Source organism: Pseudomonas sp. PL-6, assembly GCF_054110165.1.
Window position 1 is genome coordinate 4,074,933 of record NZ_CM134189.1, and the last position, 55,242, is coordinate 4,130,174.

The 55,242-nt window shown below is 65.4% G+C and carries 58 protein-coding genes and 1 tRNA gene (2 of these 59 running past the window's edge); 22 read left to right on the forward strand and 37 right to left on the reverse strand.

Annotated elements, in window-relative coordinates; all coding sequences use genetic code 11:
- Window positions 1-568: the 3' portion of a GntR family transcriptional regulator gene (locus ACW9UL_RS17585; RefSeq protein ID WP_457787804.1), read on the forward strand. 185 nt of this gene lie to the left of the window's left edge; the window shows 568 of its 753 coding nt (coding positions 186-753); its start codon lies off the left edge, out of view; the stop codon is at window positions 566-568.
- Between the two features lie 4 nt (window positions 569-572).
- Entirely contained in the window at window positions 573-1,136 is a 564-nt protein-coding gene (locus ACW9UL_RS17590) for an NUDIX hydrolase (RefSeq protein WP_457787805.1), read from the forward strand.
- 89 nt (window positions 1,137-1,225) lie between these two features.
- Here ACW9UL_RS17590 and ACW9UL_RS17595 read toward each other — a convergent pair whose 3' ends face one another.
- A complete protein-coding gene (locus ACW9UL_RS17595) occupies window positions 1,226-1,513 on the reverse strand; it encodes a DUF1330 domain-containing protein (protein ID WP_457787806.1) in 288 nt (95 codons plus the stop codon).
- A gap of 79 nt (window positions 1,514-1,592) precedes the next feature.
- On the opposite strand from ACW9UL_RS17595, the gene ribBA reads away from it, so the two are divergent.
- The 11 genes from ribBA to ACW9UL_RS17650 all read left to right on the forward strand — a co-directional run bounded on the left by ribBA (window position 1,593) and on the right by ACW9UL_RS17650 (window position 12,404).
- Window positions 1,593-2,702 carry a bifunctional 3,4-dihydroxy-2-butanone-4-phosphate synthase/GTP cyclohydrolase II gene (ribBA, locus tag ACW9UL_RS17600; protein ID WP_122107635.1) on the forward strand — a complete coding sequence of 370 codons (1,110 nt, stop codon included), beginning with the start codon at window positions 1,593-1,595 and terminating at the stop codon, window positions 2,700-2,702.
- 353 nt (window positions 2,703-3,055) lie between these two features.
- On the forward strand, window positions 3,056-4,081 hold the full coding sequence (locus tag ACW9UL_RS17605) for an ABC transporter substrate-binding protein (protein ID WP_457787807.1): 1,026 nt from the start codon (window positions 3,056-3,058) through the stop codon (window positions 4,079-4,081).
- Window positions 4,066-5,007 (forward strand): ABC transporter permease, encoded by a 942-nt coding sequence (locus ACW9UL_RS17610; protein ID WP_122107637.1) that lies wholly within the window; start codon window positions 4,066-4,068, stop codon window positions 5,005-5,007. Before ACW9UL_RS17605 ends, ACW9UL_RS17610 begins: the two co-directional genes overlap by 16 nt.
- 3 nt (window positions 5,008-5,010) lie before the next feature.
- The gene (locus ACW9UL_RS17615) at window positions 5,011-5,820 is read left to right on the forward strand and encodes an ABC transporter permease (protein WP_122107638.1); all 810 of its coding nucleotides are present in this window, start codon (window positions 5,011-5,013) and stop codon (window positions 5,818-5,820) included.
- 17 nt (window positions 5,821-5,837) lie between these two features.
- The gene (locus ACW9UL_RS17620) at window positions 5,838-6,986 is read left to right on the forward strand and encodes an ABC transporter ATP-binding protein (protein ID WP_457787808.1); all 1,149 of its coding nucleotides are present in this window, start codon (window positions 5,838-5,840) and stop codon (window positions 6,984-6,986) included.
- Window positions 6,987-7,274: 288 nt separating this feature from the next.
- Entirely contained in the window at window positions 7,275-7,760 is a 486-nt protein-coding gene (locus ACW9UL_RS17625; protein WP_457787809.1) for a flavin reductase family protein, read from the forward strand.
- Between the two features lie 375 nt (window positions 7,761-8,135).
- Window positions 8,136-9,179 carry an LLM class flavin-dependent oxidoreductase gene (locus ACW9UL_RS17630; RefSeq protein WP_457787810.1) on the forward strand — a complete coding sequence of 348 codons (1,044 nt, stop codon included), beginning with the start codon at window positions 8,136-8,138 and terminating at the stop codon, window positions 9,177-9,179.
- 68 nt (window positions 9,180-9,247) lie between these two features.
- Window positions 9,248-9,406, forward strand: a complete 159-nt coding sequence (locus ACW9UL_RS17635) for a hypothetical protein (RefSeq protein ID WP_023106003.1) — start codon at window positions 9,248-9,250, stop codon at window positions 9,404-9,406.
- A gap of 124 nt (window positions 9,407-9,530) precedes the next feature.
- Window positions 9,531-10,217: a cysteine hydrolase family protein gene (locus ACW9UL_RS17640; protein ID WP_350424394.1), complete on the forward strand. Its 687-nt coding sequence runs from the start codon at window positions 9,531-9,533 to the stop codon at window positions 10,215-10,217.
- 5 nt (window positions 10,218-10,222) lie between these two features.
- A complete protein-coding gene (locus tag ACW9UL_RS17645; RefSeq protein ID WP_350424390.1) occupies window positions 10,223-11,578 on the forward strand; it encodes a purine-cytosine permease family protein in 1,356 nt (451 codons plus the stop codon).
- Between the two features lie 442 nt (window positions 11,579-12,020).
- Window positions 12,021-12,404, forward strand: coding sequence for a helix-turn-helix transcriptional regulator (locus tag ACW9UL_RS17650; RefSeq protein WP_457787811.1), 384 nt, complete (start codon window positions 12,021-12,023; stop codon window positions 12,402-12,404).
- A 14-nt stretch (window positions 12,405-12,418) separates the two neighbouring features.
- Here the strand turns inward: ACW9UL_RS17650 and ACW9UL_RS17655 are convergent, their stop codons facing one another.
- From ACW9UL_RS17655 to ACW9UL_RS17680, 6 genes are all read right to left on the reverse strand, one after another.
- Window positions 12,419-12,943 carry a helix-turn-helix transcriptional regulator gene (locus ACW9UL_RS17655; RefSeq protein WP_457787812.1) on the reverse strand — a complete coding sequence of 175 codons (525 nt, stop codon included), beginning with the start codon at window positions 12,941-12,943 and terminating at the stop codon, window positions 12,419-12,421.
- Between the two features lie 4 nt (window positions 12,944-12,947).
- Entirely contained in the window at window positions 12,948-13,223 is a 276-nt protein-coding gene (locus ACW9UL_RS17660; protein WP_012019489.1) for a hypothetical protein, read from the reverse strand.
- Window positions 13,224-13,283: 60 nt separating this feature from the next.
- The gene (locus ACW9UL_RS17665; protein WP_457787813.1) at window positions 13,284-14,540 is read right to left on the reverse strand and encodes a tyrosine-type recombinase/integrase; all 1,257 of its coding nucleotides are present in this window, start codon (window positions 14,538-14,540) and stop codon (window positions 13,284-13,286) included.
- A gap of 301 nt (window positions 14,541-14,841) precedes the next feature.
- Entirely contained in the window at window positions 14,842-16,419 is a 1,578-nt protein-coding gene (gene guaA / locus ACW9UL_RS17670) for a glutamine-hydrolyzing GMP synthase (RefSeq protein ID WP_021444549.1), read from the reverse strand.
- A gap of 75 nt (window positions 16,420-16,494) precedes the next feature.
- Window positions 16,495-17,964: an IMP dehydrogenase gene (gene guaB / locus ACW9UL_RS17675; protein WP_021444550.1), complete on the reverse strand. Its 1,470-nt coding sequence runs from the start codon at window positions 17,962-17,964 to the stop codon at window positions 16,495-16,497.
- A gap of 150 nt (window positions 17,965-18,114) precedes the next feature.
- Window positions 18,115-18,666, reverse strand: a complete 552-nt coding sequence (locus ACW9UL_RS17680; protein ID WP_457787814.1) for a sugar ABC transporter ATPase — start codon at window positions 18,664-18,666, stop codon at window positions 18,115-18,117.
- 95 nt (window positions 18,667-18,761) lie between these two features.
- Here ACW9UL_RS17680 and xseA point away from each other — a divergent pair, with 95 nt between their 5' ends.
- Window positions 18,762-20,141: an exodeoxyribonuclease VII large subunit gene (xseA, locus tag ACW9UL_RS17685; RefSeq protein ID WP_397487981.1), complete on the forward strand. Its 1,380-nt coding sequence runs from the start codon at window positions 18,762-18,764 to the stop codon at window positions 20,139-20,141.
- Window positions 20,142-20,194: 53 nt separating this feature from the next.
- Window positions 20,195-21,016 (forward strand): M23 family metallopeptidase, encoded by an 822-nt coding sequence (locus ACW9UL_RS17690; RefSeq protein WP_457787815.1) that lies wholly within the window; start codon window positions 20,195-20,197, stop codon window positions 21,014-21,016.
- 226 nt (window positions 21,017-21,242) lie between these two features.
- On the opposite strand, the gene ACW9UL_RS17695 is transcribed toward ACW9UL_RS17690, so the two are convergent.
- Window positions 21,243-21,641, reverse strand: a complete 399-nt coding sequence (locus tag ACW9UL_RS17695) for a DUF6491 family protein (protein WP_457787816.1) — start codon at window positions 21,639-21,641, stop codon at window positions 21,243-21,245.
- A 386-nt stretch (window positions 21,642-22,027) separates the two neighbouring features.
- On the opposite strand from ACW9UL_RS17695, the gene leuA reads away from it, so the two are divergent.
- The gene (gene leuA, locus ACW9UL_RS17700) at window positions 22,028-23,698 is read left to right on the forward strand and encodes a 2-isopropylmalate synthase (protein ID WP_457787817.1); all 1,671 of its coding nucleotides are present in this window, start codon (window positions 22,028-22,030) and stop codon (window positions 23,696-23,698) included.
- A 120-nt stretch (window positions 23,699-23,818) separates the two neighbouring features.
- On the opposite strand, the gene ACW9UL_RS17705 is transcribed toward leuA, so the two are convergent.
- The 21 genes from ACW9UL_RS17705 to trmJ form a co-directional block, all read right to left on the reverse strand.
- Window positions 23,819-24,601, reverse strand: a complete 783-nt coding sequence (locus ACW9UL_RS17705) for an amidohydrolase (protein WP_457787818.1) — start codon at window positions 24,599-24,601, stop codon at window positions 23,819-23,821.
- Window positions 24,602-24,701: 100 nt separating this feature from the next.
- A complete protein-coding gene (locus tag ACW9UL_RS17710; RefSeq protein WP_457787819.1) occupies window positions 24,702-25,850 on the reverse strand; it encodes a pyridoxal phosphate-dependent aminotransferase in 1,149 nt (382 codons plus the stop codon).
- Between the two features lie 140 nt (window positions 25,851-25,990).
- On the reverse strand, window positions 25,991-27,466 hold the full coding sequence (gene der, locus ACW9UL_RS17715) for a ribosome biogenesis GTPase Der (protein WP_457787820.1): 1,476 nt from the start codon (window positions 27,464-27,466) through the stop codon (window positions 25,991-25,993).
- A 103-nt stretch (window positions 27,467-27,569) separates the two neighbouring features.
- The gene (gene bamB / locus ACW9UL_RS17720) at window positions 27,570-28,721 is read right to left on the reverse strand and encodes an outer membrane protein assembly factor BamB (protein WP_122108825.1); all 1,152 of its coding nucleotides are present in this window, start codon (window positions 28,719-28,721) and stop codon (window positions 27,570-27,572) included.
- Window positions 28,714-29,358, reverse strand: a complete 645-nt coding sequence (locus ACW9UL_RS17725) for a tetratricopeptide repeat protein (RefSeq protein ID WP_178082559.1) — start codon at window positions 29,356-29,358, stop codon at window positions 28,714-28,716. Before ACW9UL_RS17725 ends, bamB begins: the two co-directional genes overlap by 8 nt.
- 52 nt (window positions 29,359-29,410) lie before the next feature.
- Window positions 29,411-30,691, reverse strand: a complete 1,281-nt coding sequence (gene hisS / locus ACW9UL_RS17730; protein WP_457787821.1) for a histidine--tRNA ligase — start codon at window positions 30,689-30,691, stop codon at window positions 29,411-29,413.
- Window positions 30,692-30,711: 20 nt separating this feature from the next.
- Window positions 30,712-31,824, reverse strand: a complete 1,113-nt coding sequence (gene ispG, locus ACW9UL_RS17735) for a flavodoxin-dependent (E)-4-hydroxy-3-methylbut-2-enyl-diphosphate synthase (RefSeq protein ID WP_021441919.1) — start codon at window positions 31,822-31,824, stop codon at window positions 30,712-30,714.
- A 2-nt stretch (window positions 31,825-31,826) separates the two neighbouring features.
- Complete coding sequence (locus tag ACW9UL_RS17740) at window positions 31,827-32,882, reverse strand: RodZ domain-containing protein (protein WP_457787822.1); 1,056 nt, start codon at window positions 32,880-32,882, stop codon at window positions 31,827-31,829.
- Window positions 32,879-33,640: a type IV pilus biogenesis/stability protein PilW gene (pilW, locus tag ACW9UL_RS17745; protein WP_457787823.1), complete on the reverse strand. Its 762-nt coding sequence runs from the start codon at window positions 33,638-33,640 to the stop codon at window positions 32,879-32,881. Before pilW ends, ACW9UL_RS17740 begins: the two co-directional genes overlap by 4 nt.
- A 13-nt stretch (window positions 33,641-33,653) precedes the next feature.
- The gene (gene rlmN, locus ACW9UL_RS17750) at window positions 33,654-34,802 is read right to left on the reverse strand and encodes a dual-specificity RNA methyltransferase RlmN (RefSeq protein WP_457787824.1); all 1,149 of its coding nucleotides are present in this window, start codon (window positions 34,800-34,802) and stop codon (window positions 33,654-33,656) included.
- A gap of 28 nt (window positions 34,803-34,830) precedes the next feature.
- Window positions 34,831-35,262 (reverse strand): nucleoside-diphosphate kinase, encoded by a 432-nt coding sequence (ndk, locus tag ACW9UL_RS17755; protein WP_017675177.1) that lies wholly within the window; start codon window positions 35,260-35,262, stop codon window positions 34,831-34,833.
- Window positions 35,263-35,362: 100 nt separating this feature from the next.
- Window positions 35,363-35,563 carry a Fe-S cluster assembly protein IscX gene (gene iscX / locus ACW9UL_RS17760; protein WP_021442757.1) on the reverse strand — a complete coding sequence of 67 codons (201 nt, stop codon included), beginning with the start codon at window positions 35,561-35,563 and terminating at the stop codon, window positions 35,363-35,365.
- Window positions 35,564-35,576: 13 nt separating this feature from the next.
- Window positions 35,577-35,918, reverse strand: a complete 342-nt coding sequence (fdx, locus tag ACW9UL_RS17765) for an ISC system 2Fe-2S type ferredoxin (RefSeq protein ID WP_122108831.1) — start codon at window positions 35,916-35,918, stop codon at window positions 35,577-35,579.
- 4 nt (window positions 35,919-35,922) lie between these two features.
- Window positions 35,923-37,788 (reverse strand): Fe-S protein assembly chaperone HscA, encoded by a 1,866-nt coding sequence (gene hscA, locus ACW9UL_RS17770; protein ID WP_457787825.1) that lies wholly within the window; start codon window positions 37,786-37,788, stop codon window positions 35,923-35,925.
- A gap of 45 nt (window positions 37,789-37,833) precedes the next feature.
- Window positions 37,834-38,355, reverse strand: a complete 522-nt coding sequence (hscB, locus tag ACW9UL_RS17775) for a co-chaperone HscB (protein ID WP_457787826.1) — start codon at window positions 38,353-38,355, stop codon at window positions 37,834-37,836.
- A gap of 9 nt (window positions 38,356-38,364) precedes the next feature.
- The gene (gene iscA / locus ACW9UL_RS17780) at window positions 38,365-38,688 is read right to left on the reverse strand and encodes an iron-sulfur cluster assembly protein IscA (RefSeq protein ID WP_021442761.1); all 324 of its coding nucleotides are present in this window, start codon (window positions 38,686-38,688) and stop codon (window positions 38,365-38,367) included.
- A 14-nt stretch (window positions 38,689-38,702) separates the two neighbouring features.
- Window positions 38,703-39,089 (reverse strand): Fe-S cluster assembly scaffold IscU, encoded by a 387-nt coding sequence (gene iscU / locus ACW9UL_RS17785; protein ID WP_003246233.1) that lies wholly within the window; start codon window positions 39,087-39,089, stop codon window positions 38,703-38,705.
- Window positions 39,090-39,132: 43 nt separating this feature from the next.
- Entirely contained in the window at window positions 39,133-40,347 is a 1,215-nt protein-coding gene (locus ACW9UL_RS17790; protein WP_021442762.1) for an IscS subfamily cysteine desulfurase, read from the reverse strand.
- A 30-nt stretch (window positions 40,348-40,377) separates the two neighbouring features.
- On the reverse strand, window positions 40,378-40,872 hold the full coding sequence (iscR, locus tag ACW9UL_RS17795; protein WP_021442763.1) for a Fe-S cluster assembly transcriptional regulator IscR: 495 nt from the start codon (window positions 40,870-40,872) through the stop codon (window positions 40,378-40,380).
- A 136-nt stretch (window positions 40,873-41,008) separates the two neighbouring features.
- Window positions 41,009-41,794, reverse strand: a complete 786-nt coding sequence (gene cysE, locus ACW9UL_RS17800) for a serine O-acetyltransferase (RefSeq protein ID WP_021442764.1) — start codon at window positions 41,792-41,794, stop codon at window positions 41,009-41,011.
- Window positions 41,787-42,566, reverse strand: coding sequence for a tRNA (cytosine(32)/uridine(32)-2'-O)-methyltransferase TrmJ (gene trmJ, locus ACW9UL_RS17805; RefSeq protein ID WP_457787827.1), 780 nt, complete (start codon window positions 42,564-42,566; stop codon window positions 41,787-41,789). The genes cysE and trmJ overlap by 8 nt, the downstream gene beginning before the upstream one ends.
- A gap of 145 nt (window positions 42,567-42,711) precedes the next feature.
- On the opposite strand from trmJ, the gene suhB reads away from it, so the two are divergent.
- A complete protein-coding gene (suhB, locus tag ACW9UL_RS17810) occupies window positions 42,712-43,527 on the forward strand; it encodes a type III secretion system regulator SuhB (RefSeq protein ID WP_457787828.1) in 816 nt (271 codons plus the stop codon).
- Window positions 43,528-43,585: 58 nt separating this feature from the next.
- Here suhB and ACW9UL_RS17815 read toward each other — a convergent pair whose 3' ends face one another.
- The 6 genes from ACW9UL_RS17815 to queA all read right to left on the reverse strand — a co-directional run bounded on the left by ACW9UL_RS17815 (window position 43,586) and on the right by queA (window position 49,654).
- A complete protein-coding gene (locus ACW9UL_RS17815) occupies window positions 43,586-44,128 on the reverse strand; it encodes a glycine zipper 2TM domain-containing protein (protein ID WP_021442767.1) in 543 nt (180 codons plus the stop codon).
- Between the two features lie 116 nt (window positions 44,129-44,244).
- On the reverse strand, window positions 44,245-45,162 hold the full coding sequence (secF, locus tag ACW9UL_RS17820) for a protein translocase subunit SecF (protein ID WP_457787829.1): 918 nt from the start codon (window positions 45,160-45,162) through the stop codon (window positions 44,245-44,247).
- Window positions 45,163-45,164: 2 nt separating this feature from the next.
- Window positions 45,165-47,033 carry a protein translocase subunit SecD gene (gene secD / locus ACW9UL_RS17825; protein WP_397498545.1) on the reverse strand — a complete coding sequence of 623 codons (1,869 nt, stop codon included), beginning with the start codon at window positions 47,031-47,033 and terminating at the stop codon, window positions 45,165-45,167.
- A 68-nt stretch (window positions 47,034-47,101) separates the two neighbouring features.
- Window positions 47,102-47,434, reverse strand: a complete 333-nt coding sequence (gene yajC, locus ACW9UL_RS17830; RefSeq protein ID WP_021442770.1) for a preprotein translocase subunit YajC — start codon at window positions 47,432-47,434, stop codon at window positions 47,102-47,104.
- A gap of 40 nt (window positions 47,435-47,474) precedes the next feature.
- Window positions 47,475-48,590 (reverse strand): tRNA guanosine(34) transglycosylase Tgt, encoded by a 1,116-nt coding sequence (tgt, locus tag ACW9UL_RS17835; protein ID WP_397498609.1) that lies wholly within the window; start codon window positions 48,588-48,590, stop codon window positions 47,475-47,477.
- A gap of 20 nt (window positions 48,591-48,610) precedes the next feature.
- Entirely contained in the window at window positions 48,611-49,654 is a 1,044-nt protein-coding gene (gene queA / locus ACW9UL_RS17840; RefSeq protein ID WP_397498546.1) for a tRNA preQ1(34) S-adenosylmethionine ribosyltransferase-isomerase QueA, read from the reverse strand.
- A gap of 112 nt (window positions 49,655-49,766) precedes the next feature.
- On the opposite strand from queA, the gene ACW9UL_RS17845 reads away from it, so the two are divergent.
- The 3 genes from ACW9UL_RS17845 to ACW9UL_RS17855 all read left to right on the forward strand — a co-directional run bounded on the left by ACW9UL_RS17845 (window position 49,767) and on the right by ACW9UL_RS17855 (window position 51,000).
- A tRNA-Leu gene (locus ACW9UL_RS17845) sits at window positions 49,767-49,851 on the forward strand.
- Window positions 49,852-50,184: 333 nt separating this feature from the next.
- Complete coding sequence (locus ACW9UL_RS17850; protein ID WP_003298189.1) at window positions 50,185-50,397, forward strand: cold-shock protein; 213 nt, start codon at window positions 50,185-50,187, stop codon at window positions 50,395-50,397.
- 105 nt (window positions 50,398-50,502) lie between these two features.
- Window positions 50,503-51,000, forward strand: a complete 498-nt coding sequence (locus ACW9UL_RS17855; protein WP_397498561.1) for an RDD family protein — start codon at window positions 50,503-50,505, stop codon at window positions 50,998-51,000.
- Window positions 51,001-51,060: 60 nt separating this feature from the next.
- On the opposite strand, the gene lptG is transcribed toward ACW9UL_RS17855, so the two are convergent.
- Both lptG and lptF read right to left on the reverse strand, forming a co-directional pair.
- Window positions 51,061-52,125 (reverse strand): LPS export ABC transporter permease LptG, encoded by a 1,065-nt coding sequence (lptG, locus tag ACW9UL_RS17860; protein WP_021442063.1) that lies wholly within the window; start codon window positions 52,123-52,125, stop codon window positions 51,061-51,063.
- Window positions 52,118-53,242 (reverse strand): LPS export ABC transporter permease LptF, encoded by a 1,125-nt coding sequence (gene lptF / locus ACW9UL_RS17865; RefSeq protein WP_457787830.1) that lies wholly within the window; start codon window positions 53,240-53,242, stop codon window positions 52,118-52,120. The genes lptG and lptF overlap by 8 nt, the downstream gene beginning before the upstream one ends.
- Before the next feature lie 141 nt (window positions 53,243-53,383).
- Between lptF and ACW9UL_RS17870 the strand changes: the two genes are divergently transcribed.
- A complete protein-coding gene (locus ACW9UL_RS17870) occupies window positions 53,384-54,865 on the forward strand; it encodes a leucyl aminopeptidase (RefSeq protein WP_457787831.1) in 1,482 nt (493 codons plus the stop codon).
- A 129-nt stretch (window positions 54,866-54,994) separates the two neighbouring features.
- Window positions 54,995-55,242, forward strand: partial view of a DNA polymerase III subunit chi gene (locus ACW9UL_RS17875; protein WP_457787832.1) — the 5' portion only. It continues 169 nt past the right edge of the window; the window shows 248 of its 417 coding nt (coding positions 1-248); it begins with the start codon at window positions 54,995-54,997; its stop codon lies beyond the right edge, outside the window.

Consider the following 55,242-nt stretch of genomic DNA (forward strand, 5'->3'; position numbering starts at 1 on the left):
GCGTCACCTGGAGTCCGAAGGCCTGGTGGAGTTCGCCGGGGCCAAGGGCCCGCGCGTGGCCATCATCACCCTGGAGGACGCGCGCGACATCTACGAGCTGCGCTGCGTGCTCGAAGGGCTGATCGTCCAGCTGTTCACCCTCAACGCCAAACCCAAGGACATCCGCGCCCTGGAAAAGGCCCTGGAGGAGAACCGCAAGGTGCTGGAAAGCGGCGACCTGCAGGAGGTGCTCGACTCGGTGCAGGGCTTCTACGACGTGCTGCTGGAGGGCTCCGGCAACCAGATCGCGGCGACCCAGCTGCGCCAGCTGCAGGCGCGCATCAGCTACCTGCGCGCCACCTCGGTGTCGCAGAGCAACCGCCGCGGCAGCAGCAACCAGGAGATGGAGCGCATGGTCGAGGCGATCAAGAGCGGCGACCCGCTGGCCGCGCACCAGGCCTCGGTGGACCACGTGCGCGCCGCGGCCAAGGTGGCGCTGGACTACCTCAAGTCCAAGCAGGACGAGCCGGGCGAAGTGCGCGACTTCGTCACCCCCATCGCGCTGCAAGAGCCGCGCATAGGACGCTGACGCCATGCCCAGCCCGCGCTTCTGTCCGCAATGCGGCGACCCCGGCCTCAGCCGCCGGCAGCCGCACGGCGATACCCACGAGCGGCTGGTGTGCGCGGCCTGCGGCTATATCCACTACGAGAACCCCAAGGTCATCGCCGGCTGCATCATCGAGCAGGACGGCAAGTACCTGCTGTGCCAGCGCGCCATCCCGCCGCGCCCGGGCACCTGGACGCTGCCGGCCGGCTTCATGGAAAACGGCGAGACCACCGAGCAGGCCGCCCTGCGCGAGGTCTGGGAGGAAAGCGGCATCCGCGCCGAGATCGTCTCGCCCTACTCCATCTTCAGCGTGCCGAAGATCAGCGAGGTGTACATCATCTTCCGCGCCATCGCCCTGGAGATCAGCGGCCGGCACGGCCCGGAAACCCTCGCCTACCGCTTCTTCGCCCCCGAGGAGATTCCCTGGGAGAGCATCTACTACCCGGCCATCCGGCAGATCCTCGAACGCTATATCGCCGAGCGCGAGGCCGGCGTCTACGGCATCTACATGGGCAATGACGACAGCGGCAAGGTGCACTTTATCCGCTAAGGCGCCTTCCTCGACGCCTGATCATCGGTGCGCACGGTGCACCTCAGGAGTCCGGATTGCATCCGGGCTACGGCAAGGCCACGGCCGGCCTAGATTCCCTCGACTATGATTACTTCAGCCTGCGCGGCACCGGCGCGCTGGGCGCAGGCCGCCTGGTACTCGGCGGAACGGTAGCAGGCCAGCGCCTGGTCATATGAGGTGAACTCGATCACAACGCTGCGCTGCGGCGTGGCCCTGCCCTCCAGCGCTTCGCTGCGGCCACCGCGGGCCAGCAGCCGGCCGCCGTACTGGGCGAACACAGCCGGCGCGCGGCTGGTGTATTCGGCATAGCGAGCGGGGTCGGTGACATCGACGTGGGCAATCCAGTAGGCCTTCATGGTGATCGTCCGGGCTTCGGTTAATACGGTATTATGGTATACCATTAAACCCCACCGACATCCACTCCGGGACCCCGACATGCCATTCAACCCCATCGAAGAAATCATCGAAGACTTCCGCCAAGGCAAGATGGTACTGCTGGTCGACGACGAGGATCGCGAGAACGAGGGTGACCTGCTGCTGGCAGCCGAGAAATGCACGCCCGCGGCGATCAACTTCATGGCGCGCGAGGCGCGCGGCCTGATCTGCCTGACCCTGACCGACGAACACTGCCAGCGCCTGGGCCTGGAGCAGATGGTGCCGGCCAACGGCAGCGCCTTCGCCACCGCCTTCACCGTCTCCATCGAGGCGGCGCAGGGGGTCACCACCGGCATCTCCGCCGCCGACCGCTGCCTCACCGTGCTCACCGCGGTGGCACCCGGCGCCTGTGCGGACGACCTGGTCCAGCCGGGCCATATCTTCCCCCTGCGCGCCCGCGAGGGCGGCGTGCTGACCCGCGCCGGCCACACCGAGGCCGGCTGCGACCTGGCGCGTCTGGCCGGGCTGAGCCCGGCGGCGGTGATAGTCGAAGTGATGAACGAAGACGGCAGCATGGCCCGCCGCCCCGACTTGGAAAAGTTCGCCGAGCAGCACGGCATCAAGATCGGCACCATCGCCGATCTCATCCACTACCGCCTGAGCACCGAGCACACCGTCAGTCGCATCGGCGAGCGCGAGCTGCCCACGGTGCACGGCACCTTCCGCCTGGTGACCTACGAGGATCGCATCGAAGGCGGCGTGCACATGGCCATGGTGATGGGCGAGATCCGCCGCGACGAGCCGACCCTGGTGCGCGTGCACGTGATCGACCCGCTGCGCGACCTGGTCGGCGCCGAGTACACCGGCCCGCAGAACTGGACGCTGTGGGCGGCCCTGCAGAAAGTGGCGGAGGCCGGCCACGGGGTGGTGGTGGTGCTGGCCAACAACGAGTCGTCGCAGGCGCTGCTTGAGCGCGTGCCGCAATTGACCCAGCCGCGCCGACAGTTCAGCCGCTCGCAATCGCGCATCTACTCCGAGGTGGGCACTGGCGCGCAGATCCTCCAGGACCTGGGCGTGGGCAAGCTGCGCCACCTCGGCCCGCCGCTCAAGTACGCCGGTCTGACGGGCTATGACCTGGAAGTGGTGGAAAGCATCCCGTTCCAGGGATGACCACGAGCTGACGGATGGCGCCGCCCCGGCGCCGTCCTCCGACCCGCCCCTGGCCGCCCGAGCCTGGCGCGCTTGTTTTTCTATTTCAAGCACTTACCCGCTCAGCCTGGCGCCGCCCCTGCAGGCCACCGGCGATGCGGCCGCGCGCGCCGCGAAAATCGCCGCGATTGGGCCTTGCACAAAGCTTGGAATACCATAATATGACATTCCGTAGGCCGAGATATGTTGCCGACGCTGCCCGCCCCGGGAAACCGCCCTGAGCAGCCTCGGCCAGGCCAGTCACAACTGCTCCCTGAAAGGCGGGCACCGCCAAAGCCCGCTTGCGTACAAACACAACAACGAGGGCAAGCAAGATGGTGTTCAAGAAAACTGCTACCGCGGTGTTCGCCACCGCACTCATGGTCGCCGGCGCAGGCGCGGCCAGAGCCGCCGACAACCTCAGCTTCGTCAGCTGGGGCGGCACCACCCAGGAGGCGCAGACGACGGCCTGGGCCGCGCCCTTCAGCGCGAAGACCGGCATCAAAGTGCTGCAGGACGGGCCGACCGACTACGGCAAGCTCAAGGCCATGGTCGAGAGCGGCAACGTGCAGTGGGACGTGGTCGACGTGGAAGCCGACTTCGCCCTACGCGCCGCCCGCGAAGGCCTGCTCGAACCGCTCGACTTCAGCGTGATCGACCGCACGCAGCTCGACCCGCGTTTCGTCTCCGACCACGGCGTCGGCTCCTTCTACTTCTCCTTCGTGCTCGGCTACAACCAGGGCCGCCTCGGCGGCAAGGCGCCGCAGGACTGGAGCGCGCTGTTCGATACCGCCACCTACCCGGGCAAGCGCGCCCTGTACAAATGGCCCAGCCCCGGCGTGCTGGAACTGGCGCTGCTGGCCGACGGCGTGGCCATCGAGCAGCTTTACCCGCTGGACCTCGATCGCGCCTTCAAGAAGCTCGACAGCATCAAGAAGGACATCGTCTGGTGGGGCGGCGGCGCCCAGTCGCAGCAGCTGCTGGCCTCTGGCGAGGCGAGCCTCGGCCAGTTCTGGAACGGCCGCATCTACGCCCTGCAGCAGGACGGCGCGCCGGTCGGGGTGAGCTGGAAGCAGAATCTGGTGATGGCCGATTTCCTGGTCATCCCCAAGGGCTCGAAAAACAAGGAAGCGGCCATGCAGTTCCTGGCCAACGCGGCCAGCGCCAAGGGCCAGGCCGATTTCGCCAACCTCACCGCCTATGCCCCGGTCAACACCGGCAGCGTCGCCCAGCTCGAGGCCGACCTGGCCCCCAACCTGCCGACCGCCTACGCTGAAGATCAGATCACCCTCGACTTCGCCTACTGGGCCGAGCATGGCCCGGCCATCGCCGCACGGTGGAACGAATGGCTGGTCAAGTGAAGCCCCTGGCCGTCCCTTCGGCCCAGGCAGGCGCCGGCGCATCCAGCGCCGGCGGCCTCGCCGCCAATCGAGCCGCCGTCATGAATCGCAGCCCTTCGCGCTGGCGCGGAGCCGCCAAGCTGATCCCCGCTCTGCTGTTTCTCGGCCTGTTCTTCCTAGCCCCGCTGATCGGCTTGCTGCTGCGCGGCGTGCTGGAACCGGAACCGGGGCTGGGCAACTACGAGCAGCTGTTCGCCAACTCGGCCTACGCTCGCGTGCTGTTCAATACCTTCGCCGTCGCCGGCCTGGTCACCCTGATCAGCCTGCTGCTGGGTTTCCCGCTGGCCTGGGCGATCACCCTGACGCCGCGCGGCTGGGGCCGCTGGCTGCTGAGCATCGTGCTGCTGTCGATGTGGACCAGCCTGCTGGCGCGCACCTACTCCTGGCTGGTGCTGCTGCAGGCCTCCGGGGTGCTCAACAAGGCGCTGATGGCCCTGGGCCTGATCGATCAGCCGCTGGAGCTGGTGCACAACCTGACCGGCGTGGTGATCGGCATGAGCTATATCATGATCCCCTTCATCGTGCTGCCGCTGCAGGCGACCATGAGCGCCATCGACCCCATGGTGCTGCAGGCCGGCTCGATCTGCGGCGCCAGCCCCTGGCGCAACTTCTTCCGGGTGTTTCTGCCGCTGTGCCGACCGGGGCTGTTCTCCGGCGGCCTGATGGTGTTCGTCATGTCGCTCGGTTATTACGTCACCCCGGCCCTGCTCGGTGGCGCACAGAACATGATGCTGCCGGAGTTCATCGTCCAGCAGGTGCAGTCCTTCCTCAACTGGGGCCTGGCCAGCGCCGCCGCCGCGCTGCTGATCGCCATCACCCTGCTGCTGTTCTACGCCTATCTGAAGCTGCAACCGGAATCGCCGGTGGCTTCCAGTACCGCGAGGTAAGCCATGCTGCTGTCGCCCAACGCCATGGGGCCGCGCCTGCGCGCCGGCCTCTACCTCGTCACCGGGGCCATCGCGGCCTTCCTGCTGCTGCCGATCCTGTTCATCGTGCTGCTGTCGTTCGGCTCATCGCAGTGGCTGGTGTTCCCGCCGCCGGGCTGGACGCTGAAATGGTACGAGCAGTTCTTCTCCAACGCGCAGTGGATGGAGTCGGCCTACACCAGCTTCAAGGTCGCCCTGCTGACTACCGCCTGCGCCGTGGCCCTGGGGCTGCCCAGCGCCTTCGCCCTGGTGCGCGGCAAGTTCCCCGGCCGCGAGCTGCTCTACGCGCTGTTCACCCTGCCGATGATAGTGCCGCTGGTGATCATCGCCGTGGCTATCTATGCCCTGTTCCTCAAGCTGGGCTACACCGGCACGCTGTTCGCCTTCGTGGTCAGCCACGTGATAGTGGCGCTGCCCTTCACCATCATCTCGATCATCAATTCGCTGAAACTGTTCGACCAGTCGATCGAGGACGCCGCGGTGATCTGCGGCGCCTCGCGCCTGCAGGCAGTGCTCAAGGTGACCTTCCCGGCCATCCGTCCCGGCCTGGTGGCCGGCGCGCTATTCGCCTTCCTGGTGTCCTGGGACGAGGTGGTGCTGAGCGTGATGATGGCCAGCCCGAGCCTGCAGACCCTGCCGGTGAAGATGTGGACCACCCTGCGCCAGGACCTGACACCGGTGATCGCGGTGGCCTCGACCCTGCTGATCGGCCTGTCGCTGCTGATCATGCTGATCGCCGCCGCCCTGCGTCGACGCAACGAACCCCGCGCCTGATTCATGAGGAAAAGCCAATGAGTGCCGTGATCCAAGACAACCAGAGCCAGGCGCCCCTGGTCAGCCTGCGCAACCTGAACAAGCACTATGGCGACTTCGTCGCCGTGGACAACATCAGCCTGGATATCCAGGAGGGCGAGTTCCTCACCTTCCTCGGCTCCAGCGGCTCGGGCAAGAGCACCACCCTGTCGATGCTGGCCGGCTTCGAGACGCCCAGCAGCGGGGAAATCCTGGTCGCCGGCAAATCCCTGGTCAACGTGCCGCCGCACAAGCGCGACATCGGCATGGTGTTCCAGCGCTACTCGCTGTTCCCGCACCTGAACGTGCGCGACAACATCGGCTTCCCCCTGGAGATTCGCAAGCAGGCACGCGGCGAACGCGAGCGCCAGGTCGAGGCCATGCTCAAGCTGGTGCAACTGGAACAGTTCGCCCACCGTCGCCCGGCGCAGCTCTCCGGCGGCCAGCAGCAGCGTGTGGCGATCGCCCGCGCGCTGGTCTACGAGCCGCGCATCCTGCTGATGGACGAGCCGCTCGGCGCCCTCGACAAGAAGCTGCGCGAGGACCTGCAGGACGAACTGCGCCACCTGCACCGGCGCCTGGGCATCACCATCGTCTACGTGACCCACGACCAGGAAGAAGCCATGCGCCTGTCGCAACGCATCGCCATCTTCAGCCACGGCAAGATCGTCGGCCTGGGCAGCGGCTACGAGCTGTACCAGAACCCGCCGAATGCCTTCGTCGCCTCCTTCCTCGGCAACTCCAACTTCCTCAAGATCAAGGCCCAAGGCCATGCGGCGGCCAGCTTCGAGGGCCAGTCCCTGGCCGTTCGCCCCACCGTGGGCATCGCCGAGGGCCAGGAACTGCTGCTGATGGTGCGCCCGGAGAAAGCCCAGGTGCTGACCCCGCAGCAGGCCGGGAGCATGCCGCGGCCGGCCGGCTGGAACGAGATCCAGGCGCGGGTCGCGGAAACCGTGTTCCTCGGCGAAAGCCTGACCTGCAGCGTGACCACCCCCGGCGGCACCCAGCTGACCCTGAAGGAGCTGTCCGGCAGCACCCCGCCCCTGCAAACCGGCGCCCCGGTTCTGGTGCGCTGGGCCGCGGCCGATGCCTGCGTCTACAGCCAGTGGCAGGAGAGCGACCTGAGCAAGGCCGCCGGTGCGCACTGAAGCAAACTCCCCCTCGCCCCCGCCCAGCTGCGCAGGGCGGGGGTTTTCTTTGCCTGTCGCCGTCGAACACGAGCGTAGGGTGCGCCGGGAGCACCAGCTGCTCGCCCCTTCGCTGGGTGCGCACAACCCCGGCGGCCCCGCATCCCCCGAGAGGCCAGGCCGCCAGACGCCGTGCATCGGGCGAGCTGCGAGCACTCGCAAATAGCGCTTGCACGAACAATATTATGGTATACCATCAGACACGAAAGCGCTGCTGGTCGCAGCCGATACGTCACGCAGGTACTCGAAATGATCGATGCACATACCTACAAACTCGTCATGGGCTCCTTTCCCTCCGGCGTCACCGTGATCACCACGCTGGACGACGATGGCCAGATCGTCGGCCTGACGGCCAGCGCCTTCAGCTCCCTGTCCATCGACCCGGCCCTGGTGCTGTTCTGCCCGAACTACAGCTCCGATTCCTACCCGCTGCTGATCAAGAACAAGCGCTTCGCCATCCACCTGCTGTCGGCCGAGCAGCAAAGCGAGGCCTATGCCTTCGCCAAGAAGGGTAAGGACAAGGCTCGCGGCATCGAATGGACGCTGAGCGAGCTGGGCAACCCGCTGCTGGGCAACGCCACCGCAATCATCGAGTGCGAGCTGTGGCGCGAATACGAAGGTGGCGATCACGCCATCCTGGTGGGTGCGGTGCAGAACCTGATCGTGCCGCAGCAGCGCGTCGAACCGATGATCTACTGCCGCGGCAAGATGGGCGCCCTGCCCGCCTTAGCCTGATCCCGATCTGTTGTGTGCTTGTCTTGCCCCCTTGGTTGGGGGCTTTTTTATGAGTTCGCCGGCCGACGCCGGATGCCCGAGCGCGCTGTTGGCTCGGCTCGAGAGGCGCCGGCGAGTGAATCGAGCACCCGCCGTTTGGCTGCCCGGCGGCGCACATGCCGGGCTCGACCTAGGGTTAATTCAAGGGCGGATGGCTTAGGGTAAAAAGACCTTGCAGATATACAGTATTATGGTATACCAATACGCAGCGACCAATTTTGCCTTGTTGCCGCGCCGCTTCGGCGCCAGTGGATCGATAACAACCCGAGCGCGATACGAGCGCCACCACAGCCGGCCAGGCCATGGCCGACCAGACACAGGTTCGAGGAACGCATCATGAAATTTTCTTTGTTCGTGCATATGGAGCGCTACGACGAGCAGACCAGCCACCGCCAGCTGTTCGAAGACCTCACCGAGCTGACCCTGCTGGCGGAAGCCGGCGGGTTCAGCACCGTGTGGATCGGCGAACACCATGCGATGGAGTACACCATCTCGCCGAGCCCGATGCCGCTGCTGGCCTACCTGGCCGCGCGTACCAGTGCCATCCGCCTCGGCGCCGGCACCATCATCGCGCCCTTCTGGCACCCCATCCGCGTCGCCGGCGAATGCGCCCTGCTCGACGTGATCAGCAACGGGCGCATGGAGGTGGGCCTGGCCCGCGGCGCCTACCAGTACGAGTTCGACCGCATGGCCAACGGCATGCCGGCCACCGACGGCGGCAAGTACCTGCGCGAGATGGTGCCGGTGGTCCAGGCGCTTTGGCGGGGCGACGTCGCCCACGACGGCGAGATCTGGAAGTTCCCCACCTCCACCTCCTCACCGCGGCCGCTCCAGCAGCCCGGTCCGCCCATGTGGATAGCCGCGCGCGACCCGGACTCGCACAACTTCGCCGTGGCCAATGGCTGCAACGTGATGGTCACCCCGCTGATGAAGGGCGACGAGGAAGTGGTCGATCTGAAGAACAAGTTCGAGGCCGCCCTGGCCAACAATCCCGAGGTGCCCCGTCCGCAACTGATGGTGCTGCGCCACACCCACGTCCACACCACGGACGACCCGGACGGCTGGAAGGTCGGCGCCGCGGCCATCTCCAAGTTCTACCGCACCTTCGACGCCTGGTTCGGCAACAAGCAGACCCCGGTCAACGGCCTGCTGCCGCCGAGCCCGGAAGAGAAGTTCAAGGAGCGCCCGGAGTTCGAGCTGGACAATATCCGTAAGAACACCATGATCGGCACCCCGGAAGAAATCATCGCACGCATCCGCCACTACCAGGAGCTGGGCGTCGACGAATTCAGCTTCTGGGCCGACAACAGCCTGCCGCACGCCGAGAAGAAGAAATCCCTGGAACTCTTCATCCAGCACGTGGTGCCCGCTTTCCGCTAATCGATGCAGCAAGCGGCCGGATCGGGCGATCCGGCCGCCTTTCACCAACCCACAGGTGGTCGAACGCCATGCACACGACTGGCCTCACCCTCTGCACCGTCAAGCCACTGCCCGGGGCCGCCATGGCCTATCTGCGCGGCACGTGTACACCCGCCCATGTATTCCTCAAGCGCCTGCGTTCCTCCGTCACCGCCAAGCAGAATGGCTTCTGGCAGATAGTCCGCTAAACAACTCTCCTCGCTGAATTTCGCCCGCGTCCGACTCCCCGTCGTCGCGCCATGGCGCCCTCGTGCGCCCGGCCGATGCTGCAGTCGACGCGCATTCGTGGCCAAACAACAACAAGAGTTGCTTATGAATACAGACAGAGCCTTACTCGTCATCGACATGCAGCAGGAAGACGGTTTTCCCCTGCATGGCTTCGACCGGGTTATCCACAACAACATCCGCCTGCTGGATGCAGCCCGGCAGACGGGCATCCCCATTTTCTACACCCGGCACGTCAACGCGGCGGACGGCAGCGATATGCCTCCGGGCGAGCCGGTCGACGCCGCCGGTCGCCCGCGGAGTTATCGTGCCGGCACCCACCAGGTGGAAATCGTCGACTGCCTGGCGCCCAGAGCCGGCGAGCGAGTGATCGACAAGCCACGTTACAGTGCATTCCACCGCACCGACCTCGCTCAGCAGCTAGCGGGAATGGGAACCCGCCGGCTGGTCATCAGCGGCGTGCTCACCGACGCCTGCGTACTGGCCACAGTGCTGGACGCCTTCGCCTTGGGCTACGCCGTCGACCTGATCGCCGATGCCTGCACCAGCACGACTGAATCCGCCCACAACGCGGCGCTGTTGATCATGGCCAACTGGATTTACGCCATCGAACTCTTCGCCACCGAGCAATTCCTGCAAGTCCTTGAGGGAAGGGCCTGCCAGTCCTGCCGCCCAAGCGAGCCCGATCAGTTCGCACACCATCCCGAGCAGTTCGTCGCCACCATTGCCCGCCTTCAATCCGCCCTGGGTCAACCCGGGCGTAAACAGGAGTGATCGCCATGCACGTCGAGAAAAGAAGCATCGACTTCATCCCCGAGAACGAGCGCCACGGCAAACCCGGTTCACTGTTCTACATCTGGTTCGGCGCCAATATGAACATCACCACCATCGCCTCGGGCGTGCTGCCGGTGGTGATCGGCCTCAACCTGTTCTGGAGCGCCCTGGCCATCATTCTGGGCTCGCTAATTGGCGCCATCTTCATGGCCTCGCACTCGGCCCAGGGGCCGAAACTGGGTATCCCGCAGATGATTCAGAGCCGCGCCCAGTTTGGCGTGATCGGCGCGGTACTGCCGCTGCTGTTCGTGATGCTCATTTACCTGGGCTTTTTCGTCAGCAATACCCTGCTGGCCGCCCAGGCCATCGAATCGGTGAGCCCATTGGGTGGCGACGCCAACATCTACCTGATCGGCACGCTGTGCTTCGTCGTGGCCCTCTACGGCTACCGGCTGATCCATCGGCTGCAAAAGGTACTGTCACTACTCTCGGTCCTGGTGTTCCTGGTCGCGACCGGCCTGGCGCTGGGCCTGCCAATTCCCGAGACTCAATGGTCGCCCGTGGGATTCTCGTTGTCGAAGTTCATGGTGGCGGTCAGCATTGCGGTCACCTGGCAGCTGTCCTATGCGCCCTATGTCGCCGACTATTCCCGCTATCTACCGAGCGACACGCCGATGTCTCGGGTGTTCTGGTTCAGCTATGGTGGAACAGTGGTCGGCGGGGCCTGGATGATGATCCTCGGCGCAATGCTGTGCGTGGCCGTCGACGGCTTCTCCGACAACGTCGGCAGCCATCTCGCAATGCTGTTCGGCGCCGCCGCCGTGCCGCTGTTCATCTTCATCGTCTACGGCCAGGTAGCGATCAACGTGTTCAACCTGTACGGCGCATTCATGTCGACGGTCACGGTGATCGAGCCCTTCGCCCGCCTGCGAGTAACACCACGTATGCGGGGCCTGTTCATGCTGGTGATCAGCGTCATCGCCACTGCGCTCTGCACCGTCAGCCAGGAAGACTTCATCAGCTACTTCCTGAATTTCATCTTCTTCATGAGTTACTTCCTGATCCCGTGGACCGCCATCAATCTGGTGGACTACTACTGCCTCAGGAAAGGAGACTACTGTGTGGAGGATATCTTCGACTTGGACGGTCGCTACGGCCGGGTCAACATGGTGGCCTGCGGCAGCTTCCTGTTAGCGATCCTGCTGGAGATACCGTTTATGAACACCACGCTATACGTGGGCCCCATCGCCAATGCGCTGAACGGCGTCGACCTGGCCTGGGTGGTGGGCCTGCTAGTACCAGCCCTGACCTACTACTGGGCGATGCGGCGTAGCCTGGAGCGCAGCCTCCAGCCCTCATAACCCAGCCCGTTGCAGCGGCCAGGCAACGGACTGCCGGGCAGAGCCCTGGGGCTGCTGTGCAGCCCCTTCGCGCAGAGGCAGGCGCCACTCCCACCTGGACGGAACCTTCAAGACTTGCAGGACAGGGATACCGATCCGCAAACCGTTCGACTCAATCCTGACGCTCGAAGATCGCCCCCTCCAACATCAGCACCTCGCCGCGGTTGGAACAGAGTCCTCCGCCTTCCGCACGCTATTTACCTGGTCTGGGTCATAAACATTCTTTGCGATGGACATTATCCAACTTAAGCAAGTGTCTCTCCGCTCGGTAGAGACCACTTTGCTGGGAAAAGAGTGCGGCGGAACTTTTTCAACAGAATCACCAGAAGCAGCCTCCGACTACGCCACAGCAAGGTGCATTACCTGGTATTGAAATCCACTCTCTTTCCCATGGAGCCTAATCATGGAGATAAAGATGGATACTTTTGCGCGTACAACCGATGCTCTCGACACTACGCCTGATAAGTCCCTCCCATTGCCGGGCACGGAAGCCTACGAGTCGCTTCCGCAGTTCCCGAAGGGCACTCCTCTGCCCTTCCGGCGAACAATTCGCAAGCATGAGCTGAGACAGATCGTCCCCCTGGCTGAATCAACGATCTACGAAATGGAGCGTCGTGGCGAGTTCCCCAGGCGCTTCAACCTGACACCACGTTGCGTGGTCTGGGACCTGGCCGAGGTAGAAGCCTGGATCGAGGAGCGCAAGCAGGCGCCTCGGGTCAATATCAGCAAGCCGGATGTTTACCTGAGGAAAACCCGCCCTGTCCGGGCGGGCTCAAACCAACCATGAAGTCGGCGCCCTGCTCATCCGACAAGGGCCTGCAGCTCCTTGGAGGCGGGACGCGTTAGTCGTCGTTCCTCCTTGGCTAGATTGACCTCCAGGGCCACCTGAGCCACATCCAAGACACCGACAGGCAGCAAATAGCTGCCTTTGGCCTGCAGCCAGGTCAGCACGTCCGCCAGGTGCCAGATCGACGCACTGCCCTCATGCACCGGCGTGGGGAAGCTGCCCGGATAAGCCAACATCAGCTTGCGCATGTTCTGGCGTGACACGCCGACGATCTCCGCCACATCGGTGAGTCCGACCAGGTCCGGTGCCACCTCGATCAGCCTGGCCGACGGTACAGCACTGCGCACGTCGGCCAATGCGCTGCGCACAGCCGCTTCAGCGTTCTCCGCTTCACGGGTGAACTCCAGCGCCAGACGACCTGGCTGACCAATGCCGATCAGGGCATCGTCGCATCCGGCCTCACCGAGGCGCTCGACCAACGCCTCCGGATCACGCTCATCGTCGGCCAGTTGGTATTTCAGAGTGAAGATGTATTCCATAGCGCTACTCCTCTGCGCCCTCAGCGGTCTGCCGCTGTTTACGGTGCGTGGTGCAGTTGTCGACGACGCGCCGAAGGGCACGCGCATGGTTGCCAGGGTTCTTCGGTGTGCTCCACACGCTGGTGATGCAGAACTCGCCGCAGCGACACTCTTCATCGTTATAGGGACAGTAGATTCGTCCCCAAGCGTGGCTACCACCCAGCTCTATACGCCAGCCCTGCTCTTCGGCATGCCTGAGTGCTTCTTCGACCTCTTTCTTCGAGTGAGAAGGACGGGTCATCAGTGATCTCCAGTATTCGCATGACCGGCAAGGTTGTCAATTGACAACCTTGCACTTTCCTTATACCGTGGCACTCAACACCGGCACTACAACGCTGTCCGGCAGTAGCTGGGGAACATGAGTGCGGCCATCAATCCAAGCGTCGATCATGTCCGCCCACTCCTGCAGCATGTGCCGGCGCTGCTCCGCGTACTCGGCCTTGTTGTAGACCGAGCGAGAGGAGCGACCATCCTCGTGAGCCAGGCATTTCTCGATCCAGTCGCCGTTGAAGCCCACTTCATTGAGCAGCGTGGAACCGGTCCTGCGCAGGTCGTGAACGGTGAACGGCTCCAACGGCAGGCCTACTTCCTTCGCACGGGAGGCGATGAGCTGGGTGATGCGGTTCAGGGTGGCGTGCGACATGCAGCGGTAGATGTCATAGCGCGAGGGCAACACATACCGGGAACCAGCCGCACAGGTGTGCAGGGCCACGAAGATGTCCAAGGCCTGGCGCGACAGGTAGACAACGTGCGGGTTACGCCCCTTCATCCGCTCCTTGGAGATCGTCCAGGTGGCGTTCTCGAAGTCCACCTCGTCCCAGGTCGCCTCGATCAGCTCGCTCTTGCGTACCAAAGTCAGCAGCACCAACCGCAAGGCCAGCTTGATCGTGGGATACGCGGCGATAGTCTCCAGTTGATGAAAGGCCAGCCGAATTTCGGTCGGGCTCAGTGCCCGATCCTTCGGCACGAAAGTGGCGATGGAAGACGCCTTAACGTCGTCAGCCGGATTCTCGACCTTCTCGCCATGCAGGATCGCGAACGCGTAGACCTGTTTCACGATGTCGCGAATATGGACCGCAGTTGCCGGCGCCCCGCGAGCCTTCACCTTGGTACACAGGGCTCGCAGATCGTCAGGGGTGATTTCAGTTAGAAGCCGATTTTCGAAGACTGGCAGGATGTCGCGGTCGATAATGCTTTTGCGCATCGCGCGGGTGCTGTCGGCCATACGCGCACCGGCCAACCACTTCGTCAGCGTTTCACCGAAATTCTTGGCTGCGTTGAGGCGCCGCTTCGCGCGCTGCTTTTCCAGGGAGGGAGACTTGCCCAGTGCGACCATGCGCTTGGCATCGAGCAGTTTCTCGCGAGCCATGGCCAGGGAAATGCCAGTTGGCCCATAGCGCCCGATGGTCAGCGTTTCTCGGCGTCCATTGAGACGGTAGTCGTAGCGAAAAGTGACGGTACCGGTAGGCGATACCGTCACGTACATACCATCGCGGTCGGAAGCCTTGTACAGCTTGGACTTGGGCTTGAGATTGCGCAGTTTGGTATCAGTAAGCATCGAGGTTTTTACTCCTGTTCATGACGGCTTTTACCGTCAAGGGTCAGGAGACCTGTTGATGCCGGGAAAGCCGCACGGGGCAAGCTTTCCCAAGGAGCGATTTACCGTCAAAGACCGGTTTTGAGCGGATAGTAAACAGAACGGTCTCAATCCGATCGCTGTTTACTACCGTCCCCGCTACCGCCAATCCATTCTGCTAATCGGCGATAGGCCTCGATAACCATTGCAATGAATTTTCTTTTAAATCAACACGTTGCAATTGGCTATCGATACATCTCAATGAGTCCAGAAGGACCCGACATCACTCCCACTCGATGGTGGCAGGCGGCTTGCTCGACACATCGTAGGTGACGCGAGAGATGCCTTCGATTTCGTTGATGATGCGGCCGCTGACGGTTTCCAGCAGTTCGTAGGGCAGGTGCGCCCAGCGAGCGGTCATGAAGTCCACGGTTTCCACGGCGCGCAGGGCGACGACCCAGGCGTAGCGACGGCCGTCGCCGACCACGCCGACCGATTTCACCGGCTGGAACACCACGAAGGCCTGGCTGGTCTTGTGGTACCAGTCGGCCTTGCGCAGCTCTTCGATGAAGATGTGGTCGGCGCGGCGCAGCAGGTCGGCGTATTCCTTCTTCACTTCGCCAAGGATGCGCACGCCCAGGCCCGGGCCCGGGAAGGGGTGGCGGTAGACCATGTCGTAGGGCAGGCCCAGCTCCAGGCCGATCTTGCGCACCTCATCCTTGAACAGTTCACGCAGCGGCTCGACCAGCTTGAGGTTCATCTCCTCCGGCAGGCCGCCGACGTTGTGGTGGCTCTTGATCACGTGGGCCTTGCCGCTCTTGGCGCCGGCCGACTCGATCACGTCCGGGTAGATGGTGCCTTGGGCGAGGAACTGGATGTTGGGAAGCTTGCTGGCCTCGGCATCGAACACGTCGATGAAGGTGCGGCCGATGATCTTGCGCTTCTTCTCCGGGTCAGCCTCGCCGGCCAGGTTGTTGAGGAACTGCTCTTCGGCGTTGGCGCGGATCACCTTGACCCCCATGTTCTCGGCGAACATGGCCATCACCTGCTCGCCTTCGTGCAGGCGCAGCAGGCCGTTGTCGACGAACACGCAGGTCAGCTGGTCGCCGATGGCCTTGTGCAGCAGGGCGGCGACCACCGAGGAGTCTACGCCGCCGGACAGGCCGAGCAGCACGTTGGCGTCGCCGACCTGGGCACGCACCGCGGCAACGGCGTCGTCGACGATATTGGCCGGGGTCCACAGGGCCTCGCAGCCGCTGATCTCCAGGACGAAGCGCGAGAGGATGCGGCCGCCCTGCTTGGTGTGGGTCACTTCCGGGTGGAACTGCACGCCGTAGTAGTGACGGGCGTCGTCGCTCATGGCGGCGATCGGGCAGCTCGGGGTGCTGGCGAGGATATGGAAGCCCTCGGGCATGCGGGTGACCTTGTCGCCGTGGCTCATCCACACGTCGAGGCCGAGCACGCCGTCGGCGTCGACATGGTCCTCGATGCCTTCGAGCAGCTGGCTCTTGCCGACCACGTCGACGCGGGCGTAGCCGAACTCGCGCAGGTCGGAACCTTCCACCTTGCCGCCGAGCTGCTCGGCCATGGTCTGCATGCCGTAGCAGATGCCCAGCAACGGCACGCCGAGGTCGAACACGGCTTGCGGCGCGCGCGGGCTACCCTCCTCGTGCACCGACTCCGGGCCACCGGCGAGGATGATGCCGCGCGGGGCGAAGGCGCGGATGTCCTCGTCGCTCATGTCCCAGGGGTGCAGTTCGCAATAGACGCCGATCTCGCGCACGCGGCGGGCGATCAGTTGGGTGTACTGGGAACCGAAGTCCAGAATCAGGATGCGGTGGGCGTGAATGTCGTGGGCCATGGCCGTCTCTCGTAGGTATTCACAAATGACACGGGGCTGATCGAACAGCCCCGTTATTCATAGCATTGCGGCGAATCAACCGACCCGATAGTTCGGGGCTTCCTTGGTGATCTGCACGTCGTGCACGTGCGACTCGGCCATGCCGGCGCCGGTGATGCGCACGAACTCCGGCTTGGTGCGCATCTCTTCGATGGTGGCGCAGCCGGTGTAACCCATGGAGGCGCGCAGACCGCCCATCAGCTGATGGACGATGGCGGCCATGGCGCCCTTGTACGGCACGCGGCCTTCGATGCCTTCCGGCACCAGCTTCTCGGCACCGGCCGAGGAGTCCTGGAAGTAGCGATCCGAGGAGCCCTGCGCCTGCGCCATGGCGCCCAGCGAGCCCATGCCGCGGTAGGCCTTGTAGGAACGGCCCTGGAACAGTTCGACTTCGCCCGGGGCTTCTTCGGTACCGGCCAGCATGGAGCCGATCATCACCGCGGAAGCGCCGGCGACTATGGCCTTGGACAGGTCGCCGGAGAAGCGGATGCCGCCGTCGGCGATCAGCGGTACGCCGCTACCGGCCAGGGCGGCGGCGACGTTGGCCACGGCACTGATCTGCGGCACGCCGACGCCGGCGACGATACGGGTGGTGCAGATCGAGCCCGGACCGATGCCGACCTTGACGCCGTCGGCGCCGGCTTCGACCAGGGCCTTGGCGGCATCGCCGGTGGCGATATTGCCGCCGATCACCTGGACTTCCGGGAAGGTCTGCTTGACCCAGCGCACGCGGTCGATCACGCCCTTGGAGTGGCCGTGGGCGGTGTCGACGATGATCACGTCGACGCCGGCGTTGACCAGCGCGGCGACGCGGTCGCCGGTATCGGCCCCGGTGCCGACGGCGGCGCCGACGCGCAGGCGACCCTGGTCGTCCTTGCTCGCCAGCGGGTAGGCCTTGGCCTTCTCGATGTCCTTGACGGTCATCATGCCCTTGAGGGTGAAGGCGTCGTCGACGATCAGCACCTTCTCGATGCGGTGCTTGTGCAGCAGCTCGCGCACGGTTTCCTTGGCGGCGCCTTCCTTGACGGTGACCAGACGCTCTTTCGGCGTCATCACCTCGCGCACCAGGGCGTCCAGGCGGTTCTCGAAGCGCACGTCGCGGGAGGTGACGATGCCCACCAGGTCACCGTTGGAGAGCACCGGCACGCCGGAGATGTTGTTCTGCCGGGTCAGCTCGAACAGGTCGCGCACGGTGGCGTCGGCCTCGATGGTGATCGGGTCCTTGACCACGCCGGCCTCGAACTTCTTGACCTTGCGCACCTCGGCGGCCTGCTGCTCGATGGTCATGTTCTTGTGGATGATGCCGATGCCGCCTTCCTGGGCCATGGCGATGGCCAGGCGCGCCTCGGTGACGGTGTCCATGGCGGCGGACAGCAGCGGGATATTCAGTTCGATGCCGCGGGTCAGGCGGGTCTTCAGGCTGACGTCCTTGGGCAACACCTCGGAATAACCGGGGATGAGCAGGACGTCGTCGAAAGTGAGTGCTTCTTGGCTGATGCGCAGCATGGCGGGCTCCCGGGCGGGAAAATAAGAAGCGCGGCATTATACCCAGCCACCCCCGCCCGCTCAATGCAAAGTGTGGCAGGTGCGGCCAGAAAACGGCCGACCGGTCAGTGGGCAGACGCCCTGCCCTATCCGACCTCGGCCAATCCGCCCTCAGCAGTCGACCCGCACCAGGCGCACGGCGAAGCCGATGCGCTCGGCCAGTTCGTCGAGAAAGTCCTGGCGAAAGCCGGCATCCGCCCAGTTGTTGAACACCAGGCCCAGGTCGGAGAAGCCGCAGGGCTGCAGGAACAGGAAGCCGTTGATATCGTCCTCAAAGCCGCATTCGGGGCAGGCGAAGTTGTCGGTCTCCCCCGGCCACCAGCGTTCCAGGCTGTCGAACAGCGGCGGGCCGATCTCCTGGCGGCACTCGGGGCAGCCGGCTTCTTCGCGAAAGCCCTGGGTCGGGGTGTAGATGCAGCGCTTGGTCACCAGTTCCAGGCCGTTGATTGGCCGGCCGAACGGCAGCAGCTCTGGGCGCTCGACCACCCGCCGTGCACCCGCGGCGATGGCGAAGGCCATGCGATTGCCGCTGCGCCCGCAGGTGCTGACATGCGCCTGGACGATCTCGCGCTGCGCCAGCCAGCGCAGCAGGCGCGCGGCCAACGCCTCGTTGCCCGGCAGGCTGGAGATCTGCGGCACGATGATGGCCTGGTTCTCGCCCATGGCGTGCTCCATACGAAGAAAAGTCGCGCAGCTTAGCGGTAGTGGTGTAGCGGTCAACTATGGCCGCGACGCCAAAGCCTTTATCATGCCGCCCCATGATCAACGATCCCTTTGCCCGCCTGAACCTCGACCGCGAGGTGCTCAGCGTCAGCCAACTGAACAACCGCGCCCGCCTGCTGCTGGAAGACGTGTTCGCCAGCATCTGGGTCGAGGGGGAAATCTCCAACCTGGCGCGGCCGGCCTCCGGGCATATCTACTTCACCCTCAAAGATAGCCAGGCCCAGGTGCGCTGCGCGCTGTTCCGGCAGAACGCCGCGCGGGTACGCCAGGCGCTGCGCGATGGTCTGGCGGTGAAGGTACGCGGCAAGGTCTCGCTGTTCGAGGGCCGCGGCGACTACCAGCTGATTCTCGATGCGGTCGAGCCGGCCGGCGACGGCGCCCTGCGCCTGGCCTTCGAAGCGCTCAAGGAAAAGCTGTCCGCCGAAGGGCTGTTCGCCACCGAGCGCAAGCTCGCCCTGCCCGCCCATCCCAAGCGTATCGGCATCGTCACCTCGCCCACCGGCGCGGTGATCCGCGACATCATCAGCGTGTTCCGCCGCCGCGCGCCGCAGGTGCAGCTGAACCTGATTCCCACCGCGGTGCAGGGCCGTGAGGCCACCGCGCAGATCGTCCGCGCCCTGCAGCTGGCCGACGCGCAGGGCTTCGACGCACTGATCCTGGCCCGCGGCGGCGGCTCGCTGGAGGACCTGTGGTGCTTCAACGAGGAAGCCGTGGCCCGCGCCGTGGCCGCCTGCGTGACGCCCATCGTCAGCGCCGTGGGCCACGAGACCGACGTGTCCATCGCCGACTTCGTCGCCGACGTGCGCGCGCCGACGCCGTCGGCCGCCGCCGAGCTGCTGGCCCCCGACAGCAGCGAGCTGGTGCAGCGTCTGCACAACCTGCAGCGCCGCCTGGTGCTGCACATGCAGGGGCGCCTGGCCCGCGAACGGCTGCGCCTGGAGGGCGTGAGCCGGCGTCTGCGTCATCCCGGCGAGCGTCTGCGCCAGCAGGCCCAGCGCCTGGACGATCTGGATATGCGCCTGCGCCGCGCCTTCAACCAACAGCTCATCAACCAGCGCGAACGCCTGGCGCGCCTCGACGCCCGTCTCGCCGCCCAGCATCCGGGGCGCAACCTGGCCCTGCTGCGCCAGCGCCTGGATGGCCTGGCCGCGCGCCTGCCGCGCGCCATGCAGGGCCAGCTGCGCAGCCAGCGCCAGCAACTGGGCGCGCTGGCTGCGCAACTGCAGATCGTCAGCCCGCTGGCCACCCTCGGCCGCGGCTACAGCATCCTCCTCGACGAACGCGGCCAGGCCGTGCGCCGTGCCGCCCAGACCCGCCCGGGGCAACGCCTCAAGGCCCGCCTGGGCGAGGGCGAACTGGATGTGCGGGTCGAGGATAACCATATTCAACCGGCGACGCTGTCGCTGCTCGATTGACCTTTTGCCGGGTGGATAAGCGACGCGCGCCGATCCACCCCAGGGATAGCCGCATGCGCCTGATCGCGTTCCTTCTGTGCACCGCCTTCGCCCTGCCCGCTCAGGCCGAAGGCTTTATCACCCGCCTGCTGAACAAGCCGGTGCCCGGCGGCGTCGCCGTGCTCGATCTCGGCGACGCCGCCAGCGCGCCAAAGGTGCGCTACCAGGACAAGCCGGTGCTGACCATCCGCGAGGACGGCCAGCGCTGGATCGCCATAGTCGGCATCCCGCTGACGGTCAAACCCGGCGCCCAGCAGCTGGCAGTCGATGGCCGGCCACACAGCTTCCAGGTCGGCGCCAAGCACTATCGCGAACAGCGCATCAACATCAAGAACCAACAGCAGGTCAGCCCCAACGCCGAGAATCTCAAACGCATCGAGCGCGAACTGGCCGAGCAGACCCGCGCCTACCAGCGCTTCAGCGCGCGCCAGCCGAGCAACCTGCTGTTCGACCGGCCGGTCAACGGCCCGTTGTCCAGCCCCTTCGGCCTGCGCCGCTTCTTCAACGGCGAGGAGCGCAACCCGCACTCGGGCCTGGATTTCGCCGCCAATCGCGGCACGTCGATCAAGGCGCCGGCGGCCGGCGAGGTGATCCTGATCGGCGACTACTTCTTCAACGGCAAGACGGTGTTCCTCGACCACGGCCAGGGTCTGATCAGCATGTTCTGCCACCTGTCGGAGGTCGACGTGAAGCTCGGCGAGGAGATCGCCCGCGGCGGCCATATCGGCAAGGTCGGCGCCACCGGCCGCGCCACCGGGCCGCACCTGCACTGGAACGTCAGCCTCAACGACGCACGGGTCGACCCGGCGATCTTTATCGGCGCCTTCACCCCCTGATCGGCGCGAGCAGGCCGTTGAAAAACGTAGGCGAGGCAGGCAAGACAAGGCAAAAACGGCCGACACGCAGCGTAGCGCAGTAACAGCCGTAGGCTGGCCCCGAAGGGGTGAGCGCAGCGAATCAAAAGCGGAGTTTACGAGCTGTAAATGAGCATTTTGACTGGGCTCGCACGCGAGGCCGTTTTTAACGCTGGATTGCCAACGCAGGTAGTTTTTCAACAGCCTGCTAATGCCGGGCGATCCGCTCCAGGGCATGAATCTCGTCGATCAGGCAGGGCTCGGCAAAGCCGCCCTGGTCATGCACCAGGATGTGATCCAGCGGAGTCAGCATGCCGAGGGTGGTGCGGTAGCTGAGCAGGCTGGAGAAGTTCAGGTTGTTGCAGGGCCGGGTGAAACTCACCAGGTAGGCCCGCCCCGGGCCGCGGCCGAACAGCAGGTGCTGCTTGTCCAGGTACTGCCAGCCGTCGAGGTCGTGGCGCAACACGCTGCGCAGCGACTCGCCCTGGCGATAGCCGAGCTGCTGCAGGCGTTCGTCCAGCGGCAGCGCTTCCGGCGCCGGCCGCTGCGTACAGGCGCCGAGCGCCAGGGCAAGGGACAAGGCGATGAGTGCGCTGAATCTGACCATGACATGCCTCCTCCCGGCCGAGCCGCCGGATTCTCGCGGGGCCGTCGCGTTCGGCGCAACCAAGCCCCAGGCCAGTTACCAGACTACGCCTGATGGGGCCGCCGCGCAGCCTCGGCCTGCCGGACATCGCGCCAGGCAATACCTCACGCGATAACGCCAGATATTGGCAATAAAATCTCGCCATCCAATTCCATACGCAACGAAACGGCGTTTTTTACAGCCAGCTTGCCATCTTTACCCTCGCGCATTAGGGTTGGCCTCATGAACGACGCCCATACCCTCATTCTCCAGCGACAGCACGCCTGCCTGCGTCTGGTCAGCCCGCGACTGCGTGGCTGAATCCGCTCGCCGCCCCCCCCTTTCGCTGCCGCTCCAAGGATTTCGCCATGACCATGCTCAAAGACCCGTCGCAGAAGTACCGTCCCTTCACCCAGATCCAGTTGCCCGACCGCACCTGGCCGGACAGGATCATCGACCGCGCGCCGATCTGGCTGTCCACCGACCTGCGCGACGGCAACCAGTCGCTGATCGAGCCGATGGATGCCGAGAAGAAGATGCGCTTCTTCAAGTGCCTGGTGGGCGTGGGCCTGAAGGAAATCGAAGTGGGCTTCCCCTCCGCCTCGCAGACCGACTTCGACTTCGTGCGGGAACTCATTGAGGGCGGCCATATTCCCGACGACGTCACCATCCAGGTGCTGACCCAGGCGCGCGACGACCTTATCGAACGCACCTTCGAGTCGCTCAAGGGCGCCAAGCGCGCCATCGTCCACTACTACAACGCCTGCGCGCCGAGCTTCCGCAAGATCGTCTTCAACCAGGACAAGGCCGGGGTCAAGGCCATCGCCGTGGCCGCCGGCCAGACCATCAAGCGCCTGGCTGCCGCGCAGCCGGAGACGCAGTGGGGCTTCGAGTATTCGCCCGAGGTGTTCAGCTCGACCGAGACCGATTTCGCCGTCGAGGTATGCAACGCGGTGATCGCGGTGTTCCAGCCGACCCCGGCCAGCAAGCTGATCCTCAACCTGCCGGCCACCGTCGAGTGCGCCACGCCGAACAACTACGCCGACCAGATCGAATGGTTCGGCCGCCATATCGACCGCCGCGACAGCGTGCTGATCAGCGTGCACACCCACAATGACCGCGGCACCGGCGTCGCGGCCTCGGAGCTGGCGGTGATGGCCGGCGCCGACCGCGTCGAGGGCTGCCTGTTCGGCAACGGCGAGCGCACCGGCAACGTCTGCCTGGTGACCCTGGCGCTGAACCTCTACACCCAGGGCGTCGACCCGCAGCTGGACTTCTCCGACATCGACGCGGTGCGCAAGGTGGTCGAGGACTGCAACCAGATTCCGGTGCACCCGCGCCACCCCTACGCCGGCGACCTGGTGCACACCGCCTTCTCCGGCTCGCACCAGGACGCGATCCGCAAGGGCTTCGCCCAGCAGCAGGCCGATGCGGTGTGGGAAGTGCCCTACCTGCCGATCGACCCGGCCGATATCGGCCGCGACTACGAGGCGGTGATCCGGGTCAACAGCCAGTCCGGCAAGGGCGGCATCGCCTTCCTGCTCGAACAGGAATACGGCATCAACCTGCCGCGGCGCATGCAGATCGAGTTCAGCCAGGTGGTGCAGCGCGAAACCGATCGCCTCGGCCTGGAAATGACCGCGGCGCAGATCTACCAGCTGCTGGAGTCCGAGTACCTGCAAGCCAGCGCGCCCTACGCCCTGAAAGGCCACCGTCTGCAGGAAGAGAACGGCACCAGCGCGGTCGACGTGGAAGTGCTCAGCGCCGGCGAAAGCCAGCACTGGCGCGGCATCGGCAAGGGCCCGCTGGAGGCCCTGGTGGCCGGCCTGCCGGTGGCCGTGGAGATCATGGACTACAGCGAGCACGCCATCGGCGCCGGCACCAATGCCAAGGCCGCGGCCTATATCGAGCTGCGCGTCAATGGCGGCCGCGCCCTGCACGGCATCGGCATCGACGAGAACCTGACCACGGCCAGCTTCCGCGCCCTGTTCAGCGCGCTGAACCGCGCCCTGAGCCAGGCCGAGGCGCAGGCGGCCTGATCGAGCCAGAAGCAAGACGAACAACGCCGGGCACTGCCCGGCGTTTTTTCTTACCAGTAGTCCAGATGCAATCCGGGGCGGCACTGGACGTCATCACACTGCTCCCGGATTGCATCCGGGCTACTTGAGTTCGAAATCGTCGGCATCCAGATGGGCCGGGAAGCGTTCGCGGTAGGCGGCCAGTTCGCCGGCACTGAGGGTCACGCGACACACCCCGTCGCCGGCCTCGGCCGCCAGCAGCGGCTCGCCCTGAAAATCCAGCACCTGCGAGTCGCCGGCATAGGCATGGCCCTTGCCATCCTCGCCGATGCGGTTGACCGCCGCGACGTAGCACAGGTTCTCGATGGCCCGCGCCGGCAGCAGGCGGTTCCAGTGCAGGCGCCGCGCCGCCGGCCAGTTGGCGGTGTAGAGCAGCAGGTCGGTGCCGCCGGCATCGCGGCTCCACACCGGAAAGCGCAGGTCGTAACAGATCAGCGGACGCACCCGCCAGCCCTTGAGCTCCAGCAGCACCTGCTCGGTGCCGGCGGCGTAATGCTTGTGTTCGCCGGCCATGCGGAACAGGTGGCGCTTGTCGTAGTGCGCCAGCGAACCGTCCGGGCGTGCCCAGAGCAGGCGGTTGCGGTAGCTGCCGTCGGCGGCCTGGATGATCAGGCTGCCGCAGATCGTCGCGCCGAGGGCACGCGCCTGTTCGCGCAGCCAGCTGGTGGTCGGGCCATCCTCGGGTTCGGCCAGGGCGGCGGACTCCATGGAAAAGCCGGTGGAGAACATCTCCGGCAGTATCACCAGGTCGGCGCCGCGCGCCTGCGCCAGCAGCGCCTGGAAGTGCGCGCGGTTGGCGGCCGGGTCGTGCCAGGCCAGGCGGGTCTGGACCAGCGCCAGTGCGAGATCGGGTTTGTCGTTCATCTCAAGGCCTCGATAGCCGTGGGGGCGGATGCCCCGAAGGCTTGTCCGCCATTGCAATTGCCAGGTGGACCAGGCTTGGCCATGCCCACCCTATGCCCGCCTAGACCGCGCAGAGCTTTTCCGCGGCCTGGCGCAGGGTGTCCTCGCGCTTGGCGAAGCAGAAGCGCACCAGACGCAGGTCCGCCGGCGGGCTCTGGTAGAACACCGATACCGGAATCGCCGCCACGCCGTGCTCGCGGGTCAGCCATTCGGCCATGGCCACGTCGTCAAGCTCGGGGCGAATCGCCGAGTAGTCGACCAGCTGGAAATAGGTGCCGGGGGCGCGGCGGAAGCTGAAGCGCGAACCGGCCAGCAGGTCGCAGAACAGGTCGCGCTTGGCCTGGTAGAAGGCCGGCAACTGCTCGACATGCTCGGGGCAGGCGGCCATAAAGTCGGCCAGCGCGTGCTGCAGCGGGGTCACCCCGCAGAAGTTCACGTACTGGTGGATCTTGCGCAGTTCGGCGGTGAGCGCCGGCGGCGCCACCACGTAGCCGGTCTTCCAGCCGGTGACGTGGTAGGTCTTGCCGAAGGAGCTGACCACGAAGGCGCGCGCGTACAGTTCTTCATGGGCCAGCACGCTGGCATGGCGCACGCCGTCGTAGATCAGGTGCTCGTAGACCTCGTCGCTGACGATATGGATGTCGCGGCCGCGGATCAGTGCGGCCAGGCGGTCCAGGTCGGCGCGGGTGAGCAGCGCGCCGCTGGGATTGTGCGGCGAGTTGAGGAAGATCAGCCGGGTGCGCGGGGTGATGGCATCGGCCAGGCGCTGCCAGTCCACGGCGAAGTCCGGTAGCGCCAGCGGCACGTGCACGCAGCGCCCGCCGGCCAGCTCCACCGAGGGCTCGTAGCTGTCGTAACAGGGGTCGAGGACGATGGCCTCGTCGCCCGGATGGATCAGCGCCTGCACCGCGCAGAAGATCGCCTCGGTGGCGCCGGGGGTGATGGTGATCTCGCTGTCGGCATCGCGCTGCACGCCGTAGCTGCGGGCGATCTTGGCCGCCACCTGCTGACGCAGCGCCGGCAGGCCGGTCATCGGGCAGTACTGGTTGCGCCCCTCCAGCACATGGCGCGCCACCGCCTCGCGCAGCGCCTGCGGGCCGTCGAAGTCGGGAAAGCCCTGGGACAGGTTGAGCGCGCCGACGTCCGCGGCGAGCTGGGACATGCGGGTGAAGATGGTGGTGCCGACGTTGGGCAGTTTGCTGACGAGCATCGCGACTTCCTGCGGGGGCTTGAGCAAGCCGCGAGGATAGCCGATGCCCGCTGCCAAGGGCAGCAGCAGGGCTTATGAAAAGCGGGAAGAAGCTTATGCCCTGCCCGCCGCCAAGGCGGCGGCGGGCAGGGCGGCGGCGCTTACTTGCGCTTGTCCTTGCGCTTCTTCTCGGCCTTCTTGTGGTGGCTCATCAGGCGGCGCTTCTTGTTCACCTGACGGTCGGTGAGGGTGTTCTTGTTGCCCTCGTAGGGGTTTTCGCCGCCCTTGTACTCGATGCGGATCGGCGTGCCGACCAGCTTGAGCACGCGGCGGTAGGTGTTCTCTAGGTAACGGGTATAGGCGCGCGGCACCGCGTCGACCTGGTTGCCGTGGATCACGATCAGCGGCGGGTTGGCGCCGCCGAGGTGGGCATAGCGCAGCTTGATGCGGCGGCCGTTGACCAGGGGCGGCGCATGGTCGCTGACGGCATCCTCGAGAATCTGCGTCAGGCGGCTGGTCGGCCAGCGGGCGATGGCCGACTGGAACGAGGCCTGCACCGACTTGTACAGGTGGCCGACGCCGGTGCCGTGCAGCGCCGAGATGAAGTGGATATCGGCGAAGTCGACGAAGAACAGCCGGCGCTCCAGCTCGGTCTTGACGTAATCCTTCTGCCCCTGGTCCATGCCGTCCCACTTGTTCAGGGCGATGACCAGCGCGCGGCCGCTTTCCAGGACGAAGCCGAGCAGGTTGAGGTCGTGGTCGACCACCCCTTCGCGGGCGTCCATGACGAACACCACCACGTTGGAGTCCTGAATCGCCTGCAGCGTCTTGACCACCGAGAACTTTTCCACCGCCTCGAAGATCTTGCCGCGGCGGCGCACGCCGGCGGTGTCGATCAGGGTGTACTTCTCGTCGTCGCGCTCGAAGGGGATATAGATGCTGTCGCGCGTGGTGCCGGCCTGGTCGTAGACGATGACCCGCTCTTCGCCGAGCATGCGGTTGACCAGGGTCGACTTGCCGACGTTGGGCCGGCCGATGATGGCCAGCTTGATGCCGTCCTTCTCGCTCGGCCCGGGAATGCGCTTGGCCTCCTGGCCTTGCTGCACCTCTTCCTCTTCGTTGCCCTCTTCCGGCTCGCCGGCATCCTTGGGGAAGGCGCCGAGCACGGCTTCGAGCATCTGGGTGATGCCGCGACCATGGGCGCTGGCGATCGCCAGCGGCTCGCCCAGGCCCATGGGGCTGAACTCGGCGCGGGCCAGGTCGACGTCGAGGTTGTCGACCTTGTTCACCACCAGGAAGCTCTGCTTGTTACGCCGGCGCAGGTGCTCGCCGATCATCTGGTCGGAGGCGGTCATGCCGGCGCGCGCGTCCACCAGGAACAGCACGGCATCGGCCTCTTCGATGGCCTGCAGCGACTGTTCGGCCATCTTCGCGTCGATGCCTTCCTCGTCACCGGAGATACCGCCGGTGTCGATCACGATATAGGTGCGCCCCTGCCACTTCGCCTCGCCGTACTGGCGGTCGCGGGTCAGACCGGAGAGGTCGCCGACTATGGCGTCGCGGCTGCGGGTCAGGCGGTTGAAGAGCGTGGACTTGCCGACATTGGGCCGGCCCACCAGGGCTATTACGGGAACCATCAGGCTCTCCACTAGGTTATTTCATAAAATGCAAAGGCCGCTGCACGGGCAGCGGCCGGAATGTTTCAGGCTGCCGCCAGGATCACCTGGCAGCATAGCCGGTTCACTTGATGGTCAGCGCCACCAGCTTGCCGCCGTTACCGAAGGCATACAGCCAGTCGCCCACCACCAGCGGACGGGCGCGCAGGCCGGCGCTGTCGATGCGCTCGCGACCGACGAAGCGGCCGTCCACCTGGCTCAGCAGGTGCAGGTAGCCTTCCAGGTCGCCGACCGCGACGTAGCTGGAGAACACCTCGGGCGCCGACAGCTGGCGACGGGCCAGGGCGTCGTTGCTCCACAGCGCCGAGGCGCTGCGCTCGTCGATGCCTTCCACGGTGCCGTTGGCCAGGCTGACGTAGACGTTGCCGAAGCCCTGCGCCACGTTCACCGAACTGGACGCCTCGCGCTGCCAGAGTATGCGGCCGCTCTCCAGGTCGAGTGCGGCGACGCGGCCCTGGTAGCTCACGGCATAGACGGTGCCGCCGGACTGCAGCAGGCCGCCGTCGATATCCACCACTCGCTCCAGCTCGGAACGGCCCTGGGGAATGGCCACGCGCTGCTCCCACACCGGCAGGCCACGCTGGGCATCCACCGCGATCACCTTACCGCTGGACAGACCGGCCACCACCAGGCGGTTGGTCACCAGCGGGCTGCCGGTGCCGCGCAGGGTCAGCACCGCCGGGGTATTCTCGAAGATCCAGCGCTGGCTGCCGGTATCGGCGTCGAAGGCGATCAGGCGGTCGTCCTGGGTCTGCACCACGACCACGTCGCCGTTGCTCGCCGGGGCGGCCAGCACTTCGCTGGTCACCCGCGAACGCCACTGCTCCTCGCCGGAGCTGGCGTCCAGGGCTATCACCTCGCCCTTCAGCGTGCCCAGCAGCACCTGGCCGTAGCCGGCGCCGACCGCGCCGGATACCGGAATGTCCAGTTTCTTGCGCCAGATCACCTTGCCGCTCATGCGGTCCAGGGCCATCACCAGGCCTTCGACGTCGGCAGCGTAGATCACCTCGCCGTCGATGGCCGGCACCAGCATGTTGAAGGTCTCGCCCTGGCCTTCGCCAATGGAGCGGCTCCACTCGGTGCGCAGTTCGACTTCCTCGTCGAACTTGGTCAGTTCGGCCGGCGGCAGTTCCTTCTTGCTATTGCTGCTGCAACCCACGGCCAGTACGGCCAGGGCCAGCAGTGCGGCATTCTTCCAACGCATCACGTCACGCATCCCCTTTTGCCAGGTCGTCCAGCTTCATCTGCAGGCCACCGACGGCGGCGTCCTCGGCCAGGGCCGCCTTGGCCTTCTGGTAAGCGGCATGCGCCTCGTCGGTACGCCCCAGCTGCACCAGCAGGTCGCCCCTGAGCTCTTCGCGGCTGGCCAGGAAGGCCGTATCGGCTTCGCCGGCGAGCAGCGCCAGGGCCTCCTCGGCCTTGTCCTGAGCGGCCAGCACGCGGGCCAGGCGCTGCCGCGCCAGTTCGCCCAGAGTGGCATCGGCCGGCTTGTCGAGCACGCCCTGCAGCGCCGCCGCGGCGTCGTCCAGCTTGCCCGCCTCGACCGCCACCTTGGCGACGAACAGGCTGCCGTACTGCGCGTAGTGGCTGCCGGCATATTCGTTGTTGAGCTTACCGGCCAGCTCGGCGACCTTCGCCGCGTCGGGCTCGCCAGCCGGGTTCAGCGCGGTCTCCAGCAGTTGCTGGTAGATCAGCGAGGCGCCCTGCGCCTGGTTGCTCTGGTACTTCTGCCAGCCCTGCCAGCCGAACACCACCACCAGGGCCAGCACGCCGCCGGTCAGCAAGGGTTTGCCGTTGCGCTGCCACCAGTCCTTGATGACCGCCAGCTCTTCTTCATCGGTACGCGAAACCACCCCAATACTCCTATCGCTCGACCCCATGACAGGTCGTTGAGAAAACTACCTGTTAAATACGGGCTGCCAGGTGTTCGGCCAGGGCCGCCCAGGCAATGTTCTGTTGTTCGCTGTCGTCGCGCAGCGGCTTGCAACCTACCACTTGCCGGGCCAGTTCGTCTTCACCCATGACCAGGGCGTACAACGCGCCGCTCTTGTCGGCCTTCTTCAACTGGCTCTTGAAGCTGCCGCCGCCGGCGTTGAGCTGCAGACGCAGCCCCGGCAATTGATCGCGCAGGCGCTCGGCCAGGGCCAGGGCGGCCAGTTCGGCCGGCTCGCCGAAGGCGCACAGGTACAGGTCGACCTGGCGGGCAATCTCCGCCGGCACCTGGTCCAGGGTCTCGATCAGCAGCACCAGACGCTCGATGCCCATGGCGAAGCCCACGCCCGGCGTCGGCTTGCCGCCCATCTGCTCGACCAGGCCGTCGTAGCGGCCGCCGGCGCAGACGGTGCCCTGGGCGCCGAGCTTGTCGGTGACCCACTCGAACACGGTCTTGCTGTAGTAGTCGAGGCCGCGCACCAGCTTGGGATTGATCACGTAGGGAATGCCGGCGGCGTCGAGACGGGCCTTCAGCCCCTCGAAATGCACGCGCGATTCCTCGTCCAGGTAGTCCGCCAGCTTCGGTGCGTCGACCAGCAGGGCCTGGGTCTCGGCCACCTTGGAATCGAGGATGCGCAGCGGATTGCTGGCCAGACGGCGGCGGCTGTCCTCGTCGAGCCGCTCGGCGCGTGCCGAAAGGTAGTCGACCAGGGCGTCGCGGTAACGTGCGCGCGCCTCGCTGGTGCCCAGGCTGTTGAGTTCCAGGGTCACCGCGTCGCGGATGCCGAGCAGGCCCCACAGGCGCCAGGTGAGCACGATCAGCTCGGCATCGATGTCCGGGCCGTCGATATTGAAGACCTCCACGCCGATCTGGTGGAACTGCCGGTAGCGCCCCTTCTGCGGGCGCTCGTGGCGAAACATCGGGCCGATGTACCAGAGCTTCTGGGTCTGTCCACCGCCAGCCAGGCCATGCTCGAGCACGGCGCGCACACAGGCCGCGGTACCTTCCGGACGCAGGGTCAGGGAGTCGCCATTGCGATCCTCGAAGGTGTACATCTCCTTCTCGACGATATCGGTGACCTCACCGATGGAGCGCTTGAACAGCTCGGTGAACTCGACGATGGGCATGCGGATCTGGCGGTAGCCGTAGCCGTCCAGCAGGCTCGCCACGCGGCCTTCTAAGTAGCGCCAGAGCGGGGTCTGCTCGGGCAGGATGTCGTTCATGCCACGAATGGCTTGCAGGGTCTTGCTCACAGGAAGTCCTTAACGCCGCGTCAGCCGCGGACGATCACGGCCGCATCGGCGGCGGCCTTCTCGGCCGCCTTGTCGCGAATGAGCCGTTCCAGCTCATCCACCAGATTGTCATTGGTCAGTTTCGAGGCAGGCTTGCCGTCGATATAGACCAGGTTGTTCGGCGTGCCGCCGGTCAGGCCGATATGCGCCTCCTTGGCTTCGCCGGGGCCGTTGACCACGCAGCCGATCACCGCCACGTCCAGCGGCACCAGCAGGTCCTCGACGCGGCTTTCCAGCTCGTTCATGGTCTTGACCACATCGAAGTTCTGCCGCGAGCAGCTCGGGCAGGCGATGAAGTTGATCCCACGCGAACGCAGGCGCAGCGACTTGAGGATGTCGAATCCGACCTTGATCTCCTCCACCGGATCGGCGGCCAGGGAGATGCGGATGGTGTCACCGATGCCCTCGGCCAGCAGCATGCCCAGGCCCACGGCCGACTTCACCGTGCCGGAGCGCAGACCGCCGGCCTCGGTTATGCCCAGGTGCAGCGGCTGCTCGATCTGCTGGGCCAACAAGCGATAGGCGGCGACGGCCATGAACACGTCGCTGGCCTTCACGCTGACCTTGAAGTCGGGGAAGTTCAGCCGATCCAGGTGCTCGACATGGCGCAGTGCGGATTCCACCAGCGCCTCGGGGGTGGGTTCGCCGTATTTCTTTTGCAGGTCCTTTTCCAGCGAGCCGGCGTTGACCCCGATGCGGATCGGGATGCCCTTGTCGCGGGCAGCCTCGACCACCGCCCGGACCCGATCCTCGCGGCCGATATTGCCCGGATTGATGCGCAGGCAGTCGACGCCCAGCTCGGCCACCCGCAGGGCGATCTGGTAGTCGAAGTGGATGTCGGCAACCAGCGGTACGCGCACTTGCTGCTTGATCTTGCCGAAGGCCTCGGCGGCGTCCATGTCCGGCACCGAGACGCGCACGATGTCGGCGCCGGCGTCTTCCAGGCGACGGATCTGCGCCACGGTGGCGGCCACGTCGTTGGTGTCGGTGTTGGTCATGCTCTGCACCGCGATCGGCGCATCGCCGCCCACCGGTACCGAGCCGACCCAGATCTTGCGCGACAGTCGGCGCTTGATCGGCGATTCGCAATGCATGCTTACAACCCCAGCTTCAGGCGCGCGGTCTCGCCCGTGATGAAGGGCGAAACGTCGACCGCCTCGCCGTTGTAACTGACCTGGGCGCCACGGGCGAAGCCCAGGCGCAGCTCCATGGGCGCCTTGCCGGTCAACTCGATACGCTCGCCGCTGCGCTTGAGCGCGCTGACCAGCACCTTGCCGTCGGCATCGGTGACCTGGGTCCAGCAATCGGCGCTGAACTGCACGCTGAGCGCGCCCTGCCCGGCGGCCAGCGCAACCGGCGCGACCGGCTCCGCAGCAGCCGGCGCCGGGGCGACCGGAGCAACCGGAGCAACCGGAGCAACCGGAGCAACGCTAGCAGGGCTGCTCGGCTCGCTGGGCGCAGGTTCTGGCGCAGGCACGGACTGGCTCGGCACCGGCACGGCAGCGCTGGACTCGCTCGCGGCGGGCTCGGCGGCCGCCTGCTCGGCAGCGCTGTCGGCCGCGCCGTCCACGGCTTCGCTCGGCTCGACCGGCAACAGCAGCGGGCTGGTCGGCTCGCCGCCCTGGGCGGCCACCACCGCCTGGTCTTCCGGCTCGGCCAGCGAGTGCACCTGGGTGGTGCCATCGGCGCCGTCCACTTCCACCTGTTCGAGCCCCAGGCCGGCCAGGTCCGGCGCAGGACGCCCCTGCTCCTGCCACCAGAGGAAACCGGCGCCGATCAGGGCCAGCAGCAGCAGGAAACTGACCAGACGCAGAATGCTTTGCGAGTAGCGCGCCGGCTCCTCGATGCGCCCGAGGCTGTGCACGCTGCTGCCACTGGCATCGGTGCCGGTGAACTGGTCGAACTCCAGCACCAGGCGGTTCTGGTCCAGCTCCAGCAACTTGGCATAGGCGCGGATATAACCGCGGGCGAAGGTGGTGCCCGGCAGCTTGTCGAAGGCGCCCGCCTCGAGCTGACTAAGACGTTGTGGCGTCAGGTTGAGCTGCCCCGCCACTTCGGCGACGCTCCAGCCCTTGATCTCGCGGGCCTGACGCAGGCTCTCGCCCGGATTGTTCGGCATCGGCTGGGTGACTTCGCTATGCGCCGCTTTCATTGTTGCCCCGAAACGTATTGCTGATATTCCTGAGACGCCGGATACAACCGGCGCAGTTGCAGGCCCAGGCTGGCGGCCGTGTCGCGATCCTCGAAGACCTCCGCCAGACGCGCACCGAGCAATAGGCTGCGGGCGTTCTGTTCCGCGAGTGTGCTGAAACTCTCATAGTAATCACGCGCCGGCACGTACTCGCGTGCATCATAAAAAAGCAGGGCCATTTCCAGCAGCACCCGAGGTTGCTGACTATTCAAACGCAGGGAGCGTTCGAAATACTTCTTGGCCTCCTCGCGTTGCCCCAATGCCAGGAAAGTCATACCTATATTCTCGAAAACACGCGAACGTTCCGAGTAGAGCGGGTCCTCGGAAGCTTGCTGATAACGGGTCAGTGCCTCGTCGTAGCGCTTTTGCTCATAGAGGAAGGTACCGTAGTTGTTCAGCAGGCGGGCATCTTGCGGACGTTGCGACAGCGCCTTACGAAAATGCTCGTCGGCGAGCTTGCTTTCCATCTCCACCTGAAAGACCAAAGCAAGAGCCGCATGCGCATCGGCATTTGACGGATCAAGTTCCAAGGCACTGCGCAGAGGACGCTTAGCCCGCTCAGTTTGCCCTTTCTGCATATAACCGATCCCCAGACGCACATAAGCATCGCGTGCCTCGTCGCGCCCCTTCGCCGTACGCATGGGGTCGACATCCCCCGTGGTCACACAACCGCCAAGCAGACTGGCAACTAGCAATAACAGCGCAGGGCGCAGGGTCATGGGCATCCTCTCTTCAGCTTCGATTGGCGGCGGGGCGAGACTCTTGCGCCTCGCTGCCCAGTTGGCGCACGGCAATATAGCGCTCGCTGCGACGGGTACGGTCCATGACCTGGCCAACCAGCTGGCCACAGGCGGCGTCGATATCGTCGCCGCGCGTGGTGCGCACGGTGACGTTGTGCCCGGCCTTGTGCAACAGGTCCTGGAAACGGCGGATGGCGTTGTTGCTCGGCCGCTCGTAACCCGAGAAGGGGAAGGGATTAAACGGAATCAGGTTGATCTTGCAAGGCACATCGGCCAGAAGTGCGACCATCTGCTCAGCGTGCTCGGGCTGATCGTTGACGCCCTTGAGCAGGGTGTACTCGATGGTCAGTACGCGTTTCTCACCAAGCTTGGCGACGTAACGCTTGCACGCCGCCAGCAACACGTCCAGCGGGTACTTCTTGTTGATCGGCACCAGCTGGTTGCGCAGCTCGTCGTTGGGCGCGTGCAGCGACAGGGCCAGGGACACGTCGATCACCTCGGCCAGCTTGTCGATCATCGGCACCACGCCCGAGGTGGACAGGGTCACCTTGCGCTTGGAAATGCCATAACCCAGATCGTCCATCATGATCTGCATGGCAGAGACGACGTTGTCGAAGTTCAGCAGCGGCTCGCCCATGCCCATCATCACCACGTTGGTGATGGCACGGTCGATCTTCGCCGGCACGCTGCCGAAAGACTTGTTGGCGATCCACACCTGGCCGATGATCTCGGCGCTGGTCAGGTCGCTGTTGAAACCCTGTTTGCCGGTGGAGCAGAAGCTGCAATCCAGGGCGCAACCGGCCTGCGACGACACGCACAGGGTGCCGCGGCCGTTCTGCGGGATGTACACGGTTTCCACGCAGCTGCCCGACGCCACGCGCACCACCCACTTGCGCGTGCCATCGGCAGAAATGTTTTCGCTGACCACTTCCGGGCCGCGAATCTCGGCAGAGGCCTCGAGCTTCTCGCGCAAGGCCTTGCCGACATTGCTCATGGCGGCGAAATCATCGACGCCAAAGTGGTGAATCCACTTCATTACCTGGCCGGCACGAAAGCGCTTCTCGCCGATGGACTCGAAGAACTGTTCCATTTCCGGCTGGGTCAGGCCCAGCAGGTTGATCTTGCCGGTGGTATTGGTCATGGCTTCACCCTCGCATCTTTCGCCGTGATCAGCGAATGCGCGCGCACAGCTCGGTGGCGGAGAAGAAGTAGGCGATCTCGCGCGCAGCCGAAGCCTCGGAGTCGGAGCCGTGTACGGCGTTCTCGTCGATGGACACGGCGAAATCGGCGCGGATGGTGCCGGCAGCGGCTTCCTTCGGGTTGGTGGCGCCCATCAGCTCGCGGTTCTTGGCAACGGCGTTCTCGCCCTCCAGCACCTGCACGATGACCGGACCGGAGGTCATGAAAGCAACCAGATCCTTGAAGAAGCCGCGCTCGCTGTGCTCGGCGTAGAAGCCAGCGGCCTCGCGCTCGGACAGCTGCACCATCTTCGACGCGACGACGCGCAGGCCGGCCTTTTCGAAACGGGTGGTGATTTCACCGATGACGTTCTTGGCGACGGCGTCAGGCTTGATGATGGAGAAAGTACGTTGAACGGCCATGTGAAGCTCCAGAAACTTAGGGTTAAAGCGAAAAATTAAACCCGCGAATTATACGCGGGTTCCGGTTAAAAGCGTAGGCCGGGCGCCATGAGCGCCTGTTTCAGTCGAGTTCTTCGATCCAGGCCGCCTGAATGGCTTCGAGCACCTTCTCGCCGCCGCGCTGCGGGTCGTCGGCGAAATCCGGCAACTCCAGCACCCAGCGGTGCAGATCGACGAAATTCACGTAGCGCGGGTCGACATCCGCCTTGCGTTCACTGAGCTGGATGGCGATTTCCAGCACATCGGTCCACTTCAGACTCATGCTGTTTTCCTGATCAATGCGGCGCTTCGGCCGCGTGATTGAGCGAATACTTGGGAATCTCGATGGTGAGGTCTTCCTCGCCGACTCGCGCCTGACAGGCCAGACGCGACTGCGCCTCCAGCCCCCAGGCCTTGTCCAGGTAATCCTCTTCCAGCTCGTCGGCCTCGTTCAGCGAATCGAAGCCCTCGCGCACGATGCAATGGCAGGTGGTGCAGGCACACACGCCGCCGCAGGCGCTCTCCATCTCGATATGGTGCTGGTGCGCCAACTCCAGGATGGAAACGCCGGGCTCCGCCTCGACCACCATGCCTTCCGGGCAGAACCGCTCGTGGGGCAGAAAAATGACCTGCGGCATCAGTTTAGTCCTCGATCTCGTTCAGATTGCGCCCGGCCAGCGCGGCTTTTACCGTCGAATCCAGGCGCCGAGCGGCGAAGGCGTCGGTCACCTGCGACAGACGCTTGCTCTGCCGCTCGATGGCCGGGCCGTCATTGCTGGCGAGCAGCTCGCGCAGCTCATGCACCTGCAATTCGATGACCTCACGCTCCTCGGCATCGAGCAAACGCTCGCCATCGGCCTGCAGCGCCGCCTCGACCGCCTCGATCAGGCGCTGGGCGTCGACCTGCAGCTCGCGCAGGGCACGGGCGGCCTTGTCGTCGCCGGCGTTCTGGAAGGAGTCCTGCAGCATGCGCGCGATCTCGCCATCGGTCAGGCCGTAGGACGGTTTGACCTGAATGCTCGCCTCCACCCCGGAACCCAGCTCGCGGGCGGCGACGCTGAGCAGACCGTCGGCATCGACCTGGAAGGTCACGCGGATCTTCGCCGCGCCGGCGACCATCGGCGGGATGCCGCGCAGCTCGAAGCGCGCCAGGGAGCGGCAGTCGGCGATCAGTTCGCGCTCGCCCTGCAGCACGTGGATCATCATGGCCGTCTGGCCATCCTTGTAGGTGGTGAAGTCCTGCGCGCGCGCCACCGGAATGGTGGTGTTGCGCGGAATCAGCTTCTCCATCAGCCCGCCCATGGTTTCCAGGCCGAGCGACAGCGGGATCACGTCGAGCAGCAGCAGCTCTTCGCCGTCGCCGCGATGATTGCCGGCCAATGTATCGGCCTGGATCGCGGCACCGATGGCCACCACCTGATCCGGATCGATATTGGTCAACGGCGTGCGACCGAACAGCTCGCCGACCGCTTCGCGTACCCTGGGCACCCGGGTGGAGCCGCCGACCATGACCACCGCACTGACCTCCTCCAGCTCGACGCCGGAGTCGCGCACGGCGCGGCGGCAGGCCTTGAGGCTGCGTGCCAGCATCGGCTCGATCAGCGCCTCGAACTGCGCGCGCGACAGCGTGCCGCTCCAGTCGCCATGGGCCAGCTCGACGCTGTCGGCGGCGGTCAGCCCTTCCTTGGCCGCGCAGGCGGTTTGCAGCAGGCTGCGCTGGGTCGCCGGATCGAGGTCGCTGGACAGGCCGGCCTGGCCGATGATCCAGTCCGCCACGGCGTGATCGAAATCGTCGCCGCCCAGGGCGCTGTCGCCGCCGGTGGCCAGCACCTCGAACACGCCGCCGGTCAGGCGCAGGATGGAAATGTCGAAGGTACCGCCACCCAGGTCGTAGATCGCCACCACGCCCTCGGCCTTCTGATCCAGGCCGTAGGCCACGGCGGCGGCGGTCGGCTCGTTGAGCAGGCGCAATACGTTGAGGCCGGCCAGGCGCGCGGCGTCCTTGGTGGCCTGACGCTGGGCATCGTCGAAATAGGCCGGCACGGTGATCACCGCCCCGACCAGCTCGCCGTCCAGGGCCTGCTCGGCGCGCAGGCGCAGCGTCTTGAGGATTTCCGCGGAGACTTCGACGGGGCTCTTGGCGCCCTGCACCGTCTCGATAAAGGGCATATGCGACTCGCCGACCGCGAAGCGATAAGGCATCTGCTCGCCGAGCTGATGCACATCGGCGATCCCGCGGCCCATCAGGCGCTTGACCGACAGCACGGTATTGAGCGGGTCGCGGGCGGCCGCCAGCTTGGCCGACTCGCCAACCTCGACGCTGCCTTCGTGATAACGCACGGCCGACGGCAGGATGACCTTGCCCGCGGCATCGGCGATGGGCTCGGCCAGGCCGCTGCGCACGGCGGCGACCAGAGAATTGGTGGTGCCCAGGTCGATACCCACCGCCAGCCGACGCTGATGGGGTTGCGGGCTCTGCCCTGGCTCGGCGATCTGCAATAAGGCCATGGTCTTCTTGAAATCATCAGGCAGGCTGCCGGGGCAACCCACGGGTTAATCGTCGAGGCGCTCTTCTAACTGGCGCACTTCATGGGAGAGCTTGTCGAGGAACTGCATGCGGCGCATCAGGCGCTCGGCCTCCTCGCGCCGGGCGTCATCGTCCCAGCAGGCGGCGAAGCTGTCGTTGAGTTGCTCCTGCGCGCCCTTGAGGCGGCGCTTGAAGGCGGCCACGCCAGCCAGGTCGGCGTCGTCCTGCAGCTCCTCCAGCTCCTCGCGCAGCTGCATCTGCTGCAGGAGGAAGTCCGGATCCTGCACCGTCACCTCCAGCGGCAGCTCGGGGCCACTCAGGGCCAGCAGGTAGCGCGCACGCCGCGACGGCGTCTTCAGCACCTGGTAGGCCTCGTTGAGGCTGGCCGAGCGCTCCAGCGCCAGGCGCTGCTCGCGCTCGCCGGCGTCGGCGAAACGATCCGGGTGAACCTGGCGCGCCAGCTCGCGATAGCGCGCGGCCAATTGCTCGAGATCGAGACGAAAACTCGGCTGCAGCTCGAACAGGGCGAAATGACAAGGAGTACCCACGCGATAGCCTCAGACGTTGAAGCTCTCGCCGCAGCCGCATTCGCCGCGCACGTTGGGGTTATTGAACTTGAAGCCCTCGTTGAGGCCTTCCTTGACGAAATCCAGCTCGGTGCCGTCGAGGTACACCAGGCTCTTGGGGTCGATGATCACCTTGACGCCGTGACTCTCGAACACCTGGTCCTCGGCCGCCAGTTCGTCGACGAACTCGAGCACGTAGGCCAGACCCGAACAACCGGTGGTGCGCACACCGAGGCGAATGCCCTCGCCCTTGCCGCGCCCATCGAGGGAACGCTGCACGTGGCGAGCCGCCGCTTCAGACATGGTGATGGCCATTGCAAACCTCGTCTTTAGAGCAAGCCTTTCTTCTGCTTGTAATCGCGCACGGCCGCCTTGATGGCGTCCTCGGCGAGCACCGAGCAGTGGATCTTCACCGGCGGCAACGCCAGTTCCTCGGCCAGCTGGGTGTTCTTGATGCTCTCGGCCTCGTCCAGGGTCTTGCCCTTCATCCACTCGGTGGCGAGGGAGCTGGAGGCGATGGCCGAACCGCAGCCATAGGTCTTGAACTTGGCGTCTTCGATCACGCCGCTCTCGTTGACCTTGATCTGCAGGCGCATCACGTCGCCGCAGGCCGGCGCACCGACCATGCCGGTGCCGACGTCCGGATCTTCGGCATTCAGTTTGCCGACGTTGCGCGGGTTCTCGTAGTGGTCGATGACCTTGTCACTGTAAGCCATGGTGCTATTCCTCTCTCATCAGGTGCCGCTCTTCGGGCAGCTATCAGTGTGCTGCCCATTCCACGGAGGAAAGGTCGACACCTTCTTTGAACATATCCCACAGGGGCGACAGTTCGCGCAGCTTGTCCACCGCCTCGCGCACCTTGGCGGCGGCGTAGTCGACTTCCTCTTCGGTGGTGAAGCGGCCGAAGGTGAAGCGGATCGAGCTGTGCGCCAGTTCGTCGTTGCGGCCCAGGGCGCGCAGCACGTAGGACGGCTCCAGGGAAGCCGAGGTGCAGGCGGAACCGGACGACACGGCGAGGTCCTTGAGCGCCATGATCAGCGACTCGCCCTCGACGTAGTTGAAACTCAGGTTGAGGTTGTGCGGCACGCGCTGGGTCAGGCTGCCGTTGACGTACAGCTCTTCCATGCCTTCGAGCTGGCGGTAGAAACGATCGCGCAGAGCTTTGACGCGCTGGTTTTCCGCAGCCATTTCTTCCTTGGCGATACGGAAGGCCTCGCCCATGCCAACGCACTGGTGGGTGGCCAGGGTGCCGGAGCGCATGCCGCGCTCGTGGCCGCCGCCGTGGGTCTGGGCCTCCAGGCGCACGCGCGGCTTGCGCCGTACGTAGAGGGCGCCGACGCCTTTCGGGCCGTAGGTCTTGTGCGCGGAGAAGGACATCAGATCGACCTTGAGCTTGTCCAGGTCGATCTCCACCTTGCCGGTGGACTGCGCCGCATCGACATGCAGCAGCACGCCGCGCGAGCGGGTCAACTCGCCGATGGCGGCGATGTCGTTGATGGTGCCGATCTCGTTGTTGACGTGCATCACCGACACCAGCGTGGTGTCGTCGCGCAGCGCGGCTTCGACCATGGCCGGGGTGATCAGGCCGTCTTCGCCAGGCTCCAGGTAGGTAACCTCGAAACCTTCGCGCTCGAGCTGGCGGGTGGTGTCCAGCACCGCCTTGTGCTCGATCTTCGAGGTGACGATGTGCTTGCCCTTGCTGGCGTAGAAGTGCGCCACGCCCTTGATGGCGAGGTTGTCGGACTCGGTCGCGCCGCTGGTCCAGACGATCTCGCGCGGGTCGGCATTGACCAGCTCGGCGACCTGGCGGCGGGCGTTTTCCACCGCCTCTTCGGCCTTCCAGCCGAACACGTGGGAACGCGAAGCCGGGTTGCCGAAGTTACCATCGACCAGCAGGCACTCGCTCATCTTCTGCGCCACACGCGGATCGACCGGGGTGGTAGCGGAGTAATCGAGGTAAATCGGCAATTTCATCAGGCTTCTCCTATCAGGCAAACGCCCTGCTCATTCGACGGCGGACGCTTCAATCTTGTCCAGGTGTGGCACGGCCCTGCCAGTACAGCGGCGCTGATCCTGGCGCAGCGCGACTTCCTGCACCTCGCGACGCGCGACCAGATCGGCCAGGCTGATGCCGCTGAGGAACTCGTGAATCTGCTGACTGAGGTCGCACCACAGATGATGGGTCAGGCAGGTGTCGCCGGCATGGCAATCGCCCTGCCCCTGGCAACGGGTGGCATCCACCGACTCGTTGACCGCATCGATCACCTGGGCCACCTGGATGCCGCGCATATCGCGCGACAGCTGGTAGCCACCGCCCGGCCCGCGCACGCTGGACACCAGATTGCCGCGCCGCAGCTTGGCGAACAGTTGCTCCAGGTAGGACAGGGAGATACCTTGCCGCTCGGAAATATCGGCCAGGGATACGGGACCGTGCTGCGCGTGCAACGCCAGATCGAGCATGGCGGTAACGGCGTAACGGCCTTTGGTGGTCAGTCGCATGGCTCTACCACGAATCACTGAATTGCGGCGAAGTATGCGATTCCCGAGTATTTAAGTCAACTATAAGACCTATTGATTTACTCGGGATTGAGCACAAAAAGAGGCGCCATCATAGCAAAGACCACCTCGCCGCGCATCAGGCCGCCGGCTTGTCGCCCTGCTGCTGGTCCTTGCACACCTCGGCGAAGTCCTCGTCGCGCAGCACCGGCAGGTCCTTGGCGCAATAGTCGCTACCCAGGGCGGTGAGCGCCTTGCACATCCCCTCCAGACGGCCGTCGACCGCATGCAGGTGATCGAGCAGCTGGCCGATGGCGCGCGCCACCGGGTCCGGCATGTCCTGACCGACGCCATAGGCATCGAAGCCGATCTTCTCGGCCATCGCCTGGCGCTTGGCCTCCTGCTCGTCGTCGGACTTGACGATGATCTTGCCGGGAATCCCCACCGCGGTGGCGCCGGCCGGCACCTCCTTGGTCACCACTGCATTGGAGCCGATCTTGGCACCGGCACCGACTGTGAACGGGCCGAGCACCTTGGCCCCGGCACCGACCACCACGCCGTCTTCCAGGGTCGGGTGGCGCTTGCCCTTGTTCCAGCTGGTGCCGCCCAGGGTCACGCCCTGATAGAGCGTGACGTCGTTGCCGATCTCGGCGGTCTCGCCGATGACGATGCCCATGCCGTGGTCGATGAAGAAACGCCGACCGATCTTCGCCCCCGGATGAATCTCGATACCGGTCAGCCAGCGGCCGAAGTTGGACACCACCCGCGCCAACCACTTCCAGCCCGAGCGCCACAGGGCGTGGGCAACGCGATGCAGCCAGACCGCATGCAGGCCCGGGTAGCAGGTGACCACCTCGAAGGCGTTGCGCGCCGCCGGATCGCGGTGAAACACGCTCTGGATATCTTCTCGCATGCGCTCAAACATCGGACTTCCCCTGCTTGTGAGGCTCACCGCGCACGGCCTTCTCGGTCTCAGTGAGAATGCCGCGCAGGATATTCATTTCCAACTTGCTCACCGCACTGCGCCCATACAGGCGACGCAGACGGGTCATCAGGTGCCGCGGCTTCAGCGGATCGAGGAAACCGATCATCACCAGCACCCGCTGCAGGTGGCCGTAGAAGGACTCCAGCTCATCCGCCGTGGCCGCCTGGGAATTGAGCATGGCAGTGGTTTCCAGCTTCTCCACCTTGGTCGGCAGGCTCGAAGCAGCCAGCCAGGCCATGCGCACTTCGTAGGCCAGCACCTGCACCGCCGCCGCCAGGTTCAGCGAACTGAACTCGGGATTGGACGGGATATGCACGTGGTACTGACAGCGCTGCAGCTCCTCGTTGGTCAGCCCGGCGTACTCGCGACCGAACACCAACGCCACCTCGCCGCCAGCGGCAGCCTGCTCACAACTGGTCACCCCGCACTCGCGCGGATCGAGCAGCGGCCAGGGAATGCGCCGATCCCGCGCACTGGTACCGATCACCAGGCTGCAGCCGACCAGCGCCTCCTCCAGCGTACCGACCACCTGCGCCGCATCGAGGATATCGGTGGCGCCGGAGGCGCGCGCCACCGCATCGCCGCTGGGAAAATCCTCGGGATCTACCAGCACCAGACGCGACAGACCCATGTTCTTCATCGCCCGCGCCGCGCCGCCGATATTGCCCGGATGACTGGTGTTGACCAAAACCACGCGAATATTGTCCAGCAACGCAGGCACTCTCAGAGACGACAAGGGGGCAACGATCTTACCCAAGCCCTCGGATTAATGCCATGCGGCGTACAGACGGCACTGCATCCGCCGGACTTTTCTGCTAACATGGCCGGCTTTCTTTAACGCCCCAGGTGAACCTTCCATGCAGCCCATGCTGAATATCGCCCTGCGCGCCGCTCGCAGCGCCGGTGAAATGATCTTTCGCTCCATCGAGCGCCTGGACGTCATCTCGGTCGACGAGAAGGATGCCAAGGATTACGTCACCGAGGTCGATCGCGCCGCCGAACTGATGATCGTCCAGGCCATTCGCAAGGCCTACCCGACCCACAGCTTCCTCGGCGAGGAAGGTGGTGCACTGGAAGGCAGCGGCGAAGGCGCCGACTACCAGTGGATCATCGACCCGCTGGACGGCACCACCAACTTCATCCGCGGCGTGCCGCACTTCGCCATCAGCATCGCCTGCAAGTACCGCGGCCGCCTGGAGCACGCCATCGTGCTCGACCCGGTGCGCCAGGAAGAATTCACCGCCAGCCGCGGCCGCGGCGCCGCCCTCAATGGCCGCCGCCTGCGCGTGAGCAACCGCAAGAGCCTGGACGGCGCCCTGCTCGGCACCGGCTTCCCGTTCCGCGATGGCCAGCTCGATCATCTGGACAACTACCTGAACATGTTCCGCAGCCTGGTCGGCCAGACCGCCGGCCTGCGCCGCGCCGGCGCCGCCAGCCTGGACCTGGCCTACGTCGCCGCCGGTCGCTACGACGCATTCTGGGAGTTCGGCCTGTCCGAGTGGGACATGGCCGCCGGCGCCCTGCTGATTCAGGAAGCAGGCGGCCTGGTCAGCGACTTCAGCGGCAGCCACGAATTCCTCGAGAAGGGCCAGATCGTCGCCGGCAACACCAAGTGCTTCAAGGCCGTGCTGACCGCCATCCAGCCGCACCTGGCGCCGTCGATGAAGCGCTGAACACCAGTCGCCCGACAATAAAAAAACGCCCCGAGGGGCGTTTTTTTATGAACGGCGGTTATTGCGCCTGCTGCACCAGCACCAGCTCACCCTGTTTGTTAACCGGAATCTGAGCGCCCGGATCGCGGTCCATGCGCACGGTGCCAACCTGCTCGCCCAGTTGATACTTGACGTCGTACCCCACCAGCTTCTCGCTGGTATCGGTCACGGTGTTGCAGCGGGTTTCGGTGGTGGTGTAGGTGTCGCGCGCCTGCATGCCTTCCTGGATCTTGTTGCCGGCGTAGCCGCCGCCGACCGCACCGGCCACAGTGGCGATCTTCTTGCCGCTGCCGCCGCCGACCTGATTGCCCAGCAGACCGCCGGCGATGGCGCCGATGGCGGTGCCGGCGATCTGGTGCTGATCCTTGACCGGCGCCTGACGGGTGACGGTGACGTCCTTGCACACCTCGCGCGGCGTCTTGATGGTTTCCTTGACCGGGGTCACCGCCAGCACCTCGGCGTACTGCGGGCCGCGATCGACCAGGCTGTAAGTGGCAACCGCGCCGCCAGCGGTAACGCCGACAGCGCCCAGCACGGTACCGATCAACATCGACTTGTTCATGATTCTCTCCTAGGCTCGGCGACTCGCGCCTTTCTCCCTGCCTAGGACAGCAGAAGGCCGCGACAAGTTCGCCCTGTCGCGGCCCGCGTGCGCATTACATGAAGCAGGTCACAGCCTCAGGGGCGCCCGTCGTCGGCCTCGGCTTCGACGGCCGGCGGAATCAGATCCTCGACGCTCAGCTTCAGCCAGATCAGCACCACGGCGCCGATGTACACCGACGAATAGGTACCCACCACCACGCCGACCAGCAGGGTCAGGGCGAAGGCCGCCAGCACGTCGCCGCCGAAGAACAGCAGCGCCAGCAGGGCCAGCGCGGTGGACAACGAGGTGGCAATGGTACGCAGCAGGGTCTGGGTGATCGAGATGTCGATGTTCTCGATCAGCGACGCCTTGCGCAGCATGCGGAAGTTCTCGCGGATGCGGTCGTAGATGATGATGGTGTCGTTCAGCGAGTAGCCGATCATCGCCAGCACCGCCGCCAGCACGGTCAGGTCGAAGGGAATCTGGAAGAACGCCAGCACGCCAAGGGTGACCACCACGTCGTGCACCAGGGAGGCGATGGCGCCGACGCCGAATTTCCACTGGAAGCGAAACGCCAGGTACAGCAGGATGCCGCCCAGCGCCAGAAGCATGGCGATGCCGCCCTGGTCGCGCAGTTCCTCACCCACCTGCGGACCGACGAACTCGACCCGCTTGACCTCGAACTCGGTGGTGCTGTCGACCTTGCGCAGGGCCTCGGCCACCCGGTTGCCCAGGTCGGGGTCATCGCCCGCCAGGCGCACCAGCACATCGGTGCTGGCACCGAAGCTCTGCACCACGGCGTCGGCGTAACCGGCCTGGCCCAGCTCGCGCTTGATCAGCTCGAGGTCGGCCGGCTGCTCGTACTGCAGCTCGACCAGGGTACCGCCGGTGAAATCCAGACCGAAGTTCAGGCCCTTGGCGAACAGCGCCCCAAGCCCGACCAGGGTGAGCACCAGGGTCATGGTAAAGGCGATGTTGCGCACCGCCATGAAACGAATGGTTGACTTGATCATGGCTAGATCCACAGCTTCTTGAAGTTACGACCACCGAAGATCAGGTTGACCAGGCCACGGGTGAACATGATGGCGGTGAACATCGAGGTGACGATGCCCAGCGACATGGTCACCGCGAAGCCCTTGACCGGGCCGGTGCCCATGGCGAACAGGATGCCGCCGACCAGCAGGGTGGTCAGGTTACTGTCGAGAATTGCCGAGAAGGCGCGGTCGAAGCCCTCGTGGATGGCGCGCTGCACGGGCAGGCCATTGGCCAGCTCCTCGCGGATACGCGAGAAGATCAGCACGTTGGCGTCCACCGCCATGCCCAGGGTCAGCACGATACCGGCGATGCCCGGCAGGGTCAGGGTGGCGCCGATGGCCGACATCAGACCGACCAGCAACACCAGGTTGAACGCCAGCGCGACGGTCGCCAGCACCCCGAAGAAGCGGTAGATGGCGATGATGAACAGCGCCACGAAGATCATCGCCCACTCGGTGGATTCGATGCCCTTGGCGATGTTCTCGGCACCCAGGCTCGGGCCGATGGTGCGCTCCTCGGCGAAGTACATCGGCGCCGCCAGGCCGCCGGCACGCAGCAGCAGAGCCAGCTCGGATGATTCGCCCTGGCCGTTGAGGCCGGTGATGCGGAACTGACTGCCCAAAGGCGACTGGATGGTCGCCAGGCTGATGATCTTCTTCTCCTCGACGAAGGACGATACGGCCACTTCCTGCTCGACACCGTCGACCACCTGACGCACGTAGCGGGTCACCGGCTTCTGCTCGATGAAGATCACCGCCATGCTGCGCCCCACGTTGTTTCGCGTGGCACGGTTCATCAGGTCGCCGCCGTGGCCGTCGAGACGGATATTGACCTGCGGTCGACCGTTCTCGTCGAAGCTGGCCTGGGCGTCGGTGACCTGATCGCCGGTGATGATCAGCTCGCGCTCGAGCTGCACCGGCGGCCGGCCTTCCTCGCGGAAACCGAAGGTTTCGGTGGCGCCGCGCGGCGCGTCGAAATCGGCCTGCAGGCGGAATTCCAGGTTGGCGGTCTTGCCGAGGATGCGCTTGGCTTCGGCGGTGTCCTGCACGCCCGGCAGCTCGACCACAATACGGTTGGCACCCTGACGCTGCACCAGCGGTTCGGCCACGCCGAGCTCGTTGACCCGGTTGCGCACTGTGGTGAGGTTCTGCTTGATCGAGTACTCGCGGATCTCGGCGATCTTCGCCGCGGTCAGGCCGAGTTGCAGCACCTGCTGACCACCGCGCTCGACGGTGGTGATCTCAAAATCGTTGAAGTCCTTGCGAATCAGGCGCTGAGCCTGCTCCAGCGCATCGCTGTCGGCGAAGCCGAGCTGAATGCGACCGTCCTGTTCCGGCATGCTGCGGTAGCGAATGCGCTCCTTGCGCAGCAGGCTCTTGATCTCGCCTTCGTAGACCTTGCGCCGTACATCCAACGCCTTGTCCATGTCGACTTCCAGCAGGAAGTGCACACCGCCGGACAGGTCCAGGCCCAATTTCATCGGGCTGGCGCCGAGGCTGCGCAGCCAGTCGGGGGTGGTCTGCGCCAGGTTCAGCGCCACCACGTAGTCGTCGCCCAGAGCGCGGCGGACCACGTCCTTGGCCGGCAGCTGGTCATCCTGCTTGGTCAGACGGATCAGGCCAGTGCGGCCGCGCTCGTCGAGGCCGATGTCCTTGACCGCGATGCCGGCATCCTGCAGCGCCTTGCCAGCACGATCGAGATCGGCCTGCTCGATGCTCAGCGCCGAGCTGGCGCCGCTGATCTGCACGGCCGGATCGTCCGGATAGAGATTGGGGATGGAGTACACCAGGCCGACGGCCAATACGGCCAGAATCAGCAGGTACTTCCACAGAGGGTATTTATTGAGCATGAACGAGCCGCCCGCTTATGACGCGGGGCGCTAAAAGCGCCCCGTCGAGTGGAAAACTAACAACCGAATCAGATGGCTTTCAGCGTGCCCTTGGGCAGGGTGGCGGCGATGGCCTGCTTCTGGAACTTCAGCTCGACGCTGTCGGAAACCTCGATCACCACGAAATCGTCGGCCACCTTGGTCACCTTGCCGGCGATACCGCCGCTGGTCACCACCTCGTCGCCCTTCTGCAGGCTACCGAGCAGGTTCTTGTGCTCCTTGGCGCGCTTGGCCTGGGGACGCCAGATCATCAGGTAGAAGATGACCAGAAAGCCGATCAGGAACACCCACTCGAAGCCGCTACCGGCAGGGCCGGCAGCCGGAGCGGTGTCAGCGTAGGCGGCGGGGATGAAAAAGCTCATGTATCACTCCTAATGGAAAGGATGTTGAATCGTTTGGGAATCAGTCCAGCGGCGGCACGGGCAGGCCGCGCTTGGCATAGAAGCTTTCGACAAAGGCGGCCAATGTACCCTGTCCGATAGCCTCGCGCAAACCAGCCATAACCCGCTGATAATGCCGCAAGTTATGGATGGTATTGAGCATGCTACCGAGCATTTCGCCGCACTTGTCCAGGTGATGCAGGTAGGCGCGGGAGAAGTGTTTGCAGGTGTAACAGTCGCAGCTCGGATCCAGCGGCGAGTCGTCGTGCTTGTGCACGGCGTTGCGGATTTTCACCACGCCGCTATCGACGAACAGGTGGCCGTTGCGTGCATTGCGCGTCGGCATCACGCAGTCGAACATGTCCACCCCGCGGCGCACGCCCTCGACCAGGTCTTCCGGCTTGCCCACGCCCATCAGGTAGCGCGGCTTGTCGGCCGGCATCTGCGGCGGCAGGAAGTCCAGTACGCGGATCATCTCCTCCTTCGGCTCGCCCACCGACAGACCGCCGATGGCCAGGCCGTCGAAGCCGATCTCGCACAACCCTTCCAGCGAGCGCATGCGCAACTCTTCGTGCATGCCGCCCTGGACGATGCCGAACAGCGCCGCCGTGCTCTCGCCATGCGCGGTCTTGGAACGCTTGGCCCAACGCAGCGACAGCTCCATGGAGCGCTTGGCCACGTCGAACTCGGCCGGGTACGGCGTGCATTCGTCGAAGATCATCACGATGTCCGAGCCCAGGTCGCGCTGCACCTGCATCGACTCTTCCGGGCCCATGAACACCTTGGCGCCATCGACCGGCGAGGCGAAGTACACGCCCTCCTCCTTGATCTTGCGCATCGCGCCCAGGCTGAACACCTGAAAACCGCCGGAGTCGGTGAGGATCGGCCCCTGCCACTGCATGAAGTCGTGCAGGTCGCCGTGCTTCTTGATCACTTCCATGCCCGGGCGCAGCCACAGGTGGAAGGTGTTGCCGAGGATGATCTGCGCGCCGATATCCTCGACGTCGCGCGGCAGCATGCCCTTGACCGTGCCGTAGGTGCCCACCGGCATGAAGGCCGGGGTCTCGACCACGCCACGGGGGAAGGTCAGCCGGCCGCGACGGGCCTTGCCGTCGGTAGCCAGCAACTCGAAGGACATGCGACAGGTGCGCGACATACTCAAACCTCGGGCCCGCGCGCGGCGGGATTGCGGGTGATGAACATGGCATCACCGTAACTGAAGAAGCGATAGCCCTGCGCCACGGCCTCGCGGTAGGCGGCCATGGTCTCGGCGTAGCCGGCGAAGGCCGACACCAGCATCAGCAGGGTCGACTCGGGCAAATGGAAATTGGTCACCAGGGCATCGACCACATGGAAGGGGCGGCCCGGGTAGATGAAGATGTCGGTGTCGCCGCTGAAGGCCTTTAGCTCGCCATCGCGCGCCGCCGTCTCCAGCGAGCGCACGCTGGTGGTGCCCACCGCGATCACCCGACCGCCCCGCGCCCGGCAGGCGGCCACGGCGTCGACCACGTCCTGACCGACCTCTAGCCATTCGCTGTGCATATGGTGGTCTTCGATCCGCTCGACACGCACCGGTTGGAAGGTGCCGGCACCGACGTGCAGGGTGACGAAGGCGGTGTCCACGCCCTTGGCGCGGATCGCCGCCAGCAGCTCGTCGTCGAAGTGCAACCCGGCGGTGGGCGCCGCCACCGCACCGGCCTTCTCGGCGTAGACGGTCTGGTAGCGCTCGCGGTCGGCCTCGTCGTCCGGCCTGTCTATATAAGGCGGCAGCGGCATATGACCGACGCGTTCGAGCAACGGCAGCACCGGCTCGGTAAAGCGCAGCTCGAACAGGGCGTCGTGACGCGCGACCATCTCGGCCTCGCCGCCACCGTCGACGAAAATCTGCGAACCGGGCTTGGGCGATTTGCTGGAACGCACGTGCGCCAGCACGCGGTGCTGATCCAGCACCCGCTCCACCAGCACCTCGAGCTTGCCGCCGGAGGCCTTCTGGCCGAACAACCGCGCCGGAATCACCCGGGTATTGTTGAACACCATCAGATCGCCGGCGCGCAGATGGCCGAGCAGGTCGGTGAACTGGCCGTGGCGCAGTTCGCCGCTGGGCCCGTCCAGTTGCAGCAGACGGCTGGCCCGACGTTCGGCCAGGGGATGACGGGCGATCAACGACTCGGGAAGATCGAAGTGGAAATCGGCAACACGCATGATCGGAGGGGGCAATTCTGCAGGGCGGCAAAGCTTACCGGAATTCCCCCAAACTGGCCACGCACGCCGATTGACCGGGATCTGAGGCATCCCTATACTGCGCCGCCATCGTGCCCCGGTGGCGGAATCGGTAGACGCGGCGGATTCAAAATCCGTTTTCGAAAGGAGTGGGAGTTCGAGTCTCCCCCGGGGCACCAGCTTAGAGCCCGCAAGACCTTGGTCTTGCGGGCTTTTTCATGCCCGCGCCAGGGACTTCGCGCCGCGCCGCGCAAGTGCTGCAACTGCACTTTCCCAGCCCCTCGGCGAGCCCCGTAAAACCTGGCCAACAGCCGCGCCGGCGGGGGTTGGCAATTGCGCAAAAGTTAGCGTAGAGTGATTGCACTGTTTGCATGGGTCGCTGTGAATCGTGACCTGGTGCAGTAGATCATCAAGATCCGCTACATCCCGCTCGACTTCTATTACTCCTTGCAACCAGTCTCAGCCCTCTATAGTTAGAGGCTGTCATCAACTCTAGTTTCAAGGAAAAAGACATGTCGAATCGTCAGAACGGTACCGTCAAGTGGTTTAACGACGAGAAAGGTTTTGGTTTTATCACTCCCGAGAGCGGTCCGGATCTGTTCGTGCACTTCCGCGCGATCGAAGGCAATGGTTTCAAGAGCCTGAAAGAAGGTCAGAAAGTCAGCTTCGTCGCTGTGCAAGGTCAAAAAGGCATGCAGGCCGACCAGGTTCAGATCCTGGGCTGATCGCCGCTGCTTTGAAGAACCCCTGATGCTGCATCGGGGGTTTTTTTATGCCTGTGGAAAAGTCGCGGTTAGAATGGCGCGCCCTATCGTCACAGCGAGCCCATCATGCCGAGACACCAGCTGCGCCCGCAGGGGGACTTCCCCACTGCCGGCCTGATCCGTCGCCTGGCGGCGATCTTCTACGACTTCCTGCTCTGCGTCGCGCTGATCATGGTGGTCACCCTGATCTATCAGCAGGGCATCCTGCGCCTGATCCACGGCAGCGAGACCCTGCTGGCCATGGCCGAAGCCGGCGCCCTGGACAACGACCCGATCCTGGCCAGCCTGGTGCTGCTCAGCCTGTTCGCCTTCTTCGCCAAGTTCTGGACCCACAACGGCCAGACCCTGGGCATGCAGGCCTGGGGCCTGCGCATCCAGAACGCCGACGGCAGCGCCATCGACCTGTGGCAGGCGCTGCTGCGCTTCGTGGTCGCCATCGGCTCCTGGCTGTTCGCCGGCCTCGGTTTTCTCTGGATGCTGTGGGACAAACAGGGCCGCACCTGGCACGACATTTACTCCGACAGCCGCGTGGTGCAGCTGCCGAAGAATATCCACAAGAAGTAGCGCGGCGCAGGCAGAAAAAAGCCGGCTCTGATAGCCGGCTTTTTCATGCGCACGCGCAGCTCAGCCCGCACGCCTCAGCAGCCACACCCCGGCCAGCGCGCAGATCCCCGCCGGCACCAGCACCGCCAGCAGCGGCGAGAAGCCGAACACCAGACTGGACGGCCCGAGCAGGTCCTGGGCGATGCGGAACACGAAGCCCACCAGCACGCCGGTGAACACCCGCTGCCCCAGGGTCACCGAGCGCAGCGGGCCGAAGATGAAGGAAATCGCCATCAACACCAGCGCGCCGGTCACCAGCGGCTGCAGCACCTTGCTCCAGAACGCCAGCCAGTAGCGGGCGTTGTTCAGGCCCTGCTCGCCCAGGTAGTGGATGTACTGCCACAGGCCGCTGACCGACAGCGACTCGGGCTCCATCACCACGGTGCTGAGCAGTTGCGGGCTCAATTCGATGTCCCAGCGCTCCTCGGGACTCTTGACCACCTCGGTGGCGCCTTCGCGGAAGTGAGTGGTCTGCACGTTGCGCAACACCCAGTGATCGCCGCGGTGCTCGGCGCGCCGGGCGAAGCTGGCGGACTGCATGCGCCGTTCGTCGTCGAAGCGGTAGCGGGTCACCCCGAGCAGCAGGCCATTGGGTTGCACGGCGTTGATATGCACGTACTCCTGCCCCTGGCGGTGCCACATGCCGCGCTTGGAGCTCTGCGCGGCGCCACCGCCCTGGGCCAGGGCGCGGTCGGCCTGGGCCTGGTTCTCGGTCAGCGGTGCGACGTACTCGCCGACCAGAATGCCGGCCAGCATCAGCACCAGCATGGGCTTCATCACGGCCCAGACGATGCGGCCGATGGACACCCCGGCGGCGCGCATGATGGTCAGCTCGCTGTTGCTGGCCAGGCTGCCGAGGCCGATCAGGCAGCCGATCAGCGCCGCCATCGGCAGCATCTCGTAGGCACGCCGCGGCGCAGTCAGCAGCACGTACCAGAGCGCCTGGCCGACGCCGTAATCGCCCTTGTTGAGGTCGCCCAGCTCGTCGATGAAGGCGAACAGCAGGGCCAGGCCGAGGATGATGCCCAGCACCGCGAGAATGGCCAGGAATACCTGGGTGCCGATGTACCTATCCAGCTTAGCCATGGGCCACCTCCACTGCCGCAGCGCGGCGGCCGGCCCACCACAGGCTCAATTGTTCCCAGTACAGCAGCAGCACACCGATCGCCAGGAAGATGCCATGCACCCACCACAGCCCCAGCCCGGGCGGCAGCTTGCCCTTGTCCAGCGCGCCGCGGGCGGCGATCAGCATGCCCAGATAGGCCATATACAGGAAGATTGCCGGCAACAGCTTGAGGAAGCGCCCCTGGCGCGGGTTGACCTTCGACAGCGGTACCGCCAGCAGGGTGACCACAAACACCAGCAGCGGAATCGACAGGCGCCACTGCAGTTCGGCCTGCAGGCGCGGATCATCGCTGCCCAGCAGCTCGCGGGTCGGCATCGCCTCGCGCTCGCTGGCCTCGATGGCCACCTCCGGCTTGGGCAGCAGCACGCCGTAGGTGTCGTACTGGATGGCGCGGTAATCGGCTTCGCCCGGCTCGCCGTCGTAGCGGTAGCCGTTCTCCAGGATCAGGTAGCGACTGCCGTCGGCCTGGATTTCCTGGCGCCCGCTCTCGGCCACCAGCACGGTGATGCCGCGTTCGGATCGACCGTCGGCGGAGAAGCGCTTCTCCGACATGAACACCCCGCGCAACTCGCTGCGGTCGGCCGACAGCTCCTGCGAATAGGTCACCCGCGAGCCGTCCTTCATCGACTGGAAGCGCCCCGGCACCAGGGTGTCCAGCTCGGTCAGGGCATCCTGTTCGTTGAGAATGCGCGACACCTCGGCCACCCCCTGCGGCGCCAGGCCCATGCTCAACCAGCCGGCCAGCAGGGCGACGATCAGCGCCGGCGCCATACTGTAGGCGGTCAGCCGCTGCTGGCTGACGCCGGTGGCCGAGAGCACGGTCATTTCGCTGTCGAGATAGAGGCGGCCATAGGCCAGGAGGAAACCGAGGAACAGGCCCAATGGCAGGATCAACTGGAGGAAGCCGGGAATCCGGTACCCCATGATCAGAAACAGCACGCCGGGGTCCAGCGCCCCCTGCGCGGCCTGCGCCAGGTACTTGATGAAACGGCCGCTCATGATGATCACCAGCAGCACGGCGCTCACCGCACTGAGGGTTACCAGCACTTCGCGGGACAGATAACGGAAGACGATCAAACCGGACGCTCCAGGGTTGTCAGGCTCGGGCGCGAACGCTCACACTAGCCGCACCTTTGCCGGCCCGCCTTGCGGTGGGCCCTCGAAAAAATAGCGGGCATTATCCGCCAAACCCGACTCTTTGTCTTGGGGACAGCTCATATGGAATTCCTCGTCAAAAGCACCCGTCCGGAAACCCTGAAGACCGCCACCCTGGTGCTGGCCATCGGCGAAGGCCGCAAGCTGGGCGAAGCCGCCAAGGCCGTCGACGCGGCCAGCGGCGGTGCCCTCTCCGCCGTGCTCAAGCGTGGCGACATCGCCGGCAAGCCGGGCCAGACCCTGCTACTGCACAGCCTGCCGGGGCTCAAGGCCGAGCGCGTGCTGCTGGTGGGCAGCGGCAAGGGCGATCTATCCGACCGTCAGTTGCGCAAATTGGTTGCAAGCCTGCAGGGCGTGCTCAAGGGCCTCGGCGGCAGCGACGCCGTGCTGGCCCTCGGCGAGCTCAAGGTCAAGGGGCGCGACGCCTACGGCAAGGCGCGCCTGATCGTGGAAACCCTGGCCGACGGCGACTACCTGTTCGAGCAGTTCAAGAGCCAGAAGGCCGATGCCCGCGCGCTGAAGAAGATCACCCTGATCGCCGACAAGGCCGAACTGGCCGCGGTCGAGCGCGGCGCGCAGCACGCCCGCGCCATCGCCAGCGGCATGGCCCTGACCAAGAACCTCGGCAACCTGCCGCCGAACCTCTGCCACCCCAGCTACCTGGCCGAAGAGGCCAAGGCCCTGGGCAAGGCGCACAAGAACCTCAAGGTGGACATCCTCGACGAGAAGAAGCTCAAGGAGCTCGGCGCCGGCGCCTTCCTCGCCGTGGCCCAGGGCAGCGAGCAGCCGCCGCGGATGATCGTCATGCACTACCAGGGCGGCAAGAAGGACGACAAACCCTTCGCCCTGGTCGGCAAGGGCATCACCTTCGACACCGGCGGCATCAGCATCAAGCCGGCGGCCGGCATGGACGAAATGAAGTACGACATGTGCGGCGCCGCCAGCGTGTTCGGCACCCTCAAGGCGGTGCTCGAGCTGCAACTGCCGATCAACCTGGTGTGCCTGCTGGCCTGCGCCGAGAACATGCCCAGCGGCCGCGCCACTCGCCCCGGCGATATCGTCACCAGCATGAGCGGGCAGACCGTGGAGATCCTCAACACCGACGCCGAAGGCCGCCTGGTGCTGTGCGACACCCTGACCTACGCCGAGCGCTTCAAGCCGCAGGCGGTGATCGACATCGCCACCCTCACCGGCGCCTGCATCGTCGCCCTGGGCAGCAACGTCTCCGGCCTGATGGGCAACAACGAGGCGCTGATCAAGCAGATCCTCAAGGCCGGCGAGCAGGCCGACGACCGCGCCTGGCAGCTGCCGCTGTACGACGAATACCAGGAGCAGCTGGACAGCCCCTTCGCCGACATCGCCAATATCGGCGGGCCCAAGGCCGGCACCATCACCGCCGGCTGCTTCCTGTCGCGCTTCGCCAAGAACTATCACTGGGCGCACCTGGATATCGCCGGCACCGCCTGGATCAGCGGCGGCAAGGACAAGGGCGCCACCGGCCGCCCAGTGCCGTTGCTGACCCAGTACCTGCTGGATCGCGCGTAGGCTGGCGCTGAGCGCAGCGAAGCCCGACGAGGAGCGCACAGCGCTCCGCCCGGCGGCCTGAAGCCAAGGCCGCCGAGCACATTGGCGACTCAAGCCCCCCAGCCACCCATAGCGTTCACCGAGCCCCTCATGCGTATCGAGTTCTACGTCCTCTCCTCCAGCGACGCCGAAGGCCGCCTGCGTGCCGCCTGCCAACTGGCGCTGAAGGCCTGGAGCGCCGGCCTGCCGGTGTTCGTCCGCGGCGGCGACGCGGCGCAGTGCGAGGCGCTGGACCAGTTGCTGTGGGCGTTCAAGGCCGAGCGCTTCGTGCCTCACGACCTGCACCGCAATGCCTCGCAGTCGCCGGTGACCCTGGGCCTGGACGAGGCGCCGGGCTT

Coding starts and splice junctions, on each gene's coding strand:
- ACW9UL_RS17645 (WP_350424390.1), top strand. CDS start 10,223: ATGCACGTCGAGAAAAGAAGCATCGACTTCATCCCCGAGAACGAGCGC.
- ACW9UL_RS17705 (WP_457787818.1), bottom strand. CDS start 24,601: ATGAACGACAAACCCGATCTCGCACTGGCGCTGGTCCAGACCCGCCTG.
- bamB (WP_122108825.1), bottom strand. CDS start 28,721: ATGCGTGACGTGATGCGTTGGAAGAATGCCGCACTGCTGGCCCTGGCC.
- ACW9UL_RS17590 (WP_457787805.1), top strand. CDS start 573: ATGCCCAGCCCGCGCTTCTGTCCGCAATGCGGCGACCCCGGCCTCAGC.
- ACW9UL_RS17660 (WP_012019489.1), bottom strand. CDS start 13,223: ATGACCCGTCCTTCTCACTCGAAGAAAGAGGTCGAAGAAGCACTCAGG.
- ACW9UL_RS17790 (WP_021442762.1), bottom strand. CDS start 40,347: ATGAAATTGCCGATTTACCTCGATTACTCCGCTACCACCCCGGTCGAT.
- ACW9UL_RS17850 (WP_003298189.1), top strand. CDS start 50,185: ATGTCGAATCGTCAGAACGGTACCGTCAAGTGGTTTAACGACGAGAAA.
- ndk (WP_017675177.1), bottom strand. CDS start 35,262: ATGGCCGTTCAACGTACTTTCTCCATCATCAAGCCTGACGCCGTCGCC.
- ACW9UL_RS17680 (WP_457787814.1), bottom strand. CDS start 18,666: ATGGGCGAGAACCAGGCCATCATCGTGCCGCAGATCTCCAGCCTGCCG.
- ACW9UL_RS17610 (WP_122107637.1), top strand. CDS start 4,066: ATGGCTGGTCAAGTGAAGCCCCTGGCCGTCCCTTCGGCCCAGGCAGGC.
- queA (WP_397498546.1), bottom strand. CDS start 49,654: ATGCGTGTTGCCGATTTCCACTTCGATCTTCCCGAGTCGTTGATCGCC.
- ACW9UL_RS17695 (WP_457787816.1), bottom strand. CDS start 21,641: ATGGTCAGATTCAGCGCACTCATCGCCTTGTCCCTTGCCCTGGCGCTC.
- ACW9UL_RS17630 (WP_457787810.1), top strand. CDS start 8,136: ATGAAATTTTCTTTGTTCGTGCATATGGAGCGCTACGACGAGCAGACC.
- secD (WP_397498545.1), bottom strand. CDS start 47,033: ATGCTCAATAAATACCCTCTGTGGAAGTACCTGCTGATTCTGGCCGTA.
- rlmN (WP_457787824.1), bottom strand. CDS start 34,802: ATGACCAATACCACCGGCAAGATCAACCTGCTGGGCCTGACCCAGCCG.
- ACW9UL_RS17690 (WP_457787815.1), top strand. CDS start 20,195: ATGCGCCTGATCGCGTTCCTTCTGTGCACCGCCTTCGCCCTGCCCGCT.
- guaB (WP_021444550.1), bottom strand. CDS start 17,964: ATGCTGCGCATCAGCCAAGAAGCACTCACTTTCGACGACGTCCTGCTC.
- ACW9UL_RS17605 (WP_457787807.1), top strand. CDS start 3,056: ATGGTGTTCAAGAAAACTGCTACCGCGGTGTTCGCCACCGCACTCATG.
- ispG (WP_021441919.1), bottom strand. CDS start 31,824: ATGCATTGCGAATCGCCGATCAAGCGCCGACTGTCGCGCAAGATCTGG.
- ACW9UL_RS17635 (WP_023106003.1), top strand. CDS start 9,248: ATGCACACGACTGGCCTCACCCTCTGCACCGTCAAGCCACTGCCCGGG.
- iscX (WP_021442757.1), bottom strand. CDS start 35,563: ATGAGTCTGAAGTGGACCGATGTGCTGGAAATCGCCATCCAGCTCAGT.
- pilW (WP_457787823.1), bottom strand. CDS start 33,640: ATGACCCTGCGCCCTGCGCTGTTATTGCTAGTTGCCAGTCTGCTTGGC.
- ACW9UL_RS17650 (WP_457787811.1), top strand. CDS start 12,021: ATGGAGATAAAGATGGATACTTTTGCGCGTACAACCGATGCTCTCGAC.
- secF (WP_457787829.1), bottom strand. CDS start 45,162: ATGATCAAGTCAACCATTCGTTTCATGGCGGTGCGCAACATCGCCTTT.
- ACW9UL_RS17740 (WP_457787822.1), bottom strand. CDS start 32,882: ATGAAAGCGGCGCATAGCGAAGTCACCCAGCCGATGCCGAACAATCCG.
- ACW9UL_RS17855 (WP_397498561.1), top strand. CDS start 50,503: ATGCCGAGACACCAGCTGCGCCCGCAGGGGGACTTCCCCACTGCCGGC.
- leuA (WP_457787817.1), top strand. CDS start 22,028: ATGACCATGCTCAAAGACCCGTCGCAGAAGTACCGTCCCTTCACCCAG.
- ACW9UL_RS17710 (WP_457787819.1), bottom strand. CDS start 25,850: ATGCTCGTCAGCAAACTGCCCAACGTCGGCACCACCATCTTCACCCGC.
- fdx (WP_122108831.1), bottom strand. CDS start 35,918: ATGCCGCAGGTCATTTTTCTGCCCCACGAGCGGTTCTGCCCGGAAGGC.
- ribBA (WP_122107635.1), top strand. CDS start 1,593: ATGCCATTCAACCCCATCGAAGAAATCATCGAAGACTTCCGCCAAGGC.
- ACW9UL_RS17655 (WP_457787812.1), bottom strand. CDS start 12,943: ATGGAATACATCTTCACTCTGAAATACCAACTGGCCGACGATGAGCGT.
- ACW9UL_RS17615 (WP_122107638.1), top strand. CDS start 5,011: ATGCTGCTGTCGCCCAACGCCATGGGGCCGCGCCTGCGCGCCGGCCTC.
- ACW9UL_RS17665 (WP_457787813.1), bottom strand. CDS start 14,540: ATGCTTACTGATACCAAACTGCGCAATCTCAAGCCCAAGTCCAAGCTG.
- tgt (WP_397498609.1), bottom strand. CDS start 48,590: ATGTCCTTCGAGTTGCTGGCTACCGACGGCAAGGCCCGTCGCGGCCGG.
- ACW9UL_RS17620 (WP_457787808.1), top strand. CDS start 5,838: ATGAGTGCCGTGATCCAAGACAACCAGAGCCAGGCGCCCCTGGTCAGC.
- iscU (WP_003246233.1), bottom strand. CDS start 39,089: ATGGCTTACAGTGACAAGGTCATCGACCACTACGAGAACCCGCGCAAC.
- suhB (WP_457787828.1), top strand. CDS start 42,712: ATGCAGCCCATGCTGAATATCGCCCTGCGCGCCGCTCGCAGCGCCGGT.
- lptG (WP_021442063.1), bottom strand. CDS start 52,125: ATGGCTAAGCTGGATAGGTACATCGGCACCCAGGTATTCCTGGCCATT.
- xseA (WP_397487981.1), top strand. CDS start 18,762: ATGATCAACGATCCCTTTGCCCGCCTGAACCTCGACCGCGAGGTGCTC.
- cysE (WP_021442764.1), bottom strand. CDS start 41,794: ATGTTTGAGCGCATGCGAGAAGATATCCAGAGCGTGTTTCACCGCGAT.
- iscA (WP_021442761.1), bottom strand. CDS start 38,688: ATGGCCATCACCATGTCTGAAGCGGCGGCTCGCCACGTGCAGCGTTCC.
- ACW9UL_RS17815 (WP_021442767.1), bottom strand. CDS start 44,128: ATGAACAAGTCGATGTTGATCGGTACCGTGCTGGGCGCTGTCGGCGTT.
- ACW9UL_RS17625 (WP_457787809.1), top strand. CDS start 7,275: ATGATCGATGCACATACCTACAAACTCGTCATGGGCTCCTTTCCCTCC.
- hscA (WP_457787825.1), bottom strand. CDS start 37,788: ATGGCCTTATTGCAGATCGCCGAGCCAGGGCAGAGCCCGCAACCCCAT.
- ACW9UL_RS17595 (WP_457787806.1), bottom strand. CDS start 1,513: ATGAAGGCCTACTGGATTGCCCACGTCGATGTCACCGACCCCGCTCGC.
- guaA (WP_021444549.1), bottom strand. CDS start 16,419: ATGGCCCACGACATTCACGCCCACCGCATCCTGATTCTGGACTTCGGT.
- der (WP_457787820.1), bottom strand. CDS start 27,466: ATGGTTCCCGTAATAGCCCTGGTGGGCCGGCCCAATGTCGGCAAGTCC.
- iscR (WP_021442763.1), bottom strand. CDS start 40,872: ATGCGACTGACCACCAAAGGCCGTTACGCCGTTACCGCCATGCTCGAT.
- yajC (WP_021442770.1), bottom strand. CDS start 47,434: ATGAGCTTTTTCATCCCCGCCGCCTACGCTGACACCGCTCCGGCTGCC.
- ACW9UL_RS17640 (WP_350424394.1), top strand. CDS start 9,531: ATGAATACAGACAGAGCCTTACTCGTCATCGACATGCAGCAGGAAGAC.
- ACW9UL_RS17870 (WP_457787831.1), top strand. CDS start 53,384: ATGGAATTCCTCGTCAAAAGCACCCGTCCGGAAACCCTGAAGACCGCC.